This is a genomic window from Providencia sp. PROV129 (assembly GCF_028482245.1).
In the GTDB taxonomy this organism is placed as follows: domain Bacteria; phylum Pseudomonadota; class Gammaproteobacteria; order Enterobacterales; family Enterobacteriaceae; genus Providencia; species Providencia vermicola.
Genome location: NZ_JAMPQD010000021.1, coordinates 1 through 56,970, shown reverse-complemented (window position 1 = coordinate 56,970; position 56,970 = coordinate 1). Strand labels below are relative to the sequence as shown.

The following is a 56,970-nucleotide window of genomic DNA, read 5'->3' as shown; positions in this document are numbered from 1 at the left end:
AACTCAATGCTGGTGACCAAGCTGGCGCATGTAATGAACTTAAACGCTGGATATATGCAGGGGGTAAGCCGTGGAAAGGGTTAATGACAAGACGAGAAGTAGAAAAAGCCGTATGCCTTGGCGAGTTCGCTTATGCATATCCGCTTTCATTATCGGGATCCCCTTCTACTTGGCAGCTGGCGTATATGTACTTAGAGACGATACCTGCGGTGGTACTGACAAGGTAAGCCTAGAAAAGCGCTGCCAAAGTGCGGTTAATCACAACAAAGCCCGTCAGGTTAACTTATGAAGATAGATAATTCATTCTGGTTATTTCTTATGGTTGTCGGCCTAGGCTTCTGGGCTGTTACTGAATATGAAAGCAATTCACTGCTGAAAGATGACAATTTTAAGAAAAGCAAAATCATTGCTACACAGTCGCTTCAATTCAATCGGTTTAATCAAATAGCCACCATAGCTTATCGCTATGGCATTCAGGCAGAAGCCAAATCACAGGAGAAAGTCATTGAATATCGAGAAATACTCAAAAAAGAACTTACTTGTGATTTACCTGTGCCTCAGCCTATTGCTGATGGGTTGCTCAAGTACACCTACAAATTACGGTCAATGTACGCCGATCCCCAAAACACTAACGGAACCAGTGCTAGTACCACTACCACCAGCACCTTAACTTATTGCCAAGCGGTACTATGGATTGACCCTTTGTTATCAGCGTTAGATAAGGCCAATGGGCAATTAAGGGGAATACGAGACATTGACGCAGAGAGAAATAACTTAAAACCACATTAGAACGAGGTGTTTACGTTAATACCAATCAGTAAATGCTCTTGCCAAAAAAATTAAACTTATGAAGGTAAGAGTGCTTAATAAGTAAATGGAAAACTTTAAAAAAAGCGTCGTTATATCTGGTTGTTTTTTATCTTTACTAATAATGAATAGAATGCAGACAAGGATAGGGATAGATATGAGTAAGAGCGCAGCGGGGTAAGTATACATAGATTTTAGTGCAGCTCTCTTTGCAATGGAAATATTATTAAATAGTAAAGTATATTTTTAACAATAAAGCAATTCGTGAAATTTAGGCGGAAGGGCAAAAAAAGCCTACACAGCGGTAGGCTAAAGATGTTGCTTATACAATTGAATATCACTTTAAACATAGTAGGAATTTCAAAGTATGCAAAGTTATTTCTAAATATTTTCAGCTGATAGCGGATTAAGTGAGCAAAGATTTTGCAATAGAAGGGCTTTTTAGTGACAAAAAAATAGCCCACATACCGACAGGGAGGGTGGGCATAACAGTATACACAGCTAGATTGATTATTATTATATCTTCTTTTTTAGAATAGTATATTAATCGATGGACTAATGTAATTAAGTGAAACTAAATATTACAGTCCTAAGAAATCAGGGGTGTTTTTATATCAATAGGAGAAATACTATGGCAGCACAAGGCTTCAATAAACCTGAACAGTTCCGTGAAGAGTTGGATAAAAGCATCCCGAAAGAATAAAAAAAAGCTTACACAGAGGTAGGCTAAAAGATGTTGCTTTATACAAATGAATATCAGCGTTAAGCCTAGCAGGTTATTTCAAATGCGCAATTATATTGGTGATTATCAAATGACATAAAAAAAGCCCCTCTATAGAAGGGCATATCTAATGGAAATGTAGCTTTATCATTATTGTTGTAGGAGCAGTCATCCTTAACCAGCGGCAAGATATTATCACCACTTATTACTTAATCCAAATCGGAGTACAGCCATCAGCTAATCACTGGTGGCTTTTTCATTTGTTGAGGAAAATAAAAATGCCCCAATACTGAGGCGAAGTAAAACGAAGCAATAGTTTGAATACACTATCAGCATAGATAGTTTAAAAAGTTTTCACACGAATAAAGTGTAAGCAAATACGGAAAAGAAAATACAAAAATGAGTGTCATTAAATGCACAAAGAAACACTAGAAGAATAAATATATCCTCTAGTGCTTTATGTATGGAAGTAGGCTTTTTACTGGGCTGCTCTTTGTATTGCCTCTCCTCCAGCCTCTATGTCTTCACCAACACCTTTAGTTGTGTTACAGGCGGTTAATGTGAAAGCAACAGCTAATGAGCAGATGAGGAAACTGATTTTTTTCAACATATTATCTTCCTTTTAGTGTGAAGTTATAAGTTACAAAAGATCATTTTTAATTATAGCAGAACAATTTGACTACCATTTTTATCTGCATAGAGCTGTAATACTAGTATTAAGCCATCATGTCTATGTGGGATTAGTGTGGTTAGCGATACCTGACAAAAGAAAATGAGCTGCTATATTTTAAGTGTTAATACTTGCTTTGGTGACTAATCAACATTAGCAATAAAGGGTACACTCTATGATATTAAAAGAGCTATTTATCCGTATGCTTCATGTTTTCCAATATTTAGTGGTTGGTTTTCTCTTATTATTAACATCAATAGCCATACCAAACTGGTTAGGTAAGGCATCAGTCTTTTTTGTTGGGTAGAATCTAGTAAGTGAGTAGCATTTAGGGAGGTTGTCATGGCAGGTAGTGAAGAGGACGATATTAAGTATTTACCATGGACAGGTGCGGCTTTGAAAGTAGCCTTGATAATGACAGTCGAAGCTATGAAGTTAACGCCTGAAGAGGCAGAAAGGAAAAACATTACTGTTGTAGTTGGTCCGTATGCTCGCCCATATAAGGAAATAATGGCCATAGCTGAAGAGTATAGTGAAAGAGAAATTCCTAAATCAATGCGCGATATGCCGCTGGATATTAAAGAGTAGAATTATTTTGGCGAGAGCATTTATACTGTATGTAATTGATGCTCTTAAGGTGATGATATGAGTGATTTTGTAATTTTTATTTTAGTTCTATTTATTTGCATATCCTTGATTCGACATCAAATAAACTCAATGGTCACTTATAAACACTTTTTGTTATTCTTTATTGGCATTTCAATAGCAATGGTTGTCTATATTGTAAATGCTATGTATTCGTGGCTGAAATTTGACCTTCCTTTGGATTACTGGTTAGTTCTTACTTTATCGACAGTGCTTATAACTTCAGTATTTTCTCTCATTAGAATATTTAGAGATTGATTTTATTTAATTCTACAAATGCTATTCATTGAGTAGCATTGATAGAGTTATTACTGATAGTCTCACAGCTTACATTGAAATTCATTTTTCTGGAGGCCGTATGGCAACGTTAATGTTCTTTGAAGAAGTCTTAAAAGACCAAGGTAATAAAACCTCAGTTGAATTAGAGGTTGGTCGGTCATCTTATTATGATGAAGATAGTATTTATTTTGTAATTGATGGTAAGACAGTGATTATTGATAGAGAGCAGGCTAAGCGTTTTGTTAGTGCAGTGGCAGATGTTGGTTGCTACTTAGAGTTAAATAAATAACCTGCTAAATTAAAAGTAATGGTTTCTTTATGATGGAGAAGGCTATGTCAGAAACAATGCAAATTGTTGTTGATGATGTTGAAGTTACTGTTAAATGCAAAGTGGAAGTTACCCCAAGCGGTAGGCAGGTATACAAGCCCATAATTGACATAGCAAACTTAATTGAAGTGACGAAGGCTCCGACTTACTCCCTCACTTTATAACCAAATAAGTACTAATAACACTTTAAATAGCCATCAGTTAGCCGCTGGTGGCTTTTTTGTTTGAGGCGACTGCATGGAACTTAAACCAAAAGTAGTGAGATTAATAACAACTATTACTGAATATCAGTGTGATAAATGCAAAGAAGGCTTAATGATTAGAGACAGGGGATGTAATGATATTCAACTCACATCCCCACCTAGATTTAAGCACATTTGTACTAAGTGTGGTTCGACTGATTGGCTTTCTGATACCTACCCGTTAGCTAACAATTCTTACAATCCATCTGATGAAGTTTCAGAGAGCGACGCTGAACGAATAACACAGCTTGAACAGACGATACTTAATATGGGAAAGCAAATCGAACGACTATCACAAGATGTGCAATCAGCTAAGTCAGGGTGGCTGTAATGCCACAACGTATACCTCGCGCTTGCCGCAAGCATGGCTGCAGTAAAACAACTACAGACCGAAGCGGATATTGCCAAGACCATATTAATTCAGGGTGGGAAAGTCACCAAAAAGGACTAAGTCGACATCAACGTGGCTATGGCTCTAAGTGGGATAAGATTCGCACCCGAGTTCTGCAGCGTGATAAATATTTATGCCAAGAGTGCATTAAGTCAGACCGAGCAGTAGAAGCTAAGACCGTCGACCATATAAAGCCAAAGGCTCATGGGGGAACTGATGATGACAGCAACCTGCAATCACTCTGTTGGCCATGTCATAAACGCAAGACTGCAAGGGAGTAAGTTAAGTGGAAAAACAACAGGTTAAATTATCAAAGTTATATAAAGGTGGAAAATGGATGGGTTATGGCCTCTCTGTTGATGGCCAGTTGCTGTCAGGTCAAATAGATCTAAGCATAACAACTACCCCACCAGGCCAAAACAATTTAGTCGTTGTGACATTAGTATGGCAACCCTCATTGATTACTGATGCACCTGATATCCACTTAGATTAATTACCATATGAAACTATCACTATAGGGGAGGGGGGCAAATCTCTAAAAACTTTCGCCCAAAGTACCGACGCCTAACCTTTTGTTACATCGCCGCAGGTTAGAAAACTTTTTTTTGGGGTTACCCCAACGCTCATTAATAGGAGGTGTCTATCATGGCAGGACCGCCAAAAACCCCGTCACACCTGCAATTAGTGAGGGGTAACCCGTCCAAACGACCCATTAATAAAAAAGAACCAAAACCCCCATCAGGGGTACCCCCAACTCCGAAGTATTTTGATAAGCGCGGTAAGTACTGGTTTAAGAAAATCGGGGAAGAACTCAATGCGCTTGGTGTAATGAGCCAACTCGACTCAAAAGCGCTTGAATTACTGATTGAGGCGTATGTTGAGTATCGGCATCACTGCGAAATTTTGGAGGTTGAAGGTTATACATACAACACAACGTCTATGACGGGTGACACAATTAAAAAGGCGCACCCAGCAGCAGCAATGAAATCAGATGCATTTAAGCGCATCAGGGCTATGCTCGGTGAATTTGGCATGACTCCAGCGGCCAGATCCAAAGTCACTATAAACACACCTGCCGAAGAAGACCCTTTCGAGGCATTTTTGAAAAAGCGCAAATGATGAATGGCAACCGTAACAGATGGAATTCAGTACGCCGAGCAGGTTGTTGCTGGAGAAATTGTTGCGTGCGAACTGGTGCGTTTGGCGTGCCAGCGATTTTTAGATGATTTAGAGCATGGGCCTGAGCGCGGTATCTATTTCATTGAAGAACGCGCACAGCACATACTCGACTTTTATAATTTTATCCCGCATGTCAAAGGGGCATTGGCAGGTAAGCCGATTGACCTAATGCCTTGGCATGTCTTTATTTTGATTAATATATTTGGTTTTGTGATCCCATTAATTGATGAACTAACGGGTGAGCAAGTACTTGATGATGACGGCGATACTGTTCTTGTTCGGCGATTTAGAACCGCTTTCAATGAAGTGGCGCGTAAAAATGCCAAATCAACATTATCAAGCGGCATCGGTTTATACATGACTGGTGCTGATGGTGAGGGTGGTGCTGAGGTTTATTCTGCCGCAACAACTCGCGATCAGGCTCGTATTGTGTTTGAAGATGCCAAAAATATGGTCAAAAAGGCAAAAACGTCATTGGGGCGGCTTTTTGAGTATAACAAGCTAGCGATTTACCAAGAGCGTACAGCCTCTAAGTTTGAACCGCTTTCCAGTGATGCAAACAACCTTGATGGATTAAATATTCACTGCGGGATAGTGGATGAACTCCATGCCCATAAAACCCGTGATGTATGGGATGTACTTGAAACAGGAACAGGCGCACGACTGCAGTCACTTTTATTTGCAATAACGACCTCGGGTTTTAATAAGGAGGGGATTTGTTACGAGTTGAGAGACTACGCCATTAAGGTGCTAACAGGGGTTGTTGAGGATGATACCTTTTTTGCCATTATTTATACCCTTGATGAAAATGATGATGATTTTGACGAGTCAGTTTGGATAAAAGCCAATCCTGGTCTCGGAGTTTGTAAGCGTTTTGATGATATGAGGCGGCTTGCAAAGAAAGCGAAAGAGCAAGTTGCCGCTCGGCCTAACTTTCTCACTAAGCACCTAAATAAATGGGTGAATGCCGAATCCGTTTGGATGGACATGAGCAAGTGGGAAAAATGCCCCGAGAATGCGCCTGATGATGAACTGAAAAACTACCCTGTTTGGATTGGTGTGGATTTATCCAGCAAAATAGACGTGACTGCGGCGATTAAGGTTTATGAAGATCTCCGTGGCCAATTACATATTAAGTGTAAGTTTTGGTTGCCCGAAGACCGCATTAAAGCAGCCCCTAAACATATTGCTGAACTTTATCGCAAATGGGCTGATATGGGGTTCCTTGAGCTGACGGATGGTGAAGTGATTGACCATGATATTATTAAGGCCGACATACTTAAGTGGTGTGAAGGTGATGAGGTGCGTGAGTTAGGCTTTGACCCGTGGAGCGCAGTCCAGTTTTCACGTCGATTAGCTGAAGAGGGAATGCCATTAGTTGAGGTTGCCCAAACAGTGAAAAACATGACTGAAGCAATGAAGAGTGTACAGGCGGACGTCTATGCGGGTAAGTTTCATCACGATCATAATCCCATGATGGCATGGATGCTCTCTAACGTTACCGTTAAACCTGATAAAAATGACAATATTTTCCCTAATAAATCAACACCTGAAAATAAAATTGATGGACCATTTGCTTTATTTACGGCAAAAAGCCGTCAATTGGTGGGTGGCGGTGAGCCACAACAAAATTTATCCGATGTGTTAGCGACTCGCGGGTTGCGTTCTCTCTAAGGAAATCCAATGAAATTTTTAACAATTACAGCCTTATTGGTTGGGATTGCGGGTGCCTGCTTGCTGTCGTTTGGCACTTGGCTAATTTACTCCCCCATTGGTTATATCACTGCGGGGCTGTTATGCCTTTTATGGTCCTACTTGGTTTCTAAGTCGATGGGCCAGCCGAAAAATAGTAAGGGGTAACTATGTTTTTTCCTGGTCTATTTCGGAAATCCAGCGAGGGGATGACCTCTCATGAACTGAGTGAGCTCATCGGTCTTTCTTATAATACCTATTCGGGGCGAAAGGTCAGCTCACAACTTGCCATGCAGCTAACCGCAGTATTCGGTTGTGTTCGTGTTCTGGCTGAATCGGTAGGGATGTTGCCGTGTTCTTTGTATGAACAATTAGAGCGGGGGAATCGACGCGCCACTCGTGAGCGATTGAATAAGCTATTGTCAGTGAAACCGAATAACTACATGACTCCGCAAGAGTTTTGGGAGTTATTGATTGCGTGCTTATGCTTGCGAGGGAATTTTTACGCTTACAAAGTTTATGCATTGGGTGAAGTCGTCGAATTATTACCCTTAGACCCCAGCTCTGTAGTGCCAAAGTTAAACAGTCAGTGGGAGCCTGAATATCAGGTGACATTCCCCAATGGGGATTGCAAAACACTATCACAGGCTGAAATTTGGCATGTGCGTATATTCACCCTGGATGGGTTGATAGGCTTAAGTCCTATCGCGTATGCAAAACAGGCAATTGGTCTTGGTTTGGCCACAGAAGAACACGGTGCTCGGTTATTCGGTAACGGCGCGGTAACGAGTGGTGTTCTTCAAACAGATCAGGAGCTTTCAGATCCTGCTTTCGACCGATTAAAGGCAGATTTTGAAGCGAATCACCAAGGACTTTCTAATTCGCATAAGCCCATGATTTTAGAGATGGGGCTGAAGTGGCAGCAAATCAGTTTATCTGCAGAAGACGCCCAATTTCTTGAAACGCGAAAATTCCAGCTCGAGGAGATTTGTCGTATTTTCCGCGTCCCTCTACATCTAGTGCAGAACACCGATAGGGCCACATTTAATAATATTGAAAACCTTGGGATAGGGTTTATCAATTACTCGTTGGTTCCCTACCTTATCCGTATAGAGCAACGTATCAATATTGGTTTAGTTAAATCAAGCAAACAGGGTGTTCTCTACGCCAAATTCAATACAGGCGCACTGCTTCGAGGGGATATGAAATCCCGATTTGATGCGTATGCAACGGGTATCAACTGGGGGATTTATTCACCGAACGAGTGCCGCGAGTTGGAAGAGCTCAATCCGCGTGACGGTGGCGACATCTATCTCACCCCATTAAACATGACCACAAAGCCAGAATCCTCAAAACAGGAGGGAAAAACGCATGTCGATGATGACCAAACAACGGCTTGATGTACCACTGAAAATTAAGTCAGTCAGCGACTCGGGAGAGTTTGAGGGCTATGGCTCGGTTTTTGGCGTGAAAGACAGCTACTCCGATATTGTGATACCAGGTGCTTTTCTTAACTCATTGAATCAGTGGAAAGAAAAAGGCGCACTACCCGCCATGCTCTGGCAGCACAAAATGTCTGAGCCTATTGGTATTTATACCGAAATGCGGGAAGACAGCACAGGGCTTTATGTCAAAGGGCGATTGCTCATTGATGACGACCCATTATCCAAGCGCGCGCATGCTCACATGAAGGCTGGATCATTATCTGGACTTTCTATTGGGTACATCCTCAAAGATTGGGAGTATGACCGCAATAAAGATGCTTTTCTATTGAAAGAAATCGATTTGTGGGAGGTCAGTTTAGTGACGTTTCCCTCAAATGATGAAGCCCGAGTCAGTGATGTGAAATCGGCATTTGCTCGAGGCGAATTACCCACACAAAAAAGTATTGAGCGAGTCCTGCGCGATGTTGGGCTTTCGCGAACACAAGCCAAAGCCTTTATGGCTAAAGGCTACGATGCACTTTCTCTGCGTGATGCTGAGCAAGAGGCTATCAACACATTGAAATCCATTTTTGATAAATAAAGGTACTATTATGGCTGTAGATCATAAAGACGTTAGTGAAGTTGCGCAGGAACTTAAAGGTAAATTCGAAGAGTTCACTCAAAAAAATGACAAGCGCATCGAAGCGCTTGAAGCTGAAAAAGGCAAACTTGCTGGGCAAGTTGATACGTTAAACGGCAAGCTATCAGAGCTGGATGAATTAAAAACCAGCTTAGAAGCTGAACTGGCTGAAATTAAGCGCCCTGATGGTAGCGGAACCGCGACAAAAGAGGTGACTGAGCATAAAGCCGCTTTTGAACAGTTTGTTCGTAAAGGTAAAGAAGACGGTCTTGCCGATTTAGAGCGTAAGGCCATGCAAGTGGGTTCTGATCCTGACGGTGGTTTTGCAGTTCCTGAAGAGCTAGATCGCAATATTATCAGTATGCTGCGTGATGAAGTGGTTATGCGTCAAGAGTGTAATGTTGTGACAGTGGGAACGACCAACTTTAAACGCTTGGTGAATCAAGGTGGAACGAGTAGCGGTTGGGTCGGTGAGGTGGATAAACGCCCTGAAACTAAAACCTCAAAACTCGCACCTATTGAGCCAGTATGGGGCGAAATTTACGGAAACCCCGCAGCAACACAAACTATGCTGGATGATGCCTTTTTTAATGTTGAACAGTTCATTACAGGTGAGCTTTCTACTGAATTCGCCGAACAAGAAGAGGCCGCATACACACATGGTGATGGCGTTAAAAAACCAAAAGGACTGCTGGCATACGGTAGTGACGACAAAGCCGATAAAGAGCGTGATTGGGGCACACTGCAGCATTTATTATTGAAAAAACCAACGGAACTTACCGCTGATGAAGTCATGAAGTTGATTTATACCATGCGTAAAGTCTATCGTTCTGGTGCTAAATTCATGATGAACAACAACACCCTGTTCCAAGTTCGTACGCTGAAAGATGCGCAAGGAAACTACTTGTGGCAACCAGGCTTACAGTTGGGTCAACCTTCTGCATTACTGGGTTATGGCATCGCAGAAAATGAGCAATTTTCTGATGTGGTTGCAGATTCAACACCGATTGCGTTTGGTAACTTCAAACGTTGTTACACGATTCTTGACCGTATTGGCGTCCGTATGTTGCGTGACCCGTACACTAACAAGCCATTTGTGCATTTCTATACCACCAAACGTGTTGGTTCAATGATGACAGATAGTAATGCGGTGAAGTTGCTGAAAGCACCAGCAGCAAAATAATCACAATGTTATCCATGGCGGCTTGATTGCCGCCTTTTTATTGGAGGCACCATGCCATTCCCGACTATCGATGAATTGAAGCGTCAATGCTATATCGATGGCGATCACGATAATGATTTGCTGCAGCAAAGTCTCTCATCAGCGATAGCCGAAGTGAAAAGGCTGACTAATCGAAATTTGTATGATGATGCAGTGCCAGAAAACGACCCTGATGGTTTACTGCTTACAGCGGACATTAAGCTAAGACTTATGCAAATGGTGGGTTTTTGGTATGAAAACCGAGAGGGGCAGTCATTACCTGAATCGCTTTGTAATGCTTTGCGCGTATATCGGATAAGGCCGATGCGGGGGCAAAAATGAAAGCAGGTTTATTGCGTCACATCGTTATTTTTCAGCGTAGTGAATTGGTTAAATTACCCTCTGGTGCTCGTGAAAATCAGTGGGTTGATATTGTTACAACGCGTGCGGAAGTTAAACCTATTTCGGGTCGTGAGCTTCTTGCGTCAGGTGCTGAAATGTCAGAAATAACGGTTCGTGTTTGGATGCGCTTTCGGTCTGATATTAATTCAACCTGTCGCATGGTTTTTAACGGGCTCAACTATGATATTCAATCTGCTATTCCTGACGTGAAAAACACCCGACTTGAATTGCTGTGTAAACAGGGGGTTAAGGATGATGGATGATTTTAATATTGATTTCAGTGGCTTTCTTGATGTGAGTAAAGAGCTTGAAGAACTCAGTAAAGCAGAAAGCACCAAGGTACTGAGGCAAGCGACTTATGCGGGAGCAGCCGTTCTGCGCGATGAAGTAAGGGCAAAAGCACCAAGGCGAACAGGAAAACTCGCTAGAAATATCATGGCCAGCAGCCAACGCAGCCGCAAAGAGGGTGAAGTCTCAGCGGGTGTGTATGTGCGCGGCAGTAATAAAGAGGGTACCAATAGCGATAATTCCATGAAAGCTAAGGATCCGCGCAATGCTTATTACTGGCGATTTTTAGAGGAGGGTACATCTAAAATGCCACCCGTACCTTTTATTCGTCCCGCGTTCGATAGCAAAGCAGATGAAGCCGCTAGTGCAGCTATAGAACGGATGAATCGTGCTATTGATGAGGTACTCAACAAATGACTGATGCAGACTTGTTCAAACTCTTAGATCCTGTATTGCCTGATAAGGTCTTTCCGCTCGTTGTTCCGCAAGATGCGCCAGCTATCAGTCCACCATGGTTAATATTCTCATCCTATGAAGTTGACGAGGATGTGTTCGCTGGGCAGGCTGAAACAATGACTAATATTCAAATTGATATTTATGCGAAAAGCCCTGATAAAGCTAGCGAAATACGGGATAAAGCATTTATGGCCATAAAAGTATTAGCACCAACAAATGTCTCCCGAAAATCTGATTATGAGTCAGACACGGCTCTACATCGTAAAACTTTAGAATTCCAAGTCTGGAATTAAACCTCAACTTACATCACGAGCTGCTTCGGCAGCTTTTTTTATGTCTATAGGAAACTGATTATGAGTAAACATGAAAAAACGCAAGGTACCAAAATCAGCGTTTCGAAATTGGCGGCAACAGATATTACTGCAGTCGAAACGGATTCGCTGCCAATTGATTGTACAACGAAAGAAATTAGCTACACGGGCGGGCAGAAAACAGATATTGACGTCACGGTATTCTGTTCAGATGACCAGGAGAATATAAATGGGCTAGCTGCGCCAGCAGAGGTGACTATCGGTGGACACTTTGCTGTTGATGAAGGGCAAGATGTATTACGCAAAGCATACAATGAAGATACCCTCCATGCCTTTAAAGTGGTATTTCCATCTGGTAATGGTTTCGCGTTTCTTGCTGAAGTTCGTCAAAACAGCTGGTCTGCAGCAACGAATGGCGTAGTAAGCGCATCATTCACGCTTCGACTAAAAGGCAAGACAACGCCATTAGTTAAAGGGAAGGTTGTTCCAGCAACACAATCATTACCAACAGGGGGCGGTAAGTAATGGCTAAAGTTAAAAAGTCTAATTTACGTAATTTAGCGCTCACCGCATCACAATCATTTCGGTCTAAAAAAGTGATTGTTCCTGAGTGGGGCGATCTGGAGGTGACTGTGCGTGAGCCATCGCTTCAAGCGCGTATTAAGTGCAGTGAATTAGTTGAAGTGAAAGAGGGCGAAGAATTAACATCCACTCAAAAATCCTTACGCAATATTGAAGGTGATGTTGCTTTATTTATTAATATTCTTCTTGAAGAGGATGGTGCACCCGTTTTCACTGAAGAAGATATCCCTGCCTTGTTGGAAACATACGGTCCAGTTCATGCGCGTTTATTATCAGAAGCATTTGCGCTAACCATTTCAGTCTTAGAAGCTGAAAAAAAGTAAAAGAACCAGAAACATTCTTTTTAATGACGTTAGCGCTCAGACTGGGGAAAACCTTAGCGGAATTAACATCCAGTCTGGACGCTAGCGAGCTTCGAATGTGGATGGCATACGACAAAATCAGCCCTATTGGGGATGGTCGTGGCGATATTCAAACAGCAATGATCACCTCTGCGGTGATGAATGCTGCAGGTGCGAAAGTCTCTCTACGGGACATGATTCCGATTTGGGATCAGGAAGTAGCTAACGAACCTACTAGTGATAGTAGCAATCAAGAGCCACTTGAAGCATGGTTGAGCAGCATGACTGAATAGTTATATAGTAGGCCCATTATTTATTAATGGAACTACTCAAATGAAAAAGTTACTAATTGCTGCCGCTATTGCTTCTAGCACTGTGTTATTCGGGTGTGGCGATTCAACTCAAAGTACAATAGAGAGAATTTCAAGCGAACTAGCAAATAATAAAAATATGACTCCATTCAATGTTGAATTTAAAAATTTAACATTTCACCCCTATTCATCTAAAAATAAAAATACTGGAACTCTTTGCGGAGAGATTAAATTAAGCCGAAAGCATAGTGAAGCCCCTCCAAACTCCCCAACATTGATTTATTTTTCTGAGGCTAGTGATGCCGAGCAAATAATTGGTGATGCAGAATATTCTAAATTTATATATGAGGTTATCAGTGACTCAATAGGAGAAAATGATTTTATTACAATTGAGGTGGTTCCTGCTTACAACGCGGAATTAGCAAATAGATGGGAAATGTATTGTAGAAGATTATAACGACCGCATTTGCGGTCTTTTTTTTGAGGCCGCAAATGTCTAAGTTACGAGAGTTAATATTAAAAATTACTGCTAATTCATCGGGTTTTCAGTCTGAGATTAGTAAGGCTTCTCGAATTAGTAGTGATTTTTATAAAAATGCGGCTAGTGGTAGCCGCCAATTACGACAAGAATTAGCCCAGCAAAAAAAGACGCTTTCTGAAATTAATAGTCAATTATCCAGCGTTGCTATGACTGCAAAAACTAGTGCGGGCGCGCTAGTTGGCTTTTTCTCGGCATCAGCAGCAATCTCAACAATTGATGAATGGGGGCAAATGTCAGCCCGTATCACAATGGCGCTAAAGTCAGTGGAGGGTTCAGCTCAGCGATATGATGAAATACAGCAGCGATTTTTAACTATCAGTAACCGCAACGGAAAGGCGATAGAGACAACCCAAGAATTGTATATTGGGACTGCATCAGCAATGAAAGAACTCAATTATAATACAACTCAAACTGTTGATTATATTGAATCAATGTCTTCTGCATTTACCGCTAATGCGACCAGCGCTCAAAAGACAGAATCAGCCCTTAATGCCATAAATAAAGCGACAATTGAAGGCAAGGTTGCAGGTGAAAACTGGAAAGCGATCATGAATGCCACTCCCTCTGTGCTGGTGGATATCGCTAAAGAGCTAGAGCGAACAAATGGCGGGATGAAAGTTACTGAAGGCCAAGTTAAAAAACTAGCAGCGGAAGGTAAGATATCCTTTAAGTTATTTGCAGATGCAATGATAAATGCCAAAAATGCGAATAATGAACTTGCTGATTCGATGGATAATACTGTCGCTGATGGTTTTATGCGAGTTGCTAACTCAGCAAAAAGCTATTTTGGTGAACTAAATAGAGGTGCTGGAGCGACTAAGTCTATATCTGCGGTTTTAGCTTCACTGAGTGATAATTTTGATAAAGTTGCTCTTGCTGGGAGTTTAATGGTTGGCGTAGGGCTTTCTCGTTATATTGGAAATTTAGCTTTGAACGTTAAACACTTAACGAAAGAAACAGTTAGCGGATATCTATCACAAGTTAATTATACAAAGGAGCAAGTTCGTAGCCTTGAAGTTACTCAGATGCGTATCAAAGATGAAAAACAACTACTTCTTGATACACGTCATTCGTTAGTGACTAAAAAAATGGTTGCAGCAACGGATAAAGAACGGCTAGTTCTTGATGGATTATTAGAAAAAAATACACGGAAATTAATAGCAGTAAATAATCAAGAAGTAGCAACCAATGAGAGGCTGGCTGCATCCAGAAAATCGTTAAATGGTTGGCGTATGGTAGGTAGTTCAATGCTTACTGGTGCTAGAGGGTTGCTATCTTTAGTTGGTGGTTTGCCTGGTCTCACTATGCTTGTTGCAGGAAGTTGGTATGCAGTTAAGCAACAACAAGAGGCCGCACATCAGTCAGCTCTTGAGTATGCAAGCACTCTCAAAGATATTGTTGCTAACACAAAAGATATGACGTTACCCCAAGCTTCCGATGAGATAGGTAAGGCACAAAAAGCTTTAGAAGCCCAATCAAAAGAAATAGATAAGATACAAAACAAGATTGATTACTATAAATCGTCAGTAGCAAAATATACCGTTTCATCATTTGATTTTAGACTTCCAGAGGATAAGCGCGCAGAAATGCTGCGCGTTGCAACTCAACAAGCAGAAAGGGCGCAAGTTGAAGAGTTGCGGTTAAGGGAGGAACAGCAAAAAAGGCAAGCAATTGTAAACTCTTTAAATTTGTTAACTGAGCGAGCTAATGAGTTACATCAGCAAGAAAATGACAACAAGCGCACTAAAATTAAGTTTATGGCGCAGGAGCTTGCTCAAGAGTCTGAATTTAATAGACTAATTTCACTAGGTAACAGTTTAATATCGAATAGGCAGCTTCTTGCTAAGGCTCCAGTCTCATTGCTTACACCAGAACAAATGGGGTTTTTAGATGGGGCCGCCCGAGAAGCTAAAATTGCAGGCCTTTCTCAGCGCGATCAACTTAAACAGCGTAGCCAATGGGAAGCTGAAAGTATGTTTCCTAATGATGATCGCTATGATTCCTACAAGAAACAGTACATCGATGACAAATTAAAGGCTTATGACGACCGCGAAAAAATGAATAATTCGCTTAAATCTGGCACGTCTTTAATGAAAGAAGCGGAGCGAGTCACTGAGCGCTATAAAGATAAAATGGCTGACCTCAGTGTTGCTACAGAGGTTCAGCGTATTCGAGCTCTGCAAGGTGAAAAAGCAGCAGCACTCTATGCGGCAGGTCATGAAACAGGGGCTAAATGGACGGATGAGCAGCGTAAGGCTATTCAATCCTCTTCTGTGCAGCTGGCGGAATGGACACAAAAAGCGGATGAGGCCGTTCGCAAACAGCGTGAAATGACCGATGCTTTAAAAGACCTTAAAGAGGCATCTAAGAAATATAATGACGATGCAGCTCTGGCACGAAGTACTGTCGGCATGGGGGATCGCCGTCGAGGTCTTGAAGAAGAGAAACAGCAAGTTGAGCGCGTATTCCGTAAAACAGATGGTGGTACAGAAGCCTTAAAAGCGCGGCAAGATGCACTTGATGCATTGAACCAGAAGTATAAAGAGGCTGTGTTAGCGGAAGCAGATTGGCGAGCGGGGGTAACAGCAGGTCTTGAAAATTGGGTGGATGATGCATCCAATTATGCAGGTCAGGCGGCAAGTGCAACTCAATCAGCTATGTCTGGCGCCGTAAGTAGTATTGCAGATATGTTAGTGTCAAATAAAGCTGATTGGAAAAGTTGGTATATTGACGTCTTGAAGAGTATAGACAAAGTCATTGTTAATATGGCTTTACTTCAGACAATGAAGGCTGCTGGTGGTTATTTTGGCGGTGGTTTTGGTAGCTTCATCAGTTCGATTATACCGAATGCCAAAGGCGGCGTTTATGATTCACCCAGCTTAAGCGCTTACAGTGGGCAAATTGTTAGCTCTCCGACTTTGTTTGCCTTTGCTAAGGGGGCGGGCTTGATGGGGGAGGCAGGACCCGAAGCGATTATGCCGCTGACTCGGGGCTCTGATGGCTCATTAGGAGTGCGTGTACTCGGTTTGGAAAATATTCAAAATGGGTCTACGGCTATCACTTCCAATAATGCTATCAACATTGATATTGGTGATATCAACCTAATTAGCGATGGTGCTAAAGAGCAGCAACCCCCTGTGGGTGATGTGAGTGGCGCTAGGCAGCAGCTCAAAAACGAAATTGTGAGCACAGTCAATGAACAAGCATCAAGAGAAGGCACACCGCTTTGGTTGTTAATTAATAGAAGAAGGTGATCTGTATGATTGAAACGTTCACATGGTGCCCTCGTATTAACGCCCAAATTGATACTACATTCAGAACCAAAAAGGCACAGTTCGGGGATGGGTATACACAAACGGCAGGCGATGGGATCAATACACGTTCTGATAACGCATCATTTGAGTTTGTAGGCAAAGAGGCAATGATCAAACAGATTGTTGCCTTTTTTGATCGCCATGAAGGATATAAGGCGTTTATCTTTACTCCACCATTGCGCGAAAAAGGGTTGTTCCGTTGTGAGGCATACAAGACATCGGCATTAGGTGCTGGTGTCTATTCTGTATTAGCAACATTTATTGAGGCTTTTAGTTCATGAATATTACATCAGACGTTCAAAAGCTAGAGGCGGGTAATAAAATTCAACTTATTGAAGTTGATGCCAGCGAGTTTGACGGGCCTGTATTGCGCTTTCATGGCTATAACCTACGACATACCCCGACTGAAATTGAATCTGCAGAGGATGAATTAAAACCTAAGTCGATTTGGTGGCAGGGCAATGAATATGGCGCATGGCCATATAAAATAGAGGGTATGGCTAAAAGTGGGGATGGGGCTCAAGCTCGGCCTAAATTGCAGGTCTCAAATGTGGATAGTGTTATTTCGTCATTGTGCTTACAGTTTGATGACATGGCAAAAGCGAAAGTCACTGTTTATGAGACGTTCAGCCATTATCTTGATGCAAAAAATTTCACGGAGGGCAACCCAACCGCCAACCCGAGTGAATTTTTCTCTCAGGTTTATTACATCGACCAAAAGACTAGTGAAGTGGCTGGCGAAGCGATTGAATTTGAGCTATCTAGCCCGTTTGATTTACAGGGAATTATGATACCCGTTCGCCAGATACATAACCTGTGTTACTGGTGCATGAAGGGGGATTATCGGAGCGGTCGAGGGTGTAACTATACGGGCAATAAGTACTTCAATGAACGGGGTGAGCCTGTCGATGATCCATCGTTAGATAAATGCGGTGGGCTTATCAGTGATTGTAAGAAGCGCTTTGGTGAGAATGAGCCTTTAGATTTTGGAGGGTTCCCTGCAGCAGGATTAATACGATGATCACAAAGAAATTAACCGAGGCGATATTTCAGCATATTAAGTTGGAATATCCCAAAGAGGCCTGTGGTGTTATTTGCCAAAAAAGCCGAGTCAAAAAATATTTCCCCTGCAGTAACCTTTCCGATAATCCCAACGAACATTTTGAACTTTCACCCGAAGACTATGCCATTGCTGAAGATTGGGGGGAGCCTATTGCAATTGTGCACAGCCATTGCGGGGATGGCGCTACGACTCAACCGAGCGAAATCGATAAATTACAGTGTGATGCAACGGGATTGCCGTGGGTTATTGCATCGTGGCCAGAGGGCGATATTCGACTCATACAGCCTCGAGCAGAGCGAGAACTAGAAGGGCGTCCCTTTGTGCTGGGTCATGCGGATTGTTGGTCCTTAATTATGGACTACTACAGACAAAAACACGGTATTGAGCTGTATAACTACAGCGTCGATAGGCACTGGTGGGATGAAGGTGAGAACTTGTACATGGATAATTACCAGAAAGCGGGGTTTATTGACGTTACTGGCGATCCGAAAGAAGGCGACATGATTATCATGCAAGTGCAAGCCGATGTGCCCAACCATGCAGGGGTAATAGTCGACGGCATGTTACTTCATCACCTATATGGTCAACTTAGCCGACTTGTTCCCTACAGCGATTATTGGCGGGATCGGACGATTAAAATTGTTCGGAGGAAAGAGTTAACATGAATGAACTTAAAACGATACGCCTTTATGGCCAACTCGGTACCCAGTTTGGGCGAGAGCATAAATTAGCGATTGATTCCCCTCGTGAGGCGATAAAAGCATTATCAGTACTTTATGACGGCTTTGAGCAATTTCTAGCGAATGCACACCTTAAGGGTATGGAATTTGCCGTATTTAAAGGTAAGCGCAATATTAGCGAAGATGAGTTGCACCTTGATACTTGTGAAGAAATTCGTATCGCGCCAGTGATTAAAGGTAGCAAGCGTGGTGGCTTTTTCCAAACTATTTTAGGCGTGGCCATGATTGGTGCCGCTATGATGATAGGTCCTGCTGGGTGGGCGGCATTTGGTGCAGGCGGTGCTTGGGGCGGCGGTCTGGCTCTTGGTGGCGCTGCAATGGCACTCGGTGGTGTCATCCAATTATTATCACCTCAACCTCCTGGCCTTTCTATGCGTCAAGATGCTGACAATAAACCTTCTTATGCATTTGGTGGGGCGGTGAATACTACCGCACAAGGTAACCCAGTACCGTTATTTTATGGACTAGACCGACGAGAAATCGGGGGTGCCATTATTTCAGCGGGGATATACACCGAAGATCAGCAATAAATCACATCAACTTTCTATAGCGGCTTAACAGCCGCTTTTTTTATGGGTGAAATATGAGAATTCAAGGCGCGAAAGGTGGTAGTTCCAAACCTCGGACACCCGTAGAGCAAAAAGACAGTTTGCTATCAGAATCTACTGCAAAAATATTGGTGGCGTTATCAGAGGGTGAAATCGCGGGTGGGCTTGACGATACACGTATTTTTCTTGATGACACGCCAATAGCGAATGCGGATGGCTCTAAAAATTTTGAAGGGGTGACATGGGAGTTTCGTGCTGGCACTGAACACCAAGAATATATTCAAGGTATTCCTTCTGTTGACAATGAGTTTAATGTTGGGATGGAACTTAAGGATGACCAACCGTACGTTAGAACTATCAATAACTTGCAGTTGTCAGCGCTACGTATTCGCTTTTCTGTGCCGCAACTGTTACGGCAACATGACAATGGTGATACTACGGGCTATCGCATTGATTATGTCAGTGAACTATCAACAGATGGTACAGGTTACAAAGAAGTGGTCAAATCTGCATTTGATGGTAAAACAACAAGTGAGTATCAACGCTCTCATCGCATTGATTTACCAAGAGCAAATACAGGTTGGCAAGTTCGCGTTCGTCGGTTAACAAAAAACCAGAACAATGCACGTATTGCGGATCGAATTAATGTTGCTGCTGTTACCGAGGTCATTGATGCGAAATTGCGGTACCCAAACACGGCGCTATTATTTATCACTTTTAATGCTCGCCAATTTAATAACCGCATCCCTAAAATCAGTGTTCGCCCCAAGGGCGGGATATTGGTCAAGGTGCCAACGAATTATGACCCAATTAACAGGACCTATTCAGGGGTATGGGATGGCACCTTTAAATTAACAGCAACGAATAATCCAGCATGGGTGTTTTATGATCTGGTGCTCAATAACCGTTACGGCTGCGGTGACCGCATTAAAGCCTCACAAGTTGAAAAGTGGGACTTATATAAAATTGCACAATATTGTGACGAGTTAGTCCCTGACGGACGAGGCGGTGACGGTAAAGAGCCCCGTTTCTTGTGTGATGTGTATATCCAATCGCAAGAATCAGCCTATCAAGTATTACGTGATATTGCAGCTATTTTCCGTGGTATGACGTTCTGGGCAGACAATAAAGTGAATGCTATTGCTGACATGCCTGCAGCTATTTTCCGTACGTTCACCAATGCCAATATCGTCGGTGGTAAGCCGTCATATTCAGGCGGCAGTATTCAGAATCGCTATACTCAGGCCTTGGTTTCTTTTACGAATATTGATAATCATAGCAATGATGATGTAGAGCCTATTGCAGACTTAAAGCTCCAACGTCGATATGGCGTTCGCAAATTAGAGTTATCGGCAATCGGGTGTACTCGTCGAAGTGAAGCCAATCGTCGTGGCCGCTGGGCATTATTAACCAATGCTAATGACCGCATGATTTCTTTTGCTACTGGTTTAGAGGGCGCAATACCTTCTCCTGGTCATATTATTGCGGTTGCTGATTCATCCCTTGCTGGGCGCAATACGGGGGGTCGTATTTCATCAGCCGAGGGTCGTAAAATTACCCTCGATAGAGCTACATCGATTAAAGCAGGTGACCGTTTAATTGTGAATCTACCCCATGGCGGCTCTGAAGGGCGAACAGTCACGATGGTGAATAAAAAGGTGGTCACGGTCTCTGTTGAATATTCACAGGTGCCACAAAAAGAAGCCGTGTGGGTAGTGGACTCTGACGACTTAGCCGTTCAACTGTATCGAGTGATTAATATCAGTGACAATGCTGATAATACTTACACCATTAACGGTACCATTCATAACCCTGACAATTATGACCACATTGATTCAGGGGCGCGTATTGATGAACGGCCAATTACTGTTATTCCTCCAAATGTGCAGCCAGCACCAAAAAACGTGCGTATTTCCTCATATTCTCAAGTAGACCAAGGTATTGCATTTACAACGCTAAGGGTTGATTGGGAAGCCGCTGAGAGTGCGATTGCATATGAAGCCGAATGGCGCCGTGACAATGGTAACTGGATAAATGCCCCTCGTACATCGACACTGGGCTTTGAAGTTAATGGTATTTATGCGGGACGGTATCAAGTTCGCGTGCGTGCAATTAATGCGTCTGAAATTTCCAGCGTGTGGGCCAGTGCAGAAGAAACCCAGCTCAACGGTAAAGAGGGTAATCCACCGAAACCACTTAACTTGCGGGCGATCTCAGAGGTTTGGGGCATTACGTTGGATTGGGGCTTTGATGTAAATACCAGCGATTCACTTAAAACAGAACTGCAGTATTCCCCCGAAAATACCGCGGATTCTATGCAGTTGCTGGCGGACGTACCTTATCCCCTAAAATCTTATCGTATGTCTGGCCTTAAAGCGGGTGTACGCTTCTATTTTCGTGCAAGGCTGGTGGATAAAAGCGGCAATCAATCTGAATGGACAAGCCTTGTTTTAGGTGAATCATCAACGGATGTTGAGGGGATTTTGGATGCGGTTGGCGATAAGTTTCTCAGTACTGACGCTGGTAAACGAATGGAATCTCAAATTGAAGATATTGCACTCGAACAGCTTGAAATTAAGCATGAGCTTGTTGATATCGACAGTAAAACAATTGAACTCGATAACAAGGTATTAAATCTTAATACCGATTTAGCAATCGTTAATGAAACAGCATTGCAAAATCAAATTTATGCAACGAAATTGAGTTATGAATTCAAGCGCGAGACAGTCAGAACCGAAGGGAAAATATTCCGACTTGAAGAAGTTAATGCACAGCAAGATGCTGCAGCAGCGCGTTTTCAAGAGCAAATCAGTGCTAGAGTGGATTACAACACTTCTGCGATTCTTCGCGTTGAACATGCCCAAGTCACGCTTGAAGAAGCCACAGCGGAGAAAATCAACCAAGTAACAGCGGAAGTTGACGCAGCCAAAGGGCGTATCACAACGGTTGAGAAAACCACTGCGACACTGGAAAAAGCACAGGCCGAGTTCAAGCAAACCACAATTGCAGAATTTGGCGATATTTACGGCGCGATCACCCGCATGGAAATTGCGAATACAAACAAGGAAATCGCCCAAGCCGAAACCGCAATGCAGACTATTGCTAGCTTTAGCAAAATGACTGACCGTTTGCGCACCTCTGAAGCCAGTATTTTACGGAATGAAAAAGCGATAGCGACGGCTGACAAAGCGATAGCAGAAACGGGTGTTCAGCTTAAAGCGCACATTGATGATACTGCGGCAAATATCACTGAAATCAAAAAGGTTCAGGTTGAACAAGACAAGGCACTTGCACAAACCCGAGAGCAGCTCACTGCGGATATTAAAGCGGGTGATGACCAACTGAAGGGGGATATTGATAAACAGGGGCGCGAGCTATCGGATGTGAGTAGTGTTGTTGATTCTCAAAAAACGGCTATTGCTAATTTGGAAGAAACGACAACAGAAACGAAAGAAAATCAGCAAAGTATCTATGAAGAAATGCATGCTAACTTTGCACAGGTACGTAAAACTCAAGCGGATCAAGCATTATCACAGGCTGAGTCGACATCTCAAACCACAGCGGAAGTGAGTAAAGTCCGTAACGATAATCGTAAAATTAAGGCGCAAGTTGAGCGTACGGAAGAAGCAACAGCCACACTGGATAAAGCCCAAGCGAAGTTATCCGAAAAAGTTTCCGCTTTAAATGAGGAAACGGAAGCTGCATTTGTTCGTGTTACTGAATCAATCGCTGAAAAAGACAAGGCCCAAACCCAGCACACCGAGCAAACTCGCGCAGAGCTGCAGAAAAACATTGATGAGAAAGGACAGCAAATCGATGAACAAGGAAAGGTCATTGATAAGCAGGGTAAAGACCTTTCTGACATCAGTTCAGCGGTGACTAAAAACACAAGTGCGATAGCTGACACTAATAAAACCGTTGCAGAAAACGAGGAGAAAACAAGTAGCCGTTTTGAGGGTAATGAAGCCGATATTGCCCATATGCAGAAAACAGAAACAGACAAAGAGTCTTCCCAAGCGGAAACGCTTTTACAACTTGCTGTGCAAAATATGAAGCAAGGCAATGATGCAAGGGTAATTAAAGCTAGCATCATTGAAACCAACAAGCTTATTGCAACTAATGAAGTAGCCCATGCTGAAAAGTTCTTACAGCTAAATGCGCAGTATGAACAAAGCAATGCACGCTTTACTCGTATTGAAAAAGCGATTTCAGATAATGAAAAAGCTCAGGCCAGCACTAACGAGACAATTCAATCTGAAATCAAAGATACCAAGGCGGCAATTGAGCGACGCGCCGAGACCTCAGTTGATCATAAGGGAAATGCATCATCGGTATTTAGCATCAAGTCAGCGGTTATGCTCAATGGTCAGTACTATGAAGCACAAATGATGATCGGTGCGACAGTCAAAAACGGCAAGGTAGTCACTCAAATTGGTTTCAGTGCGGATACGTTTGGTATTTTCAATCCAGCAAGTGGCAAGTTAGAGCCTGTTTTCTTTGTCGAAAACGGACAAGTGTTTATCAATGAAGCGTTTATCAACAAGGCCATAATTGAAAAAATTATTGTGGGGACGGATATGCGTTCTAAAAACTATGTGGCAGGTAAAACAGGCACACGAATTGATATGAATAACGGCACGATTGAAATCAATGGTAGTGATAATTCTGGATCACGAATGACCATTAAAAATGACCAAATCGCAGTGTATGCGGGAGGAAAACCGAAAATAGTGATAGGGCGGCTTTATGGAATATGATGTTTATATTTTTAATGAGGTAGGGGTGAAGAACCCCTACTCACTGTCTGGAACTCGAAACTTTACTTATCTACAGACCCTTAGTTTAGGTCAGCCACCAAAGAAAACTGAAGACTATACGGTTCAATTTAAAATTGAAAATAAGTCCCCTAACTCAACCTTAGTTGCTATCCCTTACAAAGCCTGTAACGCATGGTTACCGCGCCACGGCTGGTTAATGTTTTCGGTGATAAAGAATATCGTTATTTCTGGTGATACAGTGACGGTCTACATGTATGTCAACTATATCAATCCGAACGGTAATACTGACCTTGATGGTTATAGAGACCCAACAGCAACCATTCATATTTTTGAGATGTTTGATACAGATAACCAGGAGGGTAATTTTGGACTTGTGATTGATAATGCCACAGATTATTCAAAAATTACGGATAAGTCTAAATTGGGTTTTATCGTATGGAGTTATAGCGGGGTTGTTAATAACGCAATGATACTACCCAGTAATTTACCCAATATGAGCTCACAATCAGTACTAGCGTATTGGGATCACTCTTCTGCTGTCGTTGAGTATGACCACGTAAATAATCGTGTTATTACGAACGGGCAATCAGTTCAAATGGATATCGTCATAACTCAAGGTGGATTTAGCCCACCTGCAAAGCTCAATGATTGGGGAGTATTTATATTTAATGATCTCGGCGAACCCGTCCTGACAAATTATTACCCACCCCTCAAAACACCAAGTTATGTCAAATTAGGGCGAAATGCCGTGAAGTCGTTTGATAAACCCATGGTGACACTAGGACAATATGGATTATTTTTTACTGGATCGACAGGTAGGCGAAGGGCATGGAATGCTGGGTTAAAAATGCAGAATGGAGCAATCAGTATAGCCAGTGGGTCATATGCAGGAGTGCAGGGAGACCAAAAATCGGGAACAGGCAGTGAGTTTTATTCGGAATGTAATGTTTTGGTTTTAAATCGAGACGATTACTTCTAACTATCAATTTATTGAATTAGCCAATAAGCCGCGAAAGCGGTTTTTTTACGTCCAAATTTCGGAGAATCAATCCTATGTATAATATCGGTACCGTTACCACCACAGCGAATAGTCCAAAAATAACAGGGACAGGCACACGCTGGAAAGATAACACCACGCTTATTTCAGTTGGGCAAGTTGTGCTGATTGAAAATGGTTCCAATTTGCTCATCAATAGCATTTATTCCATTGAAAGCAACACAGCTATAACATTGGCCTTTCCTGTTTTCGCAAAACTGACTAATGCGAAATACATCATTCTAACAACGATGATTGACTCTATTTCTGACGGAGTTAATAAAGCGACAGCACAAGTCATTGCTAGTGAGATATTCACTGATATTTTCACGGAGTTGATGACTGGAACGGGCATTATTGAATTTGAGTTACCTAATGGCCAGAAAGTTAAGCTACGCACTGAAAATGAAAAGGATAAGTTATTAGATGGGAAATTTGATAAAACAGGTGGCACTATAACAGGCGTTTTAAATATCCAAGGATCTAACGATTGGGCTGGGCTGAATATTACAAAAAAAGATGGTGAGTTTGTAAGACTAGAAACTAATGCCCCTGTCAGCGATGCTTTTTTAACTCTCTCTGAGAGAGACGTTAACAATAAAAATAAATCGACGGTATATATTCCGAAGAAATCAGGAATGGTGGCTTTAATTGGTGATTTTGGCTTAGGCTTTTCAAAAACATCAACAGATTTAAGCGCTAAAGAAAATGGCTTCTTTAATTCAACACAGTTTTCTTCCGTGTCGCCAACTGCTGCATTTTTTGGCTTCAGTGCTTACAACGCGGCAAAAACACACGGTTTTTCATTGGGGGCTCGTCGAACTCAAATTACAGCTAAAGTAATTGAAAGCGATGAAGTTTCTGAATATCACATGTATCACACAGGAAACACAACAAAAGACTCAAACGGCAATTTAAAAGCAGCATCACCAATTATTCGAGTATTTGCTGACCATGTCGATCCGAATGAAGAGGCCGAAGGTGTAACACTCAAAAAGCTGCATACAGGTATTTATCAACTCCATGGCGTTCTTGGCCTACACTCAGATGCAAGCTGGGGTGGTATTAACGGTGGTATCACAATTCCATACGGTATTAACCAACTCCCACTTGTGTATGCGCTTTATGATGTACTTGAAAAGGGCAAACAGCATCCATTCGATGGTCGTATTGTTGAACCTGATGAAGACGGAGACATTGTTCTATACACGACCTATCGTAAGCATGATTTACCTCAGAACATTCAATATGAGCGATTCAAGCTTTACCCTGAGTTCTTGAAAGAAGTGGACGGGGAAAAGGTTGAGTTAACACCAGGAGAGCCTTGCGATATTCCAGTGGGTCACTGGGTTGATGTTCGTGTAAATATGCCATCAAACTCTATCTACAATCAAAAGCAAGCTGAAGCTGAGAGACTCGCTAAGCTAGAAGCAGAGCGATTAGCGCAAGAAGAAGCCAAACGTGCAGCAGAGGAAGCGGAAAGGGCAGAGCAGGAAGCTGCGGAACGTGAACAAAATGAGGCAATAGAAAATTGATCTTTACATACGCATAAAATGGTTAAATAATACTGTGTATACATACAGTGTTATTGGTGTCGTATGAAACTAAGATTAATTGAAACAGATGATTTACTAGCAAGCTTCCCCCTCTTTCTTGACCGAGTGCCAGCAGGCTTTCCATCACCCGCTGCTGACTATGTTGAAGACCGTATTAATTTAAATAGCGCCCTCATTAAGCACCCTGAAAGCACATATATGCTCAGGGTTGAAGGCAATTCAATGATTGATGCGAATATCAATGATGGTGATGTTGTTATTGTTGACAGCGCGGTCACAGCAAAAGAGGGGGATATCGTTATAGCTAGCTTCGAGGGCGAATTTACGGTTAAGAAACTACACCTCAACCCACCTATGTTACTTCCAATGAATCCCGCTTATTCACCAATCATTATCAACGATGAACAGGATTTTCAAATATTTGGCGTTGTTACCTACATTATTCATCGGGCTCAATAATGTTTGCGCTTGTTGATGTAAATAGTTTTTATGCAAGTTGTGAGAAAGTCTTTAGGCCAGATCTCGCAGGGAAGCCAGTAATTGTTTTAAGTAATAACGATGGCTGCGTGATTGCACGTTCATCAGAAGCGAAAAAACTTGGCGTAAAGATGGGGGAACTGTATTACGAGCGCCACAGTTTTTATAGGCAAAACAACATCAATATATTTAGTTCTAACTACGTACTTTATGCGGATATGAGTAATAGGGTCATGTCACTATTATCAACATTTGCACCCCGCCTAGAAATCTATTCAATCGATGAGGCTTTCCTTGATTTTACGGGTATGAATAACACGTTTAACCTTGAGGAATACGGCCGAGAAATTCAATCAACTATCCTGCAAAATACGCACCTTCCCGTAGGCATAGGCATTGGCCCTACAAAAACCTTAGCGAAAATAGCCAACCATGCGGCAAAAACATGGAAAAAAACGGGTGGAGTTGTTGAGCTGTCCTGCAAGCAACGACAACATAAATTATTATCTCTTATCCCAATCGAAGAGGTGTGGGGTATTGGCCGTAGGATATCGGCAAAATTAAGAATTATGGGTATAAATACCGCTCTGGATTTAGCGAATGCACCGGTAGCAACTATCCGTAAAACGTTCGGGGTAACATTAGAAAGAACCTTGAGAGAACTCAATGGTGAGTCGTGTATTGAGCTTGAAGAAGTCCGAAAAATTAAGCAGCAAATACTGTGCTCTCGTTCATTTGGCCAGAAAGTTTTAGATATAGAAACAATGCGTAAGGCTATTTGTGATTATGCAGAACGAGCAGCAGAAAAATTAAGAGAAGAAAAGCAACGCTGCAAAATTATTGGATTGTTTATTCAAACTAGCCGTCACGCATCAGGTGAAGATTACGCGAATAGCATTAATATAAAACTCGAATACCCCAGCAGTGATACTAGAGATATTATCAATGCAGCAATGAGAGGGTTAAATACTATTTGGCGTGACGGTTACCGATACTATAAAGCAGGCATCATGCTATCTGATTTTACCGATTCAGATGTTACCCAGTTTGATATGTTTTCAACACAAAAGCCATTTCGTAACAGCGATGAGTTAATGAAAACATTAGATGCCATCAATAAGAGCGGGCAGGGTAAAGTTTGGTTTGCAAGTAAGGGCGGCGATAGCGGATATAAGATGAAAAGAGAAATGTTGTCGCCCGCATACACGACAAATTTTGATGAATTGCCAGTGGTAAAAAGCTAGGAAATTGGCTGGAATTTTACCGTGGTTTTACCGCCATTTTACCTTTTTAAAATTATACATACAAGAAAACCAACCGTAATAGGTTGGTTTTCTTAGGGAGTTTTGGTCGGCATGATAGGATTTGAACCTACGACCCCCGACACCCCATGACGGTGCGCTACCAAGCTGCGCTACATGCCGAACTGTGATTTATACTACCCAATTTGGTCTTAAAATCAAGAGGCTCATGTTGAGACTGATTGATAATTAAGCACTAATTTTCATTAAATCGTTTTAATTCTGTGAAAATTTTCAGAAGCTCAGCCAAGTTAGGTTTTGCTTCTTTTTCAATAACACCTTGTTTATCATAAATATTAAATTGCCCATTATGATCCATATATAAAGTGGCATTGTCAGTGGTAATGACCACATCATTGTCATCACCAGTAATCACCCACGGGTATGTGCGTTGGTTACTGAATAAATCTTCACCTTGGCTGTAATCATCTGTTTGATTATTCACATGCAATAACCGTTGCATCAATGTCGTCATAATGTCTTGATGGCTAGTTAATTTGCCTATTTGTTGAGCAGGTGTATTTGGCCAATAAATAAATAAAGGGACGCGCATTTGATCGCGATTAAAGTTCTTATCGCTTAGCCAATCCTCTTCTTGTTTACCTTGCTTATTATAGTTAGCAGTAATAATGACGATGGTATTTTCAAGGCGGTTATCACGTTTCAATGTTGCGATAACTTGGTCAATTTGCTTGTTAGTTTGTGGGCTGCCTGGTACGCCTTTGATATTCAAGAAAGAGAACCAAGGTGCATCATGTTTAAGGCTATCTAACCAGCTAATCCATTGATTAATAGTTAGGCTATCATTATCTGCTGTTTTAGCAGGTAATGAGTAATCGGATAAAATGGCTTGACGGAACAGTGGTGAGTTAAATCCATCTGTTGAAAACAGACCAAACTGATAACCTTGGTGTTGTAGCGCTTCAACCAAGACAGAAGGGTGACGACCATTAAGAATGTTATCAAGATAAGTAGATGAGATGCCATAGAAGAGACCAAACAAGGCAGTGTCATCGCGTAAACCTGCAGTATAGTGATTCGTAAACTGCGTACTCATCTCTCTAAAGCTGTTAAGGGAGCTCATTGTTGTTTGTTGAGCTTCATTACCGAGATCGTCCACGACCAGTAAGAGTAAATTATACCCTGTACCTTGGTCGTAGTAACTCAAAGGTTTAAGAGGGTAATTAAGCTTCAGAGCGGTAGGACTACCATGTTGGAATACCCGATTTTGGTGCTCGGTAAGATCCAATAAACCATATCGGTCTAATAATTTACGGGCCGTCATCGGTTGTGATAATGGGTAGTTATAACGCTGCATCGTGATTGGGCGATAAAAATTCGCATCGGCCCACGCATACATCAAATGCGACATAATGAATGTCACAATGAAAATGCCTGCTAGGGGCTTACCAAACGTTTGGCGGTTTAAACTTCGTAGTTTTTGCCAACTCCAAGTTGCAAACAGCATTTCTACCAAGAAAATAATGGGGATACTGATAAACATCAGTTGCCACTCACGAGCCATTTCTCCTTTGATTGGATTGATGACTAAATCCCAAACTTGTGGTGTTAGATGAAGGCCAAATTGGCTAAAAACACGGATATCAAAGATTAGGAGTGTAATACCTGCAGTGGCAAGTGCAACAAAAATTAGCCTCAGCAGCCGCTGAGACATCACAATAAAGGTCAGTGGAAAAATAATGAGTAGGTAAGCGGCAAAGACCACAAAACTAAAATGACCTAACCAACTGACGAAGGCGTATATACGGCCAGCTAAGGTGTCTGGCCAATCAAAAATAAACAGATAGCTACTACTTAACACGAGGCTAAGCAGTATATTAAATAGTGCAAACCAGTGTCCCCAACCAATCATGTTAGAGACTTTGTCACGGTAGCGCTGATGGGTGACCATACTGTTTATTTCATTAATCTGTTAGTGTGATTTATCTTCTTTTACAGAAGAAAGTAACGCATTGGCAAAGGATTCTGCAATCATTTTACGTTGTGCGGGGGCAACTGACGTATTGAGCAGGTTCGTTACCATGTTACCTAACACCATTAGGGAAAGGTCAACAGGGGTATGGTTTTTTTCTAACACACTCACGAGGTCAGAGAGTAAACCTTCAACTTTTTCATCACTATAGCGAGATGATTGTGGCATAAATTGAGACATCCTAAATTAATGAAAGCTCCATATCATAGCGTATAGCCGCATGTTTTTCTTCTTTCTTCGCAACAAATTTTTGTTTAAGTGATAATAATGCTTATTCAGATTCAAAAAGTGTGTATTAGTTCAGCATTTGCTGATGAAAAATGAGGCAAATGATAGTTTCTATTGCAGCGTATAGATATCAATGTTTGAATACGCGCGATAATATTTCTGCTAGAAGAAGGAGCTAACAATGAGTCTGGAAATTACCCAGATAGCCTTACATCAGTTGATTAAGCGAGATGAACAAACCTTAGAGGTGATGTTACGGGATTCTTTATTGACGACTGATGATGTCGTGCAAGACATGATGGCAGAATTGCACCGTGTTTACAGCGCAAAAAGTAAAGCCTTTGGTGAATTCAATGAAGAAAGTGAATTAGCTGATGCATTAAAGCTCTTACGCAAGGGTGAAGAAGAATTTTTAGGTTTTAGCCGTGCTATGACGGTTCGTTTAAAGGATGAACTCGCGAAATACCCATTTGCTGAGGGGGGGATTGTTCTTTTCTGCCAATACCGTTACCTTGCCGTTGAATATTTATTGATTTCTGTTCTTAATAGCTGCGATAGCATGTTTGTCACAGATACATTAGATTTAGGGACGACACATTATTTAGATATTCCACACGCAGATATCGTTGCACGCATTGATTTAACCGAGTGGGAAACTAATCCAGACTCGAAACGCTACTTAACATTCTTAAAAGGTCGAGTAGGGCGTAAAGTATCTGATTTTTTTATGGATTTTTTAGCGGCATCTGAAGGTTTGAATGCGAAAGTGCAGAACAAAGGTTTAGTCCAAGCGTTGGATGATTTTTGTGATAATGCTCAGATGGATAAAAACACTCGCCAAGCATATCGTCAACAAGTGCATAGTTACTGCACTGAACAGCTGCAATCTGGCGAAGAAATTGAATTACAGGAATTGGCGAAAGAGTTGCCACTGGTAGAAGAACAAAGCTTTGATGATTTTGCTCGTCAAAATGATTACCAATTGGAGGAAAGCTTCCCAGCAGATAGGGGAACACTTAAACAATTGACTAAATTTTCAGGTAGTGGTGGCGGTATAACGATTAGCTTTGATGCTATGTTGATGGGCGAACGTATTTTTTGGGACCCAGTGACAGATACACTAACCATTCGTGGTACGCCGCCAAACTTACGCGACCAATTACAGCGTCGTGGCAGCAAATAAAATATTTTGTTAGCGTATTGGTAATATTGATTGATGCAAAAAATAAAGTTTTAGAAATAAATAACGCCGCAATTGCGGCGTTATTTACTCGGCGTCCCGAAATTTCTAAAGCTCGGCTGTGGGCTTTAATTAAGCGCGCAGGAAGTCAATGTGCGTCACTTTTGGCTTAAATGGGTGACGTTGAACAGCCTGAACTTTTACTTTTGTTTCTTTACCATCGATAACCAGAGTCAGAACTTCGTAAAATTCTGCTTTGCTTTCTTGGTTAATAACTTCATCGTGGCTCAGAGTGATAGAGATAGGCTCTTGGTTACCACCGTAAACGATAGCTGGAAGCTGATTATCTCTGCGCAGGCGGCGGCTCGCACCCTTACCCTGCTCTTTACGTTCAATTGCATTGATAGTTAACATTACTATTTCTCTATAAAAAGAAAATATAAATTCCTGCTACAGGCGACCCAGCAGCAGGTTCGAGATTTGGCCTAGGAATAACGCATTTTGGAAAATGAGAAATTGGAAGGCGGCGGCATTTTATCGAAAAAACCGCCATCCAGCAATCTTTAAGATCGTTTATTGCGTCAGGAAAGGGAGTTTGCGATGCGAAACCGCCCTTGATAATCAAAAATTTTCTCTCTAATTTCCCAATAGCGGTCTTTTTTCCGTGCCACGATAAATTGTGGGTAACGTAATAATGATTGCTGCAAAATAATGTCATTTGCATTATTCCATTTAAATGGAATGCCTGGCGCTCGTTGGTGCTCACGCAAAAAACGGTATTCAAATACACGACGCTGAGAGGGAGTTGTTAAGCGATAACGTTCTGAGACGCTAGTGCCATCTTCATCATAATAGTTTATTTTTATCCATTCACCTTTTGCATCATTACCAGAGATAAATTGCATACCACCACAACGAATAATCAGTGCATCTTTTAATTTTAATGCTGCTTTGAGCATGTCATCAGGATCAGTAAGGACTTCTTGGCACTTTTGGCAACGGCGAGCTGCGATATCATTTTCAGCACCACAGTGGGGGCATTGCTTAAAACGAAAGCGGAACTCACATTGTTGCTTTTGACCATTATCATCTTCTTCCCAGCCTTGGCAACGACGGCCATAGTGCTCAATAATTTGCCCATCAGTAGTACATTTTCCCCAAAACACATTGGCAAATTGGCAAAGAGGGCAAAAAACTTGAACAGGGACACTGGCAGAGTTTGGTTTACTGCAACCGACTTCAGGGCGATATAAATCATGAGGATTACCCGCATAATCTAAAATCAAGCATTGGGTTTTCCCCTGGCAAAGACGTAACCCACGACCAACAATTTGCTGATATAAACTAACTGATTCAGTTGGGCGCAAAATTGCAATCACATCAACATGGGGGGCATCAAAGCCAGTGGTTAGAACAGAAACGTTGACAAGATAATGTAATTCCCTGTTTTTAAATTGATTAATAATAGCTTGTCTATCAGACGCAGGTGTTTCGGCGGTGACTAATGCGGCAGACTTTACTGGTAAATAACCCAAAATTTCTTTTGCGTGCTCGACGGTAGCCGCAAAAATCATACAGCCTTGCAGTGGTGTTGCATATTCAATGATTTGTGCAACAATTTTAGGTGTAATACGTTGTTGTTTTTGCAGTGAAAGGTTTAATTCTTGCTCATTAAAAATACCTGCAGATGTCAACGAAACTTGGCTAAAATCATACTGCAAAACAGGCATATCTAAGCGTTCAGGGGGAACTAAAAACTTATTTTTAATCATGTAATGCAGTGGCAGCTCATAAATACAATCTCGGAAAAAACGGTTTTCATCACCCCGAACTATGCCATGATAATGATATTGGTAAATCCACCCGCTACCTAAACGGTAAGGGGTAGCGGTTAAGCCCAGAATCCGTAAGGCTGAATTGCTTTTTTGTAGATGCTGAATGATTTGCTGGTATTGGCTTTTATCATTCAAACTGATGCGATGGCATTCATCAATAATCACTAATGAAAACTGTCCATTGAAAGCAGCAAGATTACGAGCGACAGACTGTACGCTGCCAAAAACCACTTTATTTTGTGATTCTTTTCGGTTCAGCCCTGCAGCAAAAATATCCGCCTCGAGGCCATAGGCGAGGTATTTACTGTGATTTTGTTCGACCAATTCTTTAACATGGGCCAAGACCAGTACTCGTCCACGGGCAAGACGTGCCAATTCAGCAATCACCAAACTTTTCCCTGCACCGGTAGGCAGCACAATAACGGCGGGCTGAGTGTGTTTGCGAAAGTAGTGGATCGTCGCGTCGACGGCTTCTTGTTGGTATGGGCGTAAGGAAAAAGACATATTGCTCAGTATTGGTTAAAAAAACAGGTGAATGAGGTTAAATTTAATTTAAAACAATGACTCTGTCTAAAGATGTATGTTGTTTCATGGAAACTATCCCTTAACTAGGGTTATTGTTATAATGAATTATGTGATAGTAATCACAGCAACCTTTCATTCTTTATTCTGACAGTTAAGCGTTATTGTACGCTTCGCTGGCAATCCATCAAGTTAAGAGAATCTATGCGACTGGATAAATTTTTGTCCCAGCAATTAGGGATAAGCCGGAGTTTGGTAGCACGTGAATTGCGTGCAGGTCTTGTTACGATTGACGATGAAGTGGTCAAATCAGGAGCATTCCAAGTCACGCTTGACCATGAAGTCGCTTATGATGGAAATGTGTTAGTACAAGTCACGGGGCCGCGTTATTTTATGTTGCATAAGCCCCAGGGGTACATCTGTTCTACCGATGACCCAACACACCCTACCATTCTTTATTTTATTGATGAGCCGCTTGCACAAAAGCTTCATTCTGCGGGGCGCTTAGATATTGATACGACAGGGTTAGTGTTACTCACCGATGATGGACAGTGGTCACATCGCATTACATCGCCTAAACACCATTGTGAGAAAACGTACCGTGTTCAATTAAGTGAAGATATTGCCTCCGATGTTGCCAAACAATTCGAGCAAGGCATCATGTTAAATGGTGAAAAGTACCCAACAAAACCCGCACAACTCGAAATTATCACTCCTCGTGATGTTCGCTTAACTATCAGTGAAGGCCGTTATCACCAAGTTAAACGAATGTTTGCCGCGGTAGGAAATCATGTTTGTGGACTGCACCGTGAGCGAGTAGGGGACATTTACTTGGATGAGACCCTTGAGCAAGGCGAGTATCGCCCACTGACAGATGAAGAAATTAATAGCATTAATGTACCACGTAAATAAAAGCAGGAGTCTATAGCGTGCAACAGCAGCGTTCATCCTATTTGGGGCTGATTTTAATATTAGGTTTATTGTCTATGCTAATGCCGTTGGCTATTGACATGTACCTACCTAGCTTTCCGACGATGATGCAATATTTTAATGTTGATGAGGGGCGGATTCAAATGACGCTCAACAGCTACATTTTCGGTTTTGCGATTGGGCAACTTTTTTATGGACCAATGGCGGACAGCATCGGTCGTAAACCCGTGATTTTGGGTGGAGTAATTGTTTTTGCTATAGCATCGGCTGCTTGTGCAATCACCGAATCAATTGATTCACTTATTTGGTTGCGTTTTTTGCATGGTTTTGCCGCCGCAGCCGCCAGTGTGGTAATTAACGCATTGATGCGTGATATGTTTACGCGGGACGAATTTTCTAGAAGTATGTCATTTGTGGTATTGGTGATGACGATCGCACCTTTATTGGCTCCTATTTTAGGTGGCGAATTGATGCGTTGGTTCTCATGGCATGCGATTTTCTGGAGCATTGCCATTGCGGCAGTTATTGCAGTGATTTTAGTGAGCTTTTTTGTGCGTGAAACATTACCCGTTACGAAAAGGCAAAAATTCCACATTGGCACAACATTACGCCAGTTTGCGACCTTATTTAGGGCAAAGCAAGTTTTGTTCTATATACTCGCGAGTTCATTTTCGTTTGCAGGGATGTTTTCATTCTTAAATGCAGGTGCATTTGTTTATATCGACCTAAATGGCGTTTCTCCTCAACATTTCGGTTACTATTTTGGTATTAACATCATTTTTCTCTTTATTATGACGACTATTAACAGTCGCTATGTTAGGCGCTTTGGCGCAGAGAAGATGCTGTATTTTGGTATTATTATCCAGTTTATTATGGGGATTTGGTTATTAGGCACAACCGCATTTAGTCTTGATTTTTGGACGTTAGTTATTGGCGTCGCCATTTATGTCAGTGGAATTGCAATGATTACATCTAATGCGATGGCTGTGATCCTTGATAATTACCCACATATTGCAGGAACGGTCTCTTCCTTAGCAGGAACGATTCGTTTTTCAATTGGTGCACTAGTAGGAACGTTATTATCACTGATCCCCGCTAAAAATGCGTGGCCGATGGTAGGTTCGATGGTGGCTTGTGTCGCTTTATCGATGCTTTTTGTTTTGTTAGCTAAAAAAGCGAAATAATCTCTGAGTTATCAGCTTCATGGATGAAACTGATAATTTGTTCTCACCTTTTATTTCCCCGAATATTCTTATTTTCCCTTAAGTAATCTCTTATCATTCACATTATATTGAGTTTTTTCAGTGTTACTGTTCGGTAATTTCGATTAGTTTATCATCGGTATTAAATTACGTGATGAAAAATGATCTAAATCAATTATCATTAGTGTGCTTTTTGTTAAATTTATGTTTTTAATGACACCCAAAATGGGATTGACTGAGCTAATTGAAAAATAACTATTCATCAAAAATTTGAATGGTTGTTGCTATTTTTATTTGGTAAATGTAAAAAATAGTTAAATGATTTACCTATCATGTTGAAGGTTGATGTCAAAATTAATTTAATTTTTAATATTTTTAGCAGAAAAATAGACGTGCAATGATTTGCGTCACAAAAATTTAACGACACATCATAATTTTAATGTTATATTTAGGTTCTAATATTTAACATTGTTGTTACTTTTTGTTGTGTTAAAGCTTCGGTTTGAACGAGTAATATTTTGAAGTCAAAAATTGACTTCAAAGAACACACAGGATATAGGGTCATTACTCAATGTTAAGTTTGTTTGCAGGGCTATTTCCTGTAATTAGGCAAAATACCAATTGTTTTAATAGGATATTTTTGTGGAAAAATTAGGTCTTTCGGTGGTGCACAGGCTACCGCAAAGCTACCGCTGGTTATCAGGCAAAATAGGAACAGACGTAGAAGTTGTGCCTATGAATGATGTTGATAGCGATAATCTTGTGGGGCTAAAATTACTTAGTCATGACTGTGCAACAGATTGTATTGCGATGCAGAAACTGTCTGAATCGTTATCCGATATGCAGATTTCAAGTGCTATCCTAGAATGGCAGAAAGAGGTTTGTCTGTTCATTCATGCGAATGATGAATTAGCTGCAATGTGCCGTTTAAAAGCAACGGGTGTTGCAATTGCGGAGCTATCTTCAGGGTTTTATTGTGCTTAGTTAGCTTGAGCTGTAATGTTTTTAATGGGGGAGATATTGTATCTGACTCATTTTGTGGTGGCTAATAAGGGCTAGTATTTATACTGGCGTTAAAAAGATTATTCTACGCAATAATGGCAGTTTTCATTTTTACTTGATAGCAAATATAAAAAAAGCTTCCAATTTTGGAAGCTTTTTTTATGGGTAAGGGGGAGTGTTTTACTGAAAATTAGGAGCCGTTGATAATACGACGACTTGCATAATACCTTTTACTCCAATAACTATTAGACATTTCAGAAACAATGACACCACTGCTGGTTGATGCATGAACAAATTTTTCATCACCAATGTAAATGCCAACGTGTTTCATTGTACGACCTGTTTTAAACAGAACAATGTCACCCACTTTTAAATTATTACGCTTTACGCTTTTGCCTGAAGACTCTTGTTCTGACGTTGTACGAGGTAATTCTACGCCGAATTGTTCAAAGAAGGTGCGTTGAACAAAGCTTGAACAATCAATGCCGCTTTTAGTGGTTCCGCCTAGGCGATAAGCAACACCTTTCCAACTTGCATATTGATTCATGATTTTAGATTTAGTGTCAACACTTTGCACTAATTCTTCAAATTCGTCTTGGGATGCCATTGTTAAAGAGTCGCCTGCAGCACCGTTTAACATGCGAACATCTGATTTAGCAGTATATTGTGTATTTTTTGTCGACTTCGGGTTGGTACATGCTGTGAGTGTTACGGCAATAGCAACTGCCGGAACAATGCGCCAAGCATAGCGCTTAAGTTTTTCAGAGGTTAACATTCTTATATATATCCCTTACCATTTCTTTATCGCATTATTGTGTAAAGAGACACAACAAAACTAAACTTTTCCCTGTGAAAAACGCATTGATAAATAAGAGTGTGCTTTTCGCAGAAAGTGTTTATCACGCCATCTAAATCTTTACTGGATCAGAGGTTTCTTGTGACCTTATTGAGTATAGATGAAAGCTCAATATTTACTAATTCAGTTATTGCTTGAAGTTAGTACCGTAACAGCCCGAATACCAAACCTTTAAGAGCATACATAAACAAAACCGAAATGGCGAGTTAATAGGGGGATAATTTACAAAACATTAGATAAAAGTGCATATGTGCCATTGAGTTATGTGATTGCTGTCATATGTAGCGTATTTTTGCGTATAATTGCGCCGATTATTGATAATGAAATATGATCTTTCTCACATTTATTATTACTCTGTTTCAGTTTATTTACGTAATAAGCTTTTTTTGCACTTCAAATGTAAAGAAGTTTAAATTTATGCAAGGTGAGCTCAAATTTTAGCACGTGTAGAAAGCTAAATTTTGACGGTCAATTCTTCTCTTGGTGGTTAAATAGGCGAGTTTAATTAAGATATGCAATAACTACTGTGTATTTATCAGTATTTATTGAGGGGGGCCTTAAACAATAAAGGAATAATATATAATCACTCCTTTATTGCGTAGAGGGATAAAATTATCGAATAAAAATTAAATAAAAAAGATAATTAAAAATGGATATTTATAATTTGACATGGAACTCTTTGTATAGCCGTTTTTCAAAGTCCGCAAAGCGGCGGTCTAACGTTGAACGTGCAATTGTGGATGAAAAATAATCGAGCGGAATTAAATTAGACGACCCAAGGTTATCGATAATTAAAAATTGGCCATGTGGTTTATAGCCTAATTGATAAACGATATTATAGGTTTTTAGCGCCATGGTGGCGATTGCTTCTTTATAAATAGATTTTTTAAATTGAGCATAAGCAATCTTCATATTTTTTTGATGCTTCAAGTAGGCATTTTTATTTTTTAGATAATAATCTAAAGTATGCGATACATTCCCTGTTTTATCCTTAATTAATTGAAACACGTAACCTAGCCCAAGATTGGTTTCTTGTGTGCCAAAATAGTGGGACACTGTTGTCGCTTGGTATTCCTTTCTATAAAGGCGCTTATAGTACCGCACTTCTCTGAGTGTTTCTTTATCATCGCGGCCTTTTAGGTGAATCTTAATACAAAGCTCATCATAATCTGGGTGCTGGTAACAGGCTCGTTGACGTCCAGAAGCAATTAAGTTAGTCGGTAATAAATTAATTTTGTAGTTGAGTTTTTCATTCATATCTAATAACGCTATTTTTGATACATCGAATACAAATAAATAGAAAAAACACTAATTTCGACGAAGATTGCTATATTTTCGTCTTATTTTAATAGACTTAATTTTATATGTGTTGCAATACGTGTGGTCATTAAAAGTGTGATCTAGTCTAATAATTATATATTGAATATCATCCAATATTAAAAATAAAAAACTACGACCATAAGTGAAATCTCTAGCTGTTCATTAGGAATAAGATGTCGTCCTCATTCAGTTGAACTGAATTATTCATTTAAGAGTAAATAAATTACTAAAAATGACGATAACTTAATTTTAAGAGGAAAATTCTTATGAATGGCTTAGTAAAAAAAACAATATTAACATTTTTAGCAGCGACTACATTAATGACCAGTATCTCAACATTCGCTTCACACAACAGTGGTCAACAACGTTCTAATACTGCGGTTATTCGTTTTACAGGCTCGATTGTTGCTGCTCCATGTGTCATTAGTACAAATCAAAATTTTGTCGAAACAAAGTGTTGGAGTGACTCAGGAAAAGAAAAAACACAGTCTGTTGATGTTTCCAAGTTAAAAATGACAGAACAACTATTACCAAATTTGAAGGGCTCGCAGCAGTTTAACTGGATTAATAAAGAAAAAACGATGGGTATTTACACTGTTAAGTATGATTAATGACAATAAATGAAATGAGGAAGTAGTAGGCTAGGAGAGTATGATGTTAAATAAAAATGTATGCCTATGAGCATGTTGTCCATAGGCATACACATATTAGTATTATTTTATCGATATAAGATTAATCACAACGTCCCATATAGCGGCGTTCAGGGATATGAATACGAATTTTTTCACCACTGGTGAGATATTCAGGAACCTGAACGGTTAACCCCGTCGGCATCAAAGCGGGTTTTGTACGTGCACTGGCGGAAGCACCCTTGATACCTGGTGTTGTTTCAGCAATAACCATATCAACAGTTTGCGGTAATTCTAAGGCTAAAACTTGCCCATCCATTGTTAGAACTTGCATGCCTGGTAACCCTTCTTCAGGGATAAACAGCAGTTCATCTTCAATATCTGCTTTTTTGAAAATATATGGCGTGTAGTCTTCGTTATCCATGAAAACATATTCATCACCATCAATATAAGAAAAGCTGACACCACGGCGAGTTAACGAAATCGTTTCTAAAATATCATCGCCTTTAAAGCGTTCTTCAACTTTCTGGCCCGTTTTGATATCCGTAAAGCGCATTTTGTATAAAGTACTGGCACCACGAGCGCTAGGTGCTTGAATATCAATATCTTTAACGAGTAGTAACTTGCCATTGTAGTTGATTGCTAAACCACGTTTGATTTCGTTGGCCTTGGCCATAAATAACCTTCTTTGGTATTGTCAAAAAGAGTGCGACAAAATTACTCGCACAAACGGGATTAGGCAAGATGTTGAGGTCAATTTTCAGTGAAAATTTTTTGAAAAATAACTGATGGGAAATAATATAGCCCCGCAGGGCTATATTAAGAATGGCAAATTAGTAAATAGGGAGTAGACCAGCTAAGGACATGATGTGCGCAACGGCGTTGATTAAACCAAATAAAATAACAAAACCGATAATAAACATGCCTCCAGGTGCTTTATAGCTATTATTTGGGTAACGTCTACGACTTGCTTTTGCCATTAATGCAGGGACAATCACAGCCCAAATTGTTGCAGCTAATCCAGCAAAGCCAATAGCATAAATAAAGCCATTAGGAAAAATCAGTGCTAAAACGGTTGGTGGCATAAAGGTGACTAAAATAGATTTCAGTCGGCCTTGCTTATCATCAGAGAATTTAAAAAAGTCAGCAATAAAATCAAATAAACCTAATGACACACCTAAGAAAGAACTTGCTAAAGCCATATAGGAAAACAGATTCAAAAATTGAGAAATAAAGCTGCTTTGTGTAGAAATATTCATCTGAGCCAGTAGTGCATCGATATTGTTACCATTTTCTCTGATTTCAATGAATGAAGAGCGTGGAATGTTTCCTTGAATCGCATACTGCCATAAGATGTAAATAACAACAGTAATGATGGCACCGTAAGTTAAGCTTTTCACTACACTACGACTGTCTTTATTATAATATTTCACCAGCCCAGGCACGTTACCATGGTAACCAAATGATGTTAACAAATAAGGCAGCGCAGCTAAGGCATAAGGTAGATATTGTGTTTCGTTTTGCTCTACTTGGTTAAATAAAATTGCGGGCGAAGCCGTTGAGATCATCCCACCAATTGACATGATAAAGGTAATAACCATCCCACCAATTAAAATGGTACTTAACCTATCCACTGCACGGGTAGATAACCAAACAAAGAATGCAACAATGAATGCAAAAACTAACCCCGCTCCAGCTTGTGGAATCTGAATATGTTCTGCTAAGTTTGCGGTAATAATTGAACTGCCTGCAGAAATATAAGCGTAAGTTAGAATATACAGGACGAAAGTCACTGATAAGCTGTTAATGGTGTTCCAACCAGTGCCGAGTAAATCTTTTACTATGGTGTGAAAACTAGCACCCGCTGGATAATTCATATTCGCTTCTAAAATCATTAGCCCAGAAAGTAACATACAAATAAAAGTATAAATTAGCAGGATAACTGAGCCTGAAAACCATACGCCAGAAGTCACCATTGGAATTGAAAACATGCCTGCACCAACAGCGGTACCTGCAATGATCATTGCGCCTCCTAATATAGAAGGGCTTTTTGGTTGTGTTGTCCCATTAACGGCCATGGTGGCTCCTAATAAATTGTTTCACTGTACTAGCTAAATGATACGGTAGTGGCGAAGTCTTGTAAACAACGAAAATAAAATAAACTGAACAATTTGAAAGGGATGGTGAATAAACATACAAATTAATCTAATTTGTATGTTTTATGGGGTGTTAAATAGATTGGTTGTAAAAGCGCTGATTTAGCCAAAGATTGATTGCGTTACGACTTGCCTCAAAATGCGGTTCAGGCAGGGAATTAGGAGAAACCCACATAAGACTTTCACATTTATCGATTTCCATGATTTGCGGTTGTTTATCTCCGTTATATTCAACATGCATGCAAATGGAAACGGTATGTTTACCTTCTTGCTGATAGGTTTGTAAGTTATTGCTGATACCAAATACAGAAGGTGTGGTGATATCAATGCCAATCTCTTCTTTTATTTCCCGAATAGCACAGGCTTCGAATGTTTCACCTGGATCGACATGACCACCAAAAATAGACCAATAGGGTGCATGTTTGCTGCTACGTTTACCTAGTAAAATCTGCCCTTGTTTATTGGTGATAATGACACCGACGCCAACGACGACGTTAATTGACTGAGACATATTTTCTCCCATTTATTTTCATTTTTAGCGTGAGAATTTTGCCATGGGGTCTGAGAAAAACAAGCAGGAAAAAGTATAAATAGCACTGAAAACAACACGTTTTAATGTTATAACTATGGCATACATCTAATGACATGATAATCATGATAAGGGAGATTAGTGGTTATGACTCGCCGGGTTGCTACAATTACATTAAATCCTGCTTACGACCTTGTAGGGTTGTGCTCGTCTATTGAAGTGGGTGAAGTTAACTTAGTCAAAACCGCTAGCCTGAATGCCGGAGGGAAAGGCGTCAACGTGGCGAAAGTGCTGCGTGATCTGGGCATTGATATTACTGTTAGTGGTTTTATGGGAAAAGATAATCAAGAAGAATTTCAACATTTTTTCAGTGAAAATGGTATGGCAAACCGTTTTAGTATGGTGCCTGGACGCACGCGTATCAATGTAAAGCTCACTGAAAATGATGGGAAATCAACTGATTTTAATTTTTCTGGCTTTGATGTGAGTAAAGAAGACTGGAACCGTTTTTCAACTGAATCACTAAATTGGTTAGGTCATTTTGATATGGTCGTGGTGAGTGGAAGCCTACCCAATGGGATTGACCCTGAGGAATTTACCCGTTGGATGACTCGCTTGCGCCAATTGTGTCCATGCATCATTTTCGACAGTAGCCGTGAGGCATTAAAAGCGGGCTTAAAGTCTTCTCCTTGGTTGGTAAAACCTAATCGCCATGAATTAGAAAGTTGGGTGGGCCGCAAACTGCCTGATTTAAAAGATGTGATTGCTGCGGCTCATGAACTAAGAGATAAAGGCATTTCTCACGTTGTAATATCATTGGGAGAAGAAGGGGCATTATGGGTTAATGCTTCGGGCTCTTGGTTAGCTAAGCCGCCTCATTGTGAGGTCATCAGCACAGTAGGGGCAGGCGATTCGATGGTTGCTGGCCTTGCTTATGGGCTGCTCAATGGTGAATCAAGCGAGCACACATTGCGGATGGCAACTGCAATTTCAGCGTTATCAGTTTCACAAGCGGATGTCGGTTTAAAGAACCGCAGTAAGTTAGCTGACATGATGGCTAAGATTGAAATGAAGTCGTTGTAATTTTTGAATATTTGAAAAGAAACCCTGCGTTATTCACGTGGGGTTTTTTGTTAGTGTTTAGACGTTGATTGTTGTGGTTGCGGCAGATTTTCGAATAAAACAACCCCTGAGATATCGATTTTATCTTCGAGTAAGCGTAAATCGCAATGAGTTTGTAGCCGTAGCCAAAACTCGGGGTTACTGCCTAAAGCCGCTGAAATACGGATCGCGAGAGCAGGGGGGAATGCAGTTTTTCTTGAAAGAAAGCGGGAAACAGCCGCGAATGTGACACCAATATTTCTGGCAAATTGCCGAACTCCAACGCCTAAGTCATCTAAGATGTTTGCAACCATAATACCGGGATGGGTAACAATAACCTGTTTCATTAGTGGCAGTCCTCTAGACTTAAAATGTAAGTATCGCCATTAATGAACTCAAATGTAATACGCCAATTTGCACGAACAGTAATTGACCAAATATTGACTCGGTCGCCTTTTAATTGATGAAGGTTAAATGTGAAAATATTTAAATCATCAATAAAGTTTGCGGAATCAATAGCCCGAAGCCTATCATTTATACGTAAAGAATCTTTAGGGGAAATACCTGAAAGTGTCCATTTTTCAAATGGTTGCTTTAGTCCTTTGTGTTTAAATGATTTAATCATATCACCTTCCGTTACGTGACTTGTAACACCTTATTAGGGTGTTACAAGCTGTGCAACATAAAGGTGAGCTAGGCAAATAGAAATGAGCCCTAAATTTTAATAGGACTCTATCAATGTTAGCTATTTTGCTGCGATTTCAACCATGCAATTTCTTGTGGCCAGATGTCTGGGTTGATCGTTTCTAAAATCAGCGGGATCCCATCAAAACGGCTGTCTTGCATAATATACGTGAATGGCACAAAACCAATATTACCTTCACCTAAGCTGTGGTGGCGGTCAACGCGGCTGGCAAATTCGCTTTTAGCATCGTTCAGATGCATTCCTTTTAAAAATTCAAACCCCACAATCTCTGAAAACTGCGTAAATGTTTTATCGCAATCTTCAATCGTGCGTAAATCATAACCTGCGGCAAAGGCATGGCAGGTATCAATACACACACCCACACGGCTTTTATCCTTTACGCCTTCGATAATTTTTGCGAGGTGTGTAAAATCAAAGCCTAAGTTAGTCCCTTGTCCTGCGGTATTTTCAATGACTGCGGTGACACCTTCGGTTTCGGCTAACGCAATATTAATTGACTCAGCAATACGTGCTAAGCAATCATCCACCTCAATTTGTTTTAAATGGCTGCCCGGATGGAAATTCAATAAATCAATGCCAAGTTGTTCACAACGCTGCATTTCATCAATAAAGGCAACTCGTGATTTTTCTAAAGCTTCAAATTCAGGATGGCCGAGATTAATTAAATAACTGTCGTGGGGCAGAATTTGGTGTTTACCATAGCCGTATTTTGCACAGTTTGCTTTAAACTTTTGGATAACCTCTTCACTCAATGGTGCCGCTTTCCATTGACGTTGGTTTTTAGTGAATAATGCGAATGCCGTTGCATTAATCTCATGGGCGCGAATAACGGCTTGATCAACGCCGCCAGAGGCGCTGACGTGTGCTCCAACATATTTCATTTTTGACTCCTTTTTATGGAAGTATGCCATTAATATGCGCACAAATGAAATCAACAAAAAAGCCGCTTAATAAAGCGGCTAAAGTCGGAGGTACATATTAAAAGATATTTTGTATCAGCAGATTAATTAATAAACCACCAATGATTAACCAAGCAAATAAAATCAGTGCCATTAATAATGGTTTAATACCTGCTTGTCGAATTGCGCTTACATGGGTGGTTAAACCTAATGCCACCATGGCCATAGCAAGTAAAATCGTATCTAACGCAATGATTTGTTGGACTAATGCTTGTGGTAGTAAATGTAATGAGTTAAACCCTGCCACTAAGATAAAGAACACGGCGAACCAAGGGATAGTAATTTTGCTTTTTTCTGTTGAATTGCCACTTTTGGCCGCCGCTTTACGGCTTAAAAATGCAGATAAAATAATTAAGAATGGTGCAAGCATCATAACTCTAATCATTTTTGCGATAACTGACGCATTTTCTGCATCAGTCCCAATAGTATGACCAGCGGCAACCACTTGCGCGACTTCATGCACTGTTGAGCCAATATAAATGCCGAATGTTTCTTGGGTCGCTGGGAACCAGCCAAAGTGCGCATTTAATTGGTAAATCCAAGGGTAAACAAAGATACAAATTGTGCCGAAAATGACGACAGTAGAAACCGCAACAGCGACTTTGCTAGCTGACGCTTTCACAACAGGCTCTGTTGCCATAACCGCAGCTGCACCGCAAATACTACTGCCTGCGCCGATCAAAATGGTTGTTTCATCATCTAAACCAAAAACTTTCTTTCCTAGCCAGTAGGCTAATAAGAAGGTTGATGTTAGGGTCAATGCATCAATAATAACGCCAGTGGCACCGACATCAGTAATTTGTTGGAATGTTAAACGGAAGCCATAAAGGATGATCCCTGCACGTAAAAAATAGTGTTTGGCGAATTTGACACCAGTATCACAAGATTTACTTGCTGTTGGGTAAAAGGTGTTACCTACAACAATCCCCAATAAAATGGCGAGTGTTAACGCACCTAGACCTATATCCATAAACCATGATTGTTCACCAAGGTAGATGGCGATAGCCGTTAAAATACCTGCTAACAAGAGCCCTGGTAATAATTTCAAAATAGGGTGAAAGCTATTTTGATTTAGGGTGTGAATGTCGCTTTTATCCATGATAATGCTCTTTATTGCTGCTTATATGATTTGGTAATAAGCATATAATAAAAAATATAATAATTTAAATTGATTGTTTATATATAATCTATCAAAAAAAGTGATTATAAGTTTCTTCTGGAATATTGCTAATAAATCATTAATATTAACAATATTATTACAACGACTAAAAACACGTTGGGGCGACCTTTATGCGAATAACACTTAGGCAACTTGAGGTTTTTACAGAAGTATTGAAAAGTGGCTCCACGACGCAGGCATCTCAATTATTAGCGCTGTCCCAATCAGCGGTCAGCGCGTCGCTAACGGATTTAGAAGGTCAACTTGGCGTTCAGCTTTTTGACCGTGTGGGTAAACGACTTGTTACAAACGAGCATGGAAGACTTCTTTATCCCAAAGCATTAGCTTTATTAGAGCAAGGGGCAGAAGTTGAGCAATTATTCAAAAAAGAGATGGGCGCAGTGCGTCTGGCGGCGAGTACCACAATTGGTAATTACATGTTGCCAGAGATCTTAGCGGGTTACCGCCATGACCATCCTGATATCCCTCTAGAGCTTTTTATTAGTAATACTGAAGAAGTTATTAAAGCGGTGATGGAATTTCGGGTGGATGTGGGACTTATCGAAGGGGTTTGTCATAGCCCTGAATTGATTTCGAAACCTTGGTTGAAAGATGAGCTGGTTGTTTTTGCTTCACCACAAAACCCATTAGCAAACAAAAAGGTGTCATTAAAAGAACTTAAAGACGCACCATGGATTTTACGTGAGCGCGGTTCAGGAACGCGAGACGTGCTTGACCAACTGCTATTTGCACATCTACCAGGTTTCCATATCTTAATGGAACTGGGCAATTCAGAAGCAATTAAACATGCAGTGCGTTTTGGGATGGGCATTAGCTGTTTATCAAGAAGGGTGATAGCCGAGCAACTAGAAAATGGTACTCTAGTTGAGCTTGAGGTAGACGAACTTCAATTAGAAAGAACGTTGTATTTGATTTATCACCGTCAAAAGCATCTTTCGAGTGCGATTACTAATCTTCTAGCCTACTGTAATTAAAAATCCTCGTTATCTTTTAACTTGCCGCGTTGTTGGCTGCAATCGACTATCCAAGTCACATACTGATGTATGCTCCTTGGGTAGTTTCATATGCCGCCTAGCAGCAAGCCAAAACATTTAGAGGATTAGAGACGGTATTTCTTTATTAAAAGCCACGGTTTAATTTTTTGGCAATAACGCGTTTTACTTATAATTCTGCGTGAATTATGAAGGTATCTTATAACAGTGAAGAGTTACTTAGTTCTCACAGCCTATTTTGCTAGAATTCACTCGATATTGGCTGAATAATAAAATACAGGGAACAAATGTCAGAACAACATACCAATACTATCACGCAAGACCGACCACAAAAGTTGCGCCGTGAATTAAAAGCGCGTCACCTTGCGATGATTGCTATCGGTGGCTCTATCGGTACCGGTTTATTTGTGGCATCGGGTGCAACCGTTGCACAAGCAGGCCCCGGAGGGGCACTACTCTCTTATGCCATCATCGGCTTAATGGTCTATTTCTTAATGACGAGCTTGGGCGAATTGGCTGCCTATATGCCAGTTTCAGGCTCATTTGCTACTTATGGCGCAAAATATGTTGATGAAGGTTTTGGTTTCGCATTAGGTTGGAACTACTGGTACAACTGGGCGGTAACCATCGCAGTTGACCTCGTTGCCGCACAATTGGTGATGACCTATTGGTTCCCTGATACGCCTGGTTGGATTTGGAGTGCTATATTCCTTGCTATCATTTTCTTATTGAACTTTATTTCTGTTAAAGGTTTTGGTGAAGCAGAATATTGGTTCTCGCTGATCAAAGTCACCACCGTAATTATTTTTATCGTTGTGGGCGTATTAATGATTTTTGGCATCATGAATGGGGCCGAAAACGCAGGTTGGCATAACTGGGAAATTGGTGATGCGCCATTTGCTGGTGGTTTTTCTGCCATGATCGGCGTGGCAATGATTGTCGGGTTTTCCTTCCAAGGTACTGAGTTAATTGGTATTGCAGCGGGTGAGTCAAAAGACCCTGCTAAAAATATTCCTAAAGCGGTACGTAAAGTATTCTGGCGTATCCTGTTGTTCTATATTTTTGCCATCTTAATTATTAGCTTGATCATTCCTTATACTGATCCTAACTTGCTACGCAATGATGTTAAAGACATTAGCGTGAGTCCATTTACTTTAGTATTTGAAAATGCAGGGTTATTATCAGCAGCGGCAGTCATGAATGCGGTTATCTTAACCGCGGTATTGTCTGCGGGTAACTCAGGTATGTATGCATCAACCCGTATGCTGTATACCTTAGCGCGTGAAGGCAAAGCGCCGCGCATTTTTGCTCGGTTATCAAAAGGTGGCGTACCACGTTATGCATTATTAGCTACGACGGTTGTTGCGGGGCTGTGCTTCTTAAGTTCCATGTTTGGTAACCAAACGGTCTATCTCTGGTTATTGAATACCTCAGGGATGACAGGCTTTATTGCATGGTTAGGGATTGCTATCAGCCATTACCGCTTCCGTAGAGGGTATATTGCACAAGGTAAAGACTTAAATGACTTACCATATCGTTCTGGTTTCTTCCCAATTGGGCCAATTTTTGCCTTTATTTTGTGTTTAACAATAACACTGGGCCAGAACTACCAAGCCTTCTTAGAAGATAATATTGATTGGATTGGTGTTACAGCGACGTATATTGGTCTCCCACTCTTTTTAGCCATTTGGTTTGGTTATAAAATTGCCAAGAAAACAACCTTTATTCGCTATAAAGATATGAGTTTTCCAAGCTACCGCGAGAATTTAAATAAATAATCGGTCATTATTTATGAGTTGAATAACAGCATCCTTTATAGGGTGCTGTTTTTTTGTATATAGCGCAATAAACCCACGATTTGCGGGTTAGTTCTTTTAAATGTTTTGCTTTTCGAGGCAGCTCACACAATTCCATTCGCTATACCCATTATTAAATCAATAATCGTATTGATAAGTATTCTTATTTGCTTTATTGTTACCGCATTAAAATGTAAGTCAATGAGTTTAATTGTGGAGCTTAATACTATGTCGTCGGTAGCCAAGAAGTCAGTAGCTAGGTCGGTAGTAAAGGGAATAGGTTTAGCGTTATTAGCCAGTGCCAGTTTGAGCGCGTGGTCAGCAACAGTGACTGACATGGCGGGAAGAACCGTTGAAGTACCCGATAATGTTAACCGTATTTTACTTGGTGAAGGCCGCCTATTTAGTGCGGTTGCTCTACTTGAAGGCGACAAGCCGATTGAACGTATCGTAGGGTGGCAAGGGGATTTGCGTAAATTAGACCCACAAACTTATGCGGCTTATAAAGCCAAGTTCCCTGCGATTGACAATATCCCATTGATAGGTAATACCAGCGCAGACAGCGTCAGCTCTGAAAAAGTATTAACCTTAAACCCAGATATCGCTATTTTTGGTTTATCAGGCCACGGACCAGGTAAAAACAGCGAATTAGTCAATCAATTGGAAAAGGCAGGGGTGCCTGTTGTTTTTGTCGATTTCAGAGACAACCCATTAGAAAATACCCTACCAAGTATGCGTTTATTAGGTAAAGCACTAAACCGTGAGCAAGTGGCAAATAAATATGTAGATTTTTATGAAAGAAACCAAAAAATTGTCACGGATATCACATCAAAAATCCCAGAAGACAAAAAGCCAAGTGTCTTTATTGAGTTACGTGCAGGCGCCTTTGAAGATTGTTGTGGCACCGCAGGTGACGGTAATATGGGTAACTTTATTGACTTAGCAGGTGGTAAAAATATCGCGAAAGGTGTTTTACCTGGCGCATTAGGCACTATGAATTTAGAGAAAATCATTGCTGCAGACCCGAATATTTATATTGCAAGTGGCGCAAAAGCACCAGGCAGTAAAGATGCGGGCGTACAATTAGGCGCACAAAGTACATTGCAAGATGCTAAAGAAAGTCTGAAAAAGATCACAGATCGTAAAGGCATTCGTTCATTATCCGCCATTAAAGATAAGCAAGATTATGCTATCTGGCACAATTATTATAATTCACCCTATAACGTCATTGCGACACAAGTTTTCGCCAAGTGGTTCTATCCTGAGCAGTTTTCAGGCCTTGATCCACAAAAAACACTGGAAGAATTGCACAGAGAGTTTCTTGCTGTAGAGCCAACTGGTGTATATTGGGTTAGCGAAAAGTAATGAGAGTAGGTAAGAATTAATGAGTATTACAAGCGAGCCAATAGCTGCGGTGGAACAAGCCGCTAAACAGGCTGATGATGGTGTGAAACAACATTATCAAAATATGTTGCGCCGTCGTTTTACATGGATAGTGGTAATTATTGCGGCAATTTTATTGTCGCTGGTTATTGATTTTACGTTAGGACCATCAGGCCTATCCTTAGAGCGATTATGGCAAACCTTGATGACGCCAGAAGCCGTAGATGCAGGGACCCGTGTGATTGTATGGGATATCCGTTTACCTTACGCCTTGATGGCGGTGGTCATCGGTATGTCTCTGGGGTTAGCGGGTGCAGAAATGCAGACCATATTGAATAACCCATTAGCGAGCCCATTTACACTTGGGGTTTCTAATGCGGCGGCGTTTGGTGCTGCACTCGCCATTGTGTCGGGGATTGCGATCCCAGGCGTTCCTGACCAATGGGTGATTTCAGCGAACGCATTTATTTTTGCTTTATTAGCGGCATTAATGTTGGATGCCGTTACTCGCTGGACGCGCGTTGCAACATCAGGCGTTGTTTTATTTGGTATCGCGTTAGTATTTACCTTTAATGCATTGGTTTCGATGATGCAATTCATCGCCACAGAAGACACATTACAAGGCCTTGTGTTCTGGACGATGGGAAGTTTATCAAAAGCAACATGGGTGAAGTTAGGTGTAATGGCGCTGGTTTTTGCACTGATTTTCCCGATTGCTATGATGAGCTCTTGGAAATTAACAGCATTAAGGCTGGGTGAAGACAGAGCGATTAGTTTTGGTATTGATGTCCGTCGCTTAAGACTGACTACCTTATTACGGATCAGTATCTTATCTGCGTTAGCTGTGGCATTTGTTGGGCCGATAGCGTTTATTGGTTTAGTTGCGCCGCACATTGCACGTTTGATTTTTGGTGAAGATCACCGCTTTTATTTACCTGCAAGTGCATTAATTGGTGCGTTGATATTATCGATGGCTTCAATTGCCTCGAAGAACATTATCCCTGGTGTAATTATTCCTGTGGGTATTGTCACCTCATTAGTAGGGGTACCGTTCTTCTTAAGTATTATTTTACGTCATCGAGGTAACGTATCATGAGTGGCCTGATTATTAACCAATTTAATGCGGGCTACCCAAAACGCGCAGTGATTGAGAACCTGACGACGGATGTGTTGCCAAGGGGCAAAATCACCGTATTGCTTGGCCCAAATGGTAGCGGTAAATCCACCTTATTACGTTCATTGGCAGGGTTAAACAAAGCCACGGGGCAATTACTGTTGGATGGCTTAGATCTTACGCAGCAAAATTTTGCCCAGCGTGCACAAAATGTGGTGTATTTACCCCAAACATTACCCGCAGGTGTGCACCTATATGTTTTAGAGTCGGTGATTGTTGCCCAGCGCGCTTCTGGCGGTTTAAGCAATGAAAACCATAAAGACGAAGTGATGCACTTATTGCGCCAATTAGGTATTGAACATCTGGCATTAAGTTATTTAGACCAGCTTTCAGGTGGGCAAAAACAATTAGTGGGTTTGGCTCAATCGTTAATTCGCCAACCTAACTTATTATTATTGGATGAGCCACTGAGTGCACTGGATTTAAATTATCAATATCATGTCATGGATTTAGTGGCGAAAGAAACTAAACGCCGAAATATTATTACTGTCGTGGTCGTTCACGATATTAATATTGCATTGAAACACGCAGAACATGTATTGATGTTAAAACAAGGCAAATTAATTGCACAAGGTGAACCTGCCGAGGTGATTACGCCAGAAAGTCTTGCTGAGGTCTATGGTGTAAGAGGGCGCATAGAACGCTGCTCTCAAGGTGTACCGCAAGTGTTGATTGATGGGCTGGTGGATAAACTCGCCAGTTAATTTGTGATTAATAATAAATATGCTTGTTATTTTGCAAGCATATTTAATAATCCACAGGAGCAGAAATAAAAAAGATTATTAAATATTTACTCACAGAAATTAATTAATAAAGATTAATTACCCACAGGAAATTTAATTGTATTAGGATATGGTTTTTACCATAAATTTCCTATGGGTATTTATTATCCAAATAATAAAAATAATCATAATTATTAGGTTCAAAGAAACCAATGTTGAGCATATCAATTCATATATAAAACAGAATATTTCTTGGAGAGTTGGGAATGGTTGTTTTTAATAAAAGAAAAGTGGCGATTTGTATTATTGCTGCTATCGCTGCATCCCCTGCATTTGCTGATGATAGTAAAGATAAAATCTATGTGACAACAGCATCAGGTTACCAACAGCAAATTGAAGATGCACCAGCATCAATTTCTGTTGTGACGCGCGAACAACTTGAAACGAAAGCTTACCGTGATGTGACTGATGCATTAAAAGATGTTCCTGGTGTTTTAGTTACCGGGGGGGGTAGTAGCTCTGATATTAGCATTCGTGGTATGGATGCTAAGTACACCATGATTTTAATCGATGGTAAACGTGTTGATACACGCAGTACTCGACCAAACAGTGATAATTCTGGCGTAGAGCAAGGTTGGTTACCACCATTACCTGCGATCGAACGTATTGAAGTGGTGCGTGGTCCAATGTCATCGCTGTATGGTTCGGATGCGATTGGTGGTGTTATCAATATTATTACTCGTCGAGTTCAACAAGAGTGGACGACCAGTTTACGTGCAGATACAACATTAACGGAACGTAAAAACTCAGGAAATACAGGTCAAGGCAGCTTCTATACATCTGGGCCATTAATTGATGGTTTACTTGGTGTAAAACTGAATGGGCAATATTCTCACCGTGGTGAAGATAAAAATGAAAATGGGTTCAACCGCCAGATTATGACGAGTGGTGGTGGGACACTATCGCTGACACCAGATGATAAAAACACCTTTGATTTAGATTTTAAAAAAGACAATCAGCACCGTGATTCTCGATTTGGATATTCAAGACCAAGTACCTCAAAAGAGGCGAGTATCGAGAAATTTGAGAATACTCACACAGCTTTGACCCATTATGGTGTTTATGAAGGTGTTTCTACTGATACCTATATTCAACATGATGAATCAAAAAATATCGGCCGTAAAATGAAGGCACAAGATACAACTATTCGTAATCAAAGTGTATTTTTGCTAGGTGATCATAGTCTGAGTTTGGGTGGTCAGTATCGTAAAGAAAAATTAGAAGGTAGCGATAATAAGCTAGCTGCAACTCATGGTGCATCCAATGAGCGTGATAGATACAGTTGGGCTTTATTTGCTGAAGATGAGTGGTTAATGACCAGTGACTTTGCGCTAACGGGCGGTCTTCGTATGGATAAAGACGAAAACTACGGTACGCATTGGACGCCACGTGTTTATGGTGTATGGCATGCTGATGAGCAATGGACAATTAAAGGTGGGGTTTCTACAGGTTACAAGGCCCCAGATTTACGTCAATCGTCAGCAAACTGGGGGCAAGCAACAGGTGGTAACGCAGGGAATGCCGTTATCTATGGCAATCCAGATCTGAAGCCAGAAAAAAGTATTACTGAAGAAATTGGTGTAATTTGGAATAATCAAGACAACATTACAGCAGGAATTACGATTTATAATACCGACTTTAAAGATAAAATCACTGAAGTTAGGCGTTGTGAAAAAAATAATCCGAATTTAAGGGAATGTACTGTTGAGCTTGATGGTCCTGGCGATAATGGTAAAGATCCATACAGATTTATTAGTGATAGAAAGAATGTTGATAAAGCAAGAATGCGTGGTGTTGAGCTAACGTTTAATTGGGGAATTTTGGATAACTTAGAATTTTCCGCGAACTATACTTACACGGATACTGAACAGCGCAGCGGTGTAAATAAAGGTAAGCCGTTAAACAAGCAGCCAAAACATATGGCGAATACCACATTAACTTGGGAAACAACTGAAGATTTACAAACGTGGACACGTATGAATTTCCGCGGCAAAACATCAGACTATCAAGGCCGTGGCGAGAAAATGAATAATGGTACGCCATCTTATGCTTTATTTGATTTAGGTGCTAGTTACCAGTTAAGTAAAAACGCCAATTTAGTTGGTGGTGTATACAACGTATTAGACCGCCGTGTTGATTCAGAGAATTATGGTGCCGAATTAGATGGCCGCCGTTATAATATCGGTATCAACTACAACTTCTAATCGAAAATATTATCTCGATTAATTCAAACCCTTTGGTTTGCGCCAAAGGGTTTTCTGTATCTCACCAAATCCAGCTGTGAAAATAAATAAAAAGTGTTTTTTAGAGTGAGAAAATAATGGGAAAAACGCAGTTATTAGTTACCTCGCCAAAATAGGATAAAACATCAAAATTTCTCATCGGAAATAGGGCTATTTGTTAACAATTTAACTTGCTATTTGGGGTTATGGCGTGCAAAATGCGCGAACTAAAAAATAACTGATGCTCAATAAACTTAAGCATCGGTTTTTTTGTTTTTAGGAACGTTCATTCTAGCGGGGCCGGACATAGAGCCGGAGAGATAATTTTAATATTTACGTGTAGCAAACATTTTACGCTACCGATTTGAGGAATGCTTTTATGGCTTACTTTTTCGCTATCGCAGCAGGGCCAAGCGGCCGTCGTTGCCGCATCGATGACTACGGAGCTCTGCGCAGCTTCGCACACACTCTTCTAGCCTCTTCTACGTTTTTTTCTGCCTATAGGCAGATGCAAAGTCTTCCCAGTAACTGTCGATTAAGCCGAAGTAGCTTGCAATCGAAAGTTATGGGAGGGCTTAGACATGCCAAATAATTCAATACCTTTATCCATCGGTCCAAACCAAACTGGCGCCAATAACCGTGTGCAACTTGCGAAAACCTTAACCTTGGTGCAAGTCGTGATGATCGGTCTGGCATACATCCAGCCAATGACTATCTTTGATACATTCGGCATGGTATCGGACAAAACAGGTGGACACGTCCCGACTTCATACATTATTGCACTGGTTGCGATACTGTTTACTGCTCTGAGCTACGGCAAGCTGGTGAAACGCTTCCCATCTGCTGGCTCGGCGTATACCTATGCTCAAAAATCAATGAGCCCACACATTGGTTTCCTTGTGGGTTGGACATCATTGCTGTCCTATATTTTTATGCCAATGATCAACATTTTATTGGCTAAAATTTATTTACAAGACATTTTCCCTAACGTGGAACCCGCGATATTTGTTGTCGGCCTTGTCATTGTTATGACCGCAGCAAACTTACGTGGTATCAACGTGATTGCTAATTTAAGTACGGTTATTGCGATTATTCAAATCGGTGTGATGGCAGTATTTACAGGGCTGGTGATCCACGGTGTTTCTAACGGTGAAGGTTCGGGCGAAATTTGGACATTCAACCCATTTGCCAATGAAAAGACAGAAATGATCCCATTGATTGCTGGGGCAACCATACTCTGCTTCTCATTCTTAGGCTTCGATGGTTTAAGTTCACTATCGGAAGAAACGCCAAACGCAGGTAAAGTGATCCCTCGCGCCATTTTCTTAACGGCATTAATTGGTGGAATTATCTTTATCACGGTTTCATTCTTCTTACAGCAATACTTCCCAGACGTATCACGCTTTAAGAATATCAATGAGACGCAGCCTGACATTATGCGCTTTGTTGCTGGGGCATTCTTCCAATCAATTATTCTGGTTTTCTCATGCGTAACAGTATTGGCTTCTGGTATGGCGGCTCACGCAGGAAGTGCGCGTTTAATGTACGTAATGGGTCGTGATGGTGTATTCCCAGAGAAAGTATTTGGTTATGTCAGCCCGAAATGGCGTACACCAGCGTACAACGTATTAATGGTCGGTGTTTTAGCATTAGGTGCAATCTGGTTTGAAATGGATTTTGCGACCGCGTTAATTAACTTCGGTGCATTAATCGCGTTTACCTTTGTAAATATTTCGGTGATCAGCCAGTTCTTTATTCGCGAACGCCGTATGACAGGTATCAAAAACATTGTTAACTATTTGATTTTACCTATTATCGGTACACTAACAGTATGCGTTTTATGGTTAAATATTGAAGAAGATTCAATGGTTTACGGCTTGATTTGGACGGCTGTTGGCTTAATCTATATGGCAGTATTGACGCGTATGTTTAAGCGGCCTATGCCGCAAATGAGCGACATCTAAATATATTCTTCATATTTCACGCTGTAGCGGTGTTGCGTTCTCAAAACGACATGGGTCACATACTT

Annotated in this window: 60 protein-coding genes and 1 tRNA gene (1 of these 61 only partly in view); 46 read left to right on the top strand and 15 right to left on the bottom strand. The window is 40.9% G+C overall.

From position 1 onward, the window contains the following. Positions 1 to 227, top strand: the final stretch of a protein-coding gene (locus tag PSF27_RS15515) for a lysozyme (RefSeq protein ID WP_272681834.1). The gene continues 343 nt to the left of window position 1, outside the view; the window shows 227 of its 570 coding nt (coding positions 344-570); the start codon falls outside the window, past its left edge; its stop codon occupies positions 225 to 227. A 58-nt stretch (positions 228 to 285) separates the two neighbouring features. Continuing rightward, a complete protein-coding gene (locus PSF27_RS15510; RefSeq protein ID WP_272573231.1) occupies positions 286 to 789 on the top strand; it encodes a hypothetical protein in 504 nt (167 codons plus the stop codon). A gap of 1,217 nt (positions 790 to 2,006) precedes the next feature. Here the strand turns inward: PSF27_RS15510 and PSF27_RS15505 are convergent. After that, on the bottom strand, positions 2,007 to 2,138 hold the full coding sequence (locus tag PSF27_RS15505; RefSeq protein WP_048607741.1) for an entericidin A/B family lipoprotein: 132 nt from the start codon (positions 2,136 to 2,138) through the stop codon (positions 2,007 to 2,009). A 402-nt stretch (positions 2,139 to 2,540) separates the two neighbouring features. Between PSF27_RS15505 and PSF27_RS15500 the strand changes: the two genes are divergently transcribed. From PSF27_RS15500 to umuC, 30 genes are all read left to right on the top strand, one after another. Beyond that, a complete protein-coding gene (locus PSF27_RS15500; protein WP_272681833.1) occupies positions 2,541 to 2,786 on the top strand; it encodes a hypothetical protein in 246 nt (81 codons plus the stop codon). A 415-nt stretch (positions 2,787 to 3,201) separates the two neighbouring features. After that, positions 3,202 to 3,411, top strand: coding sequence for a hypothetical protein (locus PSF27_RS15495; protein ID WP_272681832.1), 210 nt, complete (start codon positions 3,202 to 3,204; stop codon positions 3,409 to 3,411). A 44-nt stretch (positions 3,412 to 3,455) separates the two neighbouring features. Then, positions 3,456 to 3,614 (top strand): hypothetical protein, encoded by a 159-nt coding sequence (locus PSF27_RS15490; protein ID WP_272681831.1) that lies wholly within the window; start codon positions 3,456 to 3,458, stop codon positions 3,612 to 3,614. Between the two features lie 73 nt (positions 3,615 to 3,687). Next, positions 3,688 to 4,023, top strand: a complete 336-nt coding sequence (locus tag PSF27_RS15485) for a hypothetical protein (RefSeq protein ID WP_272681830.1) — start codon at positions 3,688 to 3,690, stop codon at positions 4,021 to 4,023. Continuing rightward, a complete protein-coding gene (locus tag PSF27_RS15480; RefSeq protein WP_272681829.1) occupies positions 4,023 to 4,364 on the top strand; it encodes an HNH endonuclease in 342 nt (113 codons plus the stop codon). Before PSF27_RS15485 ends, PSF27_RS15480 begins: the two co-directional genes overlap by 1 nt. 5 nt (positions 4,365 to 4,369) lie before the next feature. Continuing rightward, positions 4,370 to 4,576, top strand: coding sequence for a hypothetical protein (locus PSF27_RS15475; protein ID WP_272681828.1), 207 nt, complete (start codon positions 4,370 to 4,372; stop codon positions 4,574 to 4,576). Positions 4,577 to 4,728: 152 nt separating this feature from the next. Further along, complete coding sequence (locus PSF27_RS15470) at positions 4,729 to 5,202, top strand: phage terminase small subunit P27 family (protein WP_226694020.1); 474 nt, start codon at positions 4,729 to 4,731, stop codon at positions 5,200 to 5,202. A gap of 3 nt (positions 5,203 to 5,205) precedes the next feature. Further along, positions 5,206 to 6,936, top strand: coding sequence for a terminase large subunit (locus PSF27_RS15465; protein ID WP_272681827.1), 1,731 nt, complete (start codon positions 5,206 to 5,208; stop codon positions 6,934 to 6,936). Between the two features lie 9 nt (positions 6,937 to 6,945). Beyond that, positions 6,946 to 7,122, top strand: a complete 177-nt coding sequence (locus PSF27_RS15460; RefSeq protein WP_226694018.1) for a hypothetical protein — start codon at positions 6,946 to 6,948, stop codon at positions 7,120 to 7,122. Positions 7,123 to 7,124: 2 nt separating this feature from the next. Continuing rightward, the gene (locus PSF27_RS15455; protein WP_272681826.1) at positions 7,125 to 8,354 is read left to right on the top strand and encodes a phage portal protein; all 1,230 of its coding nucleotides are present in this window, start codon (positions 7,125 to 7,127) and stop codon (positions 8,352 to 8,354) included. Next, positions 8,332 to 8,979 carry an HK97 family phage prohead protease gene (locus PSF27_RS15450; protein WP_272681869.1) on the top strand — a complete coding sequence of 216 codons (648 nt, stop codon included), beginning with the start codon at positions 8,332 to 8,334 and terminating at the stop codon, positions 8,977 to 8,979. Before PSF27_RS15455 ends, PSF27_RS15450 begins: the two co-directional genes overlap by 23 nt. A 10-nt stretch (positions 8,980 to 8,989) precedes the next feature. Beyond that, positions 8,990 to 10,201 carry a phage major capsid protein gene (locus tag PSF27_RS15445; protein WP_272681825.1) on the top strand — a complete coding sequence of 404 codons (1,212 nt, stop codon included), beginning with the start codon at positions 8,990 to 8,992 and terminating at the stop codon, positions 10,199 to 10,201. A gap of 51 nt (positions 10,202 to 10,252) precedes the next feature. Next, positions 10,253 to 10,561, top strand: coding sequence for a head-tail connector protein (locus PSF27_RS15440; protein WP_272681824.1), 309 nt, complete (start codon positions 10,253 to 10,255; stop codon positions 10,559 to 10,561). Further along, the gene (locus PSF27_RS15435) at positions 10,558 to 10,884 is read left to right on the top strand and encodes a phage head closure protein (protein WP_272681823.1); all 327 of its coding nucleotides are present in this window, start codon (positions 10,558 to 10,560) and stop codon (positions 10,882 to 10,884) included. The genes PSF27_RS15440 and PSF27_RS15435 overlap by 4 nt, the downstream gene beginning before the upstream one ends. Further along, entirely contained in the window at positions 10,877 to 11,326 is a 450-nt protein-coding gene (locus PSF27_RS15430; protein WP_272681868.1) for an HK97-gp10 family putative phage morphogenesis protein, read from the top strand. The genes PSF27_RS15435 and PSF27_RS15430 overlap by 8 nt, the downstream gene beginning before the upstream one ends. Then, positions 11,323 to 11,658, top strand: coding sequence for a tail completion protein gp17 (gp17, locus tag PSF27_RS15425; protein WP_272681822.1), 336 nt, complete (start codon positions 11,323 to 11,325; stop codon positions 11,656 to 11,658). Before PSF27_RS15430 ends, gp17 begins: the two co-directional genes overlap by 4 nt. Before the next feature lie 60 nt (positions 11,659 to 11,718). After that, entirely contained in the window at positions 11,719 to 12,201 is a 483-nt protein-coding gene (locus tag PSF27_RS15420; protein ID WP_306803806.1) for a phage tail protein, read from the top strand. Then, positions 12,201 to 12,581 (top strand): phage tail assembly chaperone, encoded by a 381-nt coding sequence (locus tag PSF27_RS15415; RefSeq protein ID WP_272681821.1) that lies wholly within the window; start codon positions 12,201 to 12,203, stop codon positions 12,579 to 12,581. Before PSF27_RS15420 ends, PSF27_RS15415 begins: the two co-directional genes overlap by 1 nt. Before the next feature lie 23 nt (positions 12,582 to 12,604). Then, positions 12,605 to 12,892: a phage tail assembly protein T gene (locus PSF27_RS15410; RefSeq protein WP_272681820.1), complete on the top strand. Its 288-nt coding sequence runs from the start codon at positions 12,605 to 12,607 to the stop codon at positions 12,890 to 12,892. Positions 12,893 to 12,932: 40 nt separating this feature from the next. After that, positions 12,933 to 13,367: a hypothetical protein gene (locus tag PSF27_RS15405; protein ID WP_272681819.1), complete on the top strand. Its 435-nt coding sequence runs from the start codon at positions 12,933 to 12,935 to the stop codon at positions 13,365 to 13,367. A gap of 35 nt (positions 13,368 to 13,402) precedes the next feature. Beyond that, complete coding sequence (locus tag PSF27_RS15400; protein ID WP_272681818.1) at positions 13,403 to 16,705, top strand: phage tail tape measure protein; 3,303 nt, start codon at positions 13,403 to 13,405, stop codon at positions 16,703 to 16,705. A 5-nt stretch (positions 16,706 to 16,710) separates the two neighbouring features. Further along, positions 16,711 to 17,046, top strand: a complete 336-nt coding sequence (locus PSF27_RS15395) for a phage tail protein (RefSeq protein WP_272681817.1) — start codon at positions 16,711 to 16,713, stop codon at positions 17,044 to 17,046. Continuing rightward, positions 17,043 to 17,786 carry a phage minor tail protein L gene (locus tag PSF27_RS15390; RefSeq protein WP_272681816.1) on the top strand — a complete coding sequence of 248 codons (744 nt, stop codon included), beginning with the start codon at positions 17,043 to 17,045 and terminating at the stop codon, positions 17,784 to 17,786. Before PSF27_RS15395 ends, PSF27_RS15390 begins: the two co-directional genes overlap by 4 nt. Next, positions 17,783 to 18,493 (top strand): C40 family peptidase, encoded by a 711-nt coding sequence (locus PSF27_RS15385; protein ID WP_272681815.1) that lies wholly within the window; start codon positions 17,783 to 17,785, stop codon positions 18,491 to 18,493. The genes PSF27_RS15390 and PSF27_RS15385 overlap by 4 nt, the downstream gene beginning before the upstream one ends. Then, on the top strand, positions 18,490 to 19,098 hold the full coding sequence (locus PSF27_RS15380; protein WP_272681814.1) for a tail assembly protein: 609 nt from the start codon (positions 18,490 to 18,492) through the stop codon (positions 19,096 to 19,098). Before PSF27_RS15385 ends, PSF27_RS15380 begins: the two co-directional genes overlap by 4 nt. A gap of 53 nt (positions 19,099 to 19,151) precedes the next feature. Next, the gene (gpJ, locus tag PSF27_RS15375) at positions 19,152 to 23,873 is read left to right on the top strand and encodes a TipJ family phage tail tip protein (RefSeq protein ID WP_272681813.1); all 4,722 of its coding nucleotides are present in this window, start codon (positions 19,152 to 19,154) and stop codon (positions 23,871 to 23,873) included. Further along, complete coding sequence (locus tag PSF27_RS15370) at positions 23,863 to 24,873, top strand: DUF6453 family protein (RefSeq protein ID WP_272681812.1); 1,011 nt, start codon at positions 23,863 to 23,865, stop codon at positions 24,871 to 24,873. The genes gpJ and PSF27_RS15370 overlap by 11 nt, the downstream gene beginning before the upstream one ends. A 74-nt stretch (positions 24,874 to 24,947) precedes the next feature. Further along, entirely contained in the window at positions 24,948 to 26,465 is a 1,518-nt protein-coding gene (locus tag PSF27_RS15365; RefSeq protein ID WP_272681811.1) for a phage tail fiber protein, read from the top strand. Between the two features lie 63 nt (positions 26,466 to 26,528). Then, on the top strand, positions 26,529 to 26,945 hold the full coding sequence (umuD, locus tag PSF27_RS15360; RefSeq protein ID WP_110731987.1) for a translesion error-prone DNA polymerase V autoproteolytic subunit: 417 nt from the start codon (positions 26,529 to 26,531) through the stop codon (positions 26,943 to 26,945). Then, on the top strand, positions 26,945 to 28,207 hold the full coding sequence (gene umuC / locus PSF27_RS15355) for a translesion error-prone DNA polymerase V subunit UmuC (protein ID WP_272681810.1): 1,263 nt from the start codon (positions 26,945 to 26,947) through the stop codon (positions 28,205 to 28,207). The genes umuD and umuC overlap by 1 nt, the downstream gene beginning before the upstream one ends. A 103-nt stretch (positions 28,208 to 28,310) precedes the next feature. Here umuC and PSF27_RS15350 read toward each other — a convergent pair. From PSF27_RS15350 to PSF27_RS15340, 3 genes are all read right to left on the bottom strand, one after another. Next, positions 28,311 to 28,387: transfer RNA gene (locus tag PSF27_RS15350), tRNA-Pro, on the bottom strand. 73 nt (positions 28,388 to 28,460) lie between these two features. After that, positions 28,461 to 30,176, bottom strand: a complete 1,716-nt coding sequence (gene yejM, locus PSF27_RS15345; RefSeq protein WP_272681809.1) for an LPS biosynthesis-modulating metalloenzyme YejM — start codon at positions 30,174 to 30,176, stop codon at positions 28,461 to 28,463. A 21-nt stretch (positions 30,177 to 30,197) separates the two neighbouring features. Continuing rightward, positions 30,198 to 30,425: a YejL family protein gene (locus PSF27_RS15340; RefSeq protein WP_047755730.1), complete on the bottom strand. Its 228-nt coding sequence runs from the start codon at positions 30,423 to 30,425 to the stop codon at positions 30,198 to 30,200. A gap of 241 nt (positions 30,426 to 30,666) precedes the next feature. Between PSF27_RS15340 and yejK the strand changes: the two genes are divergently transcribed. Continuing rightward, positions 30,667 to 31,668 (top strand): nucleoid-associated protein YejK, encoded by a 1,002-nt coding sequence (gene yejK, locus PSF27_RS15335; RefSeq protein ID WP_272539621.1) that lies wholly within the window; start codon positions 30,667 to 30,669, stop codon positions 31,666 to 31,668. 129 nt (positions 31,669 to 31,797) lie between these two features. On the opposite strand, the gene rplY is transcribed toward yejK, so the two are convergent. Both rplY and PSF27_RS15325 read right to left on the bottom strand, forming a co-directional pair. Then, a complete protein-coding gene (gene rplY, locus PSF27_RS15330) occupies positions 31,798 to 32,079 on the bottom strand; it encodes a 50S ribosomal protein L25 (RefSeq protein ID WP_206082290.1) in 282 nt (93 codons plus the stop codon). A 167-nt stretch (positions 32,080 to 32,246) separates the two neighbouring features. Beyond that, complete coding sequence (locus tag PSF27_RS15325; protein ID WP_272681808.1) at positions 32,247 to 34,004, bottom strand: DEAD/DEAH box helicase; 1,758 nt, start codon at positions 34,002 to 34,004, stop codon at positions 32,247 to 32,249. 222 nt (positions 34,005 to 34,226) lie between these two features. Here PSF27_RS15325 and rsuA point away from each other — a divergent pair, with 222 nt between their 5' ends. The 3 genes from rsuA to PSF27_RS15310 all read left to right on the top strand — a co-directional run bounded on the left by rsuA (position 34,227) and on the right by PSF27_RS15310 (position 37,138). Beyond that, positions 34,227 to 34,934 (top strand): 16S rRNA pseudouridine(516) synthase RsuA, encoded by a 708-nt coding sequence (gene rsuA / locus PSF27_RS15320; protein WP_272681807.1) that lies wholly within the window; start codon positions 34,227 to 34,229, stop codon positions 34,932 to 34,934. Between the two features lie 17 nt (positions 34,935 to 34,951). Then, complete coding sequence (locus PSF27_RS15315; RefSeq protein WP_206082287.1) at positions 34,952 to 36,136, top strand: Bcr/CflA family multidrug efflux MFS transporter; 1,185 nt, start codon at positions 34,952 to 34,954, stop codon at positions 36,134 to 36,136. A gap of 660 nt (positions 36,137 to 36,796) precedes the next feature. After that, positions 36,797 to 37,138, top strand: coding sequence for a hypothetical protein (locus tag PSF27_RS15310; protein WP_206082286.1), 342 nt, complete (start codon positions 36,797 to 36,799; stop codon positions 37,136 to 37,138). Between the two features lie 208 nt (positions 37,139 to 37,346). Here the strand turns inward: PSF27_RS15310 and mepS are convergent, their stop codons facing one another. Next, positions 37,347 to 37,931, bottom strand: coding sequence for a bifunctional murein DD-endopeptidase/murein LD-carboxypeptidase (mepS, locus tag PSF27_RS15305; RefSeq protein WP_206082285.1), 585 nt, complete (start codon positions 37,929 to 37,931; stop codon positions 37,347 to 37,349). Positions 37,932 to 38,669: 738 nt separating this feature from the next. Continuing rightward, complete coding sequence (locus tag PSF27_RS15300) at positions 38,670 to 39,269, bottom strand: YrbL family protein (RefSeq protein ID WP_272681806.1); 600 nt, start codon at positions 39,267 to 39,269, stop codon at positions 38,670 to 38,672. A gap of 329 nt (positions 39,270 to 39,598) precedes the next feature. Here PSF27_RS15300 and PSF27_RS15295 point away from each other — a divergent pair, with 329 nt between their 5' ends. After that, entirely contained in the window at positions 39,599 to 39,943 is a 345-nt protein-coding gene (locus PSF27_RS15295) for a hypothetical protein (RefSeq protein ID WP_272574075.1), read from the top strand. Positions 39,944 to 40,064: 121 nt separating this feature from the next. On the opposite strand, the gene yeiP is transcribed toward PSF27_RS15295, so the two are convergent. From yeiP to PSF27_RS15280, 3 genes are all read right to left on the bottom strand, one after another. After that, positions 40,065 to 40,637: an elongation factor P-like protein YeiP gene (gene yeiP / locus PSF27_RS15290; RefSeq protein ID WP_206082282.1), complete on the bottom strand. Its 573-nt coding sequence runs from the start codon at positions 40,635 to 40,637 to the stop codon at positions 40,065 to 40,067. Positions 40,638 to 40,794: 157 nt separating this feature from the next. Further along, complete coding sequence (gene mtr / locus PSF27_RS15285; RefSeq protein ID WP_206082281.1) at positions 40,795 to 42,039, bottom strand: tryptophan permease; 1,245 nt, start codon at positions 42,037 to 42,039, stop codon at positions 40,795 to 40,797. 151 nt (positions 42,040 to 42,190) lie between these two features. Continuing rightward, a complete protein-coding gene (locus PSF27_RS15280; RefSeq protein WP_206082280.1) occupies positions 42,191 to 42,628 on the bottom strand; it encodes a nucleotide triphosphate diphosphatase NUDT15 in 438 nt (145 codons plus the stop codon). A gap of 165 nt (positions 42,629 to 42,793) precedes the next feature. On the opposite strand from PSF27_RS15280, the gene fruK reads away from it, so the two are divergent. After that, complete coding sequence (gene fruK, locus PSF27_RS15275; protein ID WP_206083006.1) at positions 42,794 to 43,729, top strand: 1-phosphofructokinase; 936 nt, start codon at positions 42,794 to 42,796, stop codon at positions 43,727 to 43,729. Between the two features lie 50 nt (positions 43,730 to 43,779). Here the strand turns inward: fruK and PSF27_RS15270 are convergent, their stop codons facing one another. The 4 genes from PSF27_RS15270 to PSF27_RS15255 all read right to left on the bottom strand — a co-directional run bounded on the left by PSF27_RS15270 (position 43,780) and on the right by PSF27_RS15255 (position 46,511). Beyond that, a complete protein-coding gene (locus tag PSF27_RS15270) occupies positions 43,780 to 44,094 on the bottom strand; it encodes a HigA family addiction module antitoxin (protein ID WP_272681805.1) in 315 nt (104 codons plus the stop codon). After that, positions 44,094 to 44,372 (bottom strand): type II toxin-antitoxin system RelE/ParE family toxin, encoded by a 279-nt coding sequence (locus PSF27_RS15265; protein WP_272681804.1) that lies wholly within the window; start codon positions 44,370 to 44,372, stop codon positions 44,094 to 44,096. Before PSF27_RS15265 ends, PSF27_RS15270 begins: the two co-directional genes overlap by 1 nt. A gap of 116 nt (positions 44,373 to 44,488) precedes the next feature. Beyond that, positions 44,489 to 45,334, bottom strand: coding sequence for a deoxyribonuclease IV (gene nfo, locus PSF27_RS15260; RefSeq protein ID WP_206082278.1), 846 nt, complete (start codon positions 45,332 to 45,334; stop codon positions 44,489 to 44,491). Positions 45,335 to 45,431: 97 nt separating this feature from the next. Further along, positions 45,432 to 46,511, bottom strand: a complete 1,080-nt coding sequence (locus PSF27_RS15255) for a YeiH family protein (RefSeq protein WP_272681803.1) — start codon at positions 46,509 to 46,511, stop codon at positions 45,432 to 45,434. A 191-nt stretch (positions 46,512 to 46,702) separates the two neighbouring features. Between PSF27_RS15255 and yieE the strand changes: the two genes are divergently transcribed. The 8 genes from yieE to PSF27_RS15215 all read left to right on the top strand — a co-directional run bounded on the left by yieE (position 46,703) and on the right by PSF27_RS15215 (position 56,905). Then, positions 46,703 to 47,566: a DNA-binding transcriptional regulator YeiE gene (gene yieE / locus PSF27_RS15250; protein ID WP_272539616.1), complete on the top strand. Its 864-nt coding sequence runs from the start codon at positions 46,703 to 46,705 to the stop codon at positions 47,564 to 47,566. Positions 47,567 to 47,871: 305 nt separating this feature from the next. Then, positions 47,872 to 49,362 carry an amino acid permease gene (locus PSF27_RS15245; protein ID WP_206082275.1) on the top strand — a complete coding sequence of 497 codons (1,491 nt, stop codon included), beginning with the start codon at positions 47,872 to 47,874 and terminating at the stop codon, positions 49,360 to 49,362. 246 nt (positions 49,363 to 49,608) lie between these two features. Then, positions 49,609 to 50,745, top strand: coding sequence for an ABC transporter substrate-binding protein (locus PSF27_RS15240; protein ID WP_206082274.1), 1,137 nt, complete (start codon positions 49,609 to 49,611; stop codon positions 50,743 to 50,745). Between the two features lie 19 nt (positions 50,746 to 50,764). Further along, positions 50,765 to 51,859 (top strand): FecCD family ABC transporter permease, encoded by a 1,095-nt coding sequence (locus tag PSF27_RS15235; RefSeq protein WP_206082273.1) that lies wholly within the window; start codon positions 50,765 to 50,767, stop codon positions 51,857 to 51,859. Further along, positions 51,853 to 52,641 carry an ABC transporter ATP-binding protein gene (locus PSF27_RS15230; RefSeq protein WP_206083004.1) on the top strand — a complete coding sequence of 263 codons (789 nt, stop codon included), beginning with the start codon at positions 51,853 to 51,855 and terminating at the stop codon, positions 52,639 to 52,641. Before PSF27_RS15235 ends, PSF27_RS15230 begins: the two co-directional genes overlap by 7 nt. 284 nt (positions 52,642 to 52,925) lie before the next feature. Next, positions 52,926 to 54,923, top strand: coding sequence for a ligand-gated channel protein (locus PSF27_RS15225; RefSeq protein ID WP_272681802.1), 1,998 nt, complete (start codon positions 52,926 to 52,928; stop codon positions 54,921 to 54,923). Between the two features lie 397 nt (positions 54,924 to 55,320). Continuing rightward, the gene (locus PSF27_RS15220; RefSeq protein ID WP_272681801.1) at positions 55,321 to 55,533 is read left to right on the top strand and encodes a hypothetical protein; all 213 of its coding nucleotides are present in this window, start codon (positions 55,321 to 55,323) and stop codon (positions 55,531 to 55,533) included. Then, entirely contained in the window at positions 55,523 to 56,905 is a 1,383-nt protein-coding gene (locus tag PSF27_RS15215) for an APC family permease (RefSeq protein WP_206082271.1), read from the top strand. The genes PSF27_RS15220 and PSF27_RS15215 overlap by 11 nt, the downstream gene beginning before the upstream one ends. Positions 56,906 to 56,970: the final 65 nt, after the last annotated feature.

What these genes read in the sequence shown, in the direction of transcription:
- PSF27_RS15240 (WP_206082274.1), top strand. Translation starts at nt 49,609, where the DNA reads ATGTCGTCGGTAGCCAAGAAGTCAGTAGCTAGGTCGGTAGTAAAGGGA.
- PSF27_RS15235 (WP_206082273.1), top strand. Translation starts at nt 50,765, where the DNA reads ATGAGTATTACAAGCGAGCCAATAGCTGCGGTGGAACAAGCCGCTAAA.
- gp17 (WP_272681822.1), top strand. Translation starts at nt 11,323, where the DNA reads ATGACTGATGCAGACTTGTTCAAACTCTTAGATCCTGTATTGCCTGAT.
- PSF27_RS15440 (WP_272681824.1), top strand. Translation starts at nt 10,253, where the DNA reads ATGCCATTCCCGACTATCGATGAATTGAAGCGTCAATGCTATATCGAT.
- PSF27_RS15365 (WP_272681811.1), top strand. Translation starts at nt 24,948, where the DNA reads ATGTATAATATCGGTACCGTTACCACCACAGCGAATAGTCCAAAAATA.
- PSF27_RS15495 (WP_272681832.1), top strand. Translation starts at nt 3,202, where the DNA reads ATGGCAACGTTAATGTTCTTTGAAGAAGTCTTAAAAGACCAAGGTAAT.
- PSF27_RS15325 (WP_272681808.1), bottom strand. Translation starts at nt 34,004, where the DNA reads ATGTCTTTTTCCTTACGCCCATACCAACAAGAAGCCGTCGACGCGACG.
- rsuA (WP_272681807.1), top strand. Translation starts at nt 34,227, where the DNA reads ATGCGACTGGATAAATTTTTGTCCCAGCAATTAGGGATAAGCCGGAGT.
- fruK (WP_206083006.1), top strand. Translation starts at nt 42,794, where the DNA reads ATGACTCGCCGGGTTGCTACAATTACATTAAATCCTGCTTACGACCTT.
- PSF27_RS15380 (WP_272681814.1), top strand. Translation starts at nt 18,490, where the DNA reads ATGAATGAACTTAAAACGATACGCCTTTATGGCCAACTCGGTACCCAG.
- PSF27_RS15270 (WP_272681805.1), bottom strand. Translation starts at nt 44,094, where the DNA reads ATGAAACAGGTTATTGTTACCCATCCCGGTATTATGGTTGCAAACATC.
- PSF27_RS15435 (WP_272681823.1), top strand. Translation starts at nt 10,558, where the DNA reads ATGAAAGCAGGTTTATTGCGTCACATCGTTATTTTTCAGCGTAGTGAA.
- PSF27_RS15460 (WP_226694018.1), top strand. Translation starts at nt 6,946, where the DNA reads ATGAAATTTTTAACAATTACAGCCTTATTGGTTGGGATTGCGGGTGCC.
- PSF27_RS15215 (WP_206082271.1), top strand. Translation starts at nt 55,523, where the DNA reads ATGCCAAATAATTCAATACCTTTATCCATCGGTCCAAACCAAACTGGC.
- mtr (WP_206082281.1), bottom strand. Translation starts at nt 42,039, where the DNA reads ATGGCCGTTAATGGGACAACACAACCAAAAAGCCCTTCTATATTAGGA.
- yeiP (WP_206082282.1), bottom strand. Translation starts at nt 40,637, where the DNA reads ATGGCCAAGGCCAACGAAATCAAACGTGGTTTAGCAATCAACTACAAT.
- PSF27_RS15485 (WP_272681830.1), top strand. Translation starts at nt 3,688, where the DNA reads ATGGAACTTAAACCAAAAGTAGTGAGATTAATAACAACTATTACTGAA.
- PSF27_RS15415 (WP_272681821.1), top strand. Translation starts at nt 12,201, where the DNA reads ATGGCTAAAGTTAAAAAGTCTAATTTACGTAATTTAGCGCTCACCGCA.
- PSF27_RS15510 (WP_272573231.1), top strand. Translation starts at nt 286, where the DNA reads ATGAAGATAGATAATTCATTCTGGTTATTTCTTATGGTTGTCGGCCTA.
- PSF27_RS15265 (WP_272681804.1), bottom strand. Translation starts at nt 44,372, where the DNA reads ATGATTAAATCATTTAAACACAAAGGACTAAAGCAACCATTTGAAAAA.
- PSF27_RS15465 (WP_272681827.1), top strand. Translation starts at nt 5,206, where the DNA reads ATGGCAACCGTAACAGATGGAATTCAGTACGCCGAGCAGGTTGTTGCT.
- PSF27_RS15505 (WP_048607741.1), bottom strand. Translation starts at nt 2,138, where the DNA reads ATGTTGAAAAAAATCAGTTTCCTCATCTGCTCATTAGCTGTTGCTTTC.
- PSF27_RS15225 (WP_272681802.1), top strand. Translation starts at nt 52,926, where the DNA reads ATGGTTGTTTTTAATAAAAGAAAAGTGGCGATTTGTATTATTGCTGCT.
- PSF27_RS15400 (WP_272681818.1), top strand. Translation starts at nt 13,403, where the DNA reads ATGTCTAAGTTACGAGAGTTAATATTAAAAATTACTGCTAATTCATCG.
- rplY (WP_206082290.1), bottom strand. Translation starts at nt 32,079, where the DNA reads ATGTTAACTATCAATGCAATTGAACGTAAAGAGCAGGGTAAGGGTGCG.
- PSF27_RS15255 (WP_272681803.1), bottom strand. Translation starts at nt 46,511, where the DNA reads ATGGATAAAAGCGACATTCACACCCTAAATCAAAATAGCTTTCACCCT.
- PSF27_RS15445 (WP_272681825.1), top strand. Translation starts at nt 8,990, where the DNA reads ATGGCTGTAGATCATAAAGACGTTAGTGAAGTTGCGCAGGAACTTAAA.
- PSF27_RS15405 (WP_272681819.1), top strand. Translation starts at nt 12,933, where the DNA reads ATGAAAAAGTTACTAATTGCTGCCGCTATTGCTTCTAGCACTGTGTTA.
- yejM (WP_272681809.1), bottom strand. Translation starts at nt 30,176, where the DNA reads ATGGTCACCCATCAGCGCTACCGTGACAAAGTCTCTAACATGATTGGT.
- gpJ (WP_272681813.1), top strand. Translation starts at nt 19,152, where the DNA reads ATGAGAATTCAAGGCGCGAAAGGTGGTAGTTCCAAACCTCGGACACCC.
- PSF27_RS15430 (WP_272681868.1), top strand. Translation starts at nt 10,877, where the DNA reads ATGGATGATTTTAATATTGATTTCAGTGGCTTTCTTGATGTGAGTAAA.
- PSF27_RS15295 (WP_272574075.1), top strand. Translation starts at nt 39,599, where the DNA reads ATGAATGGCTTAGTAAAAAAAACAATATTAACATTTTTAGCAGCGACT.
- nfo (WP_206082278.1), bottom strand. Translation starts at nt 45,334, where the DNA reads ATGAAATATGTTGGAGCACACGTCAGCGCCTCTGGCGGCGTTGATCAA.
- PSF27_RS15410 (WP_272681820.1), top strand. Translation starts at nt 12,605, where the DNA reads ATGACGTTAGCGCTCAGACTGGGGAAAACCTTAGCGGAATTAACATCC.
- PSF27_RS15480 (WP_272681829.1), top strand. Translation starts at nt 4,023, where the DNA reads ATGCCACAACGTATACCTCGCGCTTGCCGCAAGCATGGCTGCAGTAAA.
- PSF27_RS15455 (WP_272681826.1), top strand. Translation starts at nt 7,125, where the DNA reads ATGTTTTTTCCTGGTCTATTTCGGAAATCCAGCGAGGGGATGACCTCT.
- PSF27_RS15490 (WP_272681831.1), top strand. Translation starts at nt 3,456, where the DNA reads ATGTCAGAAACAATGCAAATTGTTGTTGATGATGTTGAAGTTACTGTT.
- umuC (WP_272681810.1), top strand. Translation starts at nt 26,945, where the DNA reads ATGTTTGCGCTTGTTGATGTAAATAGTTTTTATGCAAGTTGTGAGAAA.
- PSF27_RS15340 (WP_047755730.1), bottom strand. Translation starts at nt 30,425, where the DNA reads ATGCCACAATCATCTCGCTATAGTGATGAAAAAGTTGAAGGTTTACTC.
- PSF27_RS15500 (WP_272681833.1), top strand. Translation starts at nt 2,541, where the DNA reads ATGGCAGGTAGTGAAGAGGACGATATTAAGTATTTACCATGGACAGGT.
- PSF27_RS15390 (WP_272681816.1), top strand. Translation starts at nt 17,043, where the DNA reads ATGAATATTACATCAGACGTTCAAAAGCTAGAGGCGGGTAATAAAATT.
- PSF27_RS15395 (WP_272681817.1), top strand. Translation starts at nt 16,711, where the DNA reads ATGATTGAAACGTTCACATGGTGCCCTCGTATTAACGCCCAAATTGAT.
- PSF27_RS15450 (WP_272681869.1), top strand. Translation starts at nt 8,332, where the DNA reads ATGATGACCAAACAACGGCTTGATGTACCACTGAAAATTAAGTCAGTC.
- yieE (WP_272539616.1), top strand. Translation starts at nt 46,703, where the DNA reads ATGCGAATAACACTTAGGCAACTTGAGGTTTTTACAGAAGTATTGAAA.
- mepS (WP_206082285.1), bottom strand. Translation starts at nt 37,931, where the DNA reads ATGTTAACCTCTGAAAAACTTAAGCGCTATGCTTGGCGCATTGTTCCG.
- PSF27_RS15385 (WP_272681815.1), top strand. Translation starts at nt 17,783, where the DNA reads ATGATCACAAAGAAATTAACCGAGGCGATATTTCAGCATATTAAGTTG.
- yejK (WP_272539621.1), top strand. Translation starts at nt 30,667, where the DNA reads ATGAGTCTGGAAATTACCCAGATAGCCTTACATCAGTTGATTAAGCGA.
- PSF27_RS15470 (WP_226694020.1), top strand. Translation starts at nt 4,729, where the DNA reads ATGGCAGGACCGCCAAAAACCCCGTCACACCTGCAATTAGTGAGGGGT.
- PSF27_RS15300 (WP_272681806.1), bottom strand. Translation starts at nt 39,269, where the DNA reads ATGAATGAAAAACTCAACTACAAAATTAATTTATTACCGACTAACTTA.
- PSF27_RS15280 (WP_206082280.1), bottom strand. Translation starts at nt 42,628, where the DNA reads ATGTCTCAGTCAATTAACGTCGTCGTTGGCGTCGGTGTCATTATCACC.
- PSF27_RS15245 (WP_206082275.1), top strand. Translation starts at nt 47,872, where the DNA reads ATGTCAGAACAACATACCAATACTATCACGCAAGACCGACCACAAAAG.
- umuD (WP_110731987.1), top strand. Translation starts at nt 26,529, where the DNA reads ATGAAACTAAGATTAATTGAAACAGATGATTTACTAGCAAGCTTCCCC.
- PSF27_RS15370 (WP_272681812.1), top strand. Translation starts at nt 23,863, where the DNA reads ATGGAATATGATGTTTATATTTTTAATGAGGTAGGGGTGAAGAACCCC.
- PSF27_RS15220 (WP_272681801.1), top strand. Translation starts at nt 55,321, where the DNA reads ATGGCTTACTTTTTCGCTATCGCAGCAGGGCCAAGCGGCCGTCGTTGC.
- PSF27_RS15420 (WP_306803806.1), top strand. Translation starts at nt 11,719, where the DNA reads ATGAGTAAACATGAAAAAACGCAAGGTACCAAAATCAGCGTTTCGAAA.